The sequence below is a fragment of the Micromonospora solifontis genome, from assembly GCF_003725545.1.
GTDB classification, from domain to species: Bacteria; Actinomycetota; Actinomycetes; order Mycobacteriales; family Micromonosporaceae; genus Micromonospora; species Micromonospora solifontis.
In genome coordinates this window covers 1-44,962 of the sequence record NZ_RJLN01000043.1, presented here as the reverse complement: position 1 = coordinate 44,962, position 44,962 = coordinate 1, and the positions used below count along the sequence as shown (strand labels likewise).

The following is a 44,962-nucleotide window of genomic DNA, read 5'->3' as shown; positions in this document are numbered from 1 at the left end:
TTCCAGCATCACGGTGAGCGAGGGTTCCGGCCCCACCAACCCGACGACCTCGCCGCCGACCACCACCAGCCCGCCCCCGAACCAGGGCGGCGCCAAGCGAATCTACGGCGCCCAGTCCGGCAGGTGTATCGACGTGCCCAACTCGTCGCAGACCGACGGCACCCGGGTGCAGCTCTACGACTGCCACGGGCTGGCCAACCAGCAGTGGACGTACACGTCCAGCCGGCAGCTGACCGTCTACGGGAGCAAGTGCCTCGACGCCGCCGGCTCCGGCAACGGCTCGGCCGTGCAGATCTACAGCTGCAACGGGCAGGCCAACCAGCAGTGGAACGTAAACTCCAACGGCACCATCACGGGTGTCCAGTCCGGACGCTGCCTGGACGTCTGGGGCACCGGCAACGGTCAGCAGGTCCAGATTTACGACTGCAGCGGACAAGCCAACCAGAAGTTCACCCTCAACTAGTCCGCCCGTTCCTCGGGGGCGGCGGCGACTGCCGCCGCCCCTTTCCATGACGGTGGAGCGTAGGAAACCGTCGGTGGCAGGGCCAGGTGCGGTCCGGCGGCGGGCCGGGGCGGCGAGGTGCGCCCCGGCCCAACCGTTTTCGTTCCGGTGACCGGGTCAGCCCCAGTTCTGCGGGGCCGGCTGCCGGGTGGTGGCGTTGATCCGGTTGAAGAAGTTGGTGGTGGCGATCCAGAGCACCAGCGCCGCCAGTTCCTTCTCCCCGAAGTGCCGGGCCGCCTCGTTCCAGATCTCGTCCGGCACCGCGTCGGCGCGGTCGGCGAGCCGGGTGGCGGCCTCGGCCAGGGCGAGCGCGGCCCGCTCGGCCTCGGTGAAGTACGGCGTCTCCCGCCAGGCGGCCACCGCGAACAGCCGCTCCTCGGTCTCGCCGTTCTTGCGGGCGCTGCGCGCGCCGGAGTCGACGCAGGCGCTGCATCCGTTGATCTGGCTGGCCCGCAGGTGGACCAGCTCCAGCGTGCTGCCGGGCACGCCGGCCGAGTGGGCCGCCTTGTAGAGCAGGTTGATCCCCTTCGCCGCGTCGGGGAGCAGCGCGGCCGAGTTCCGGATACGGGGTTCGAGCGTCATTTTCATTCGTCCTGTCTTGGTAGGCTGGCCGGCGATCGTCACCGCCGCTGTGGACGTCCGTCACCGCGATGTCGAGGGCCGGACCCGCCGCGTGACAGATGTGACGGCGATCACGCGGGGGCGTGGAGGGTGGCGAGGCCGTGACCGACACCGACCTGCTGGTCGAGCGTTTCGAGGCGCAGCGGCCCCGGTTGCGCGCGGTCGCCCACCGGATGCTGGGGTCCGCGGCCGAGGCGGACGACGCGGTGCAGGACACCTGGTTGCGGCTCAGCCGCGCGGACGTCGACGGCATCGACAACCTGCCGGGCTGGCTGACCACCACCGTCGGCCGGGTCTGCCTGGACCGGCTGCGCTCCGGCGCCGCCCGGCACGAGGAGTCCACCGACACGGCCGGGGAGGAGCCCGCCGTCGAGCCGGCCGGCGGACGCGACCCGGAGCAGGAGGCGCTGCTCGCCGAGTCGGTCGGTCAGGCGCTCGAGGTCGTGCTGACCACCCTCGGCCCCACCGAGCGCCTGGTGTTCGTGCTGCATGACATGTTCGCCGTCTCCTTCGACGAGATCGCGCCGGTGGTCGATCGGAGCCCGCCGGCCGTACGGCAGATCGCCAGCCGGGCCCGGCGCCGGGTGCAGAGCCGCTCGGCCGACCCGGTGGTCGACCCGACCCGCCAGCGCCGGGTGGTCGAGGCGTTCCTCGCCGCTTCCCGTGAGGGACGGTTCGAGGACCTGGTCGGCCTGCTCGACCCGTACGTGGTGCTGCGCGGCGACGCCGCCGCGGTCCGGATGGGCGGGAGCGGCGAGGTGCGGGGCTCCTCCGCCGTGGCCGACTTCTTCAACGGCCGCGCCCAGGGCGCGGTGCCGGCGTACGTCGACGGTGCGGCGGGCGCCCTGGTCATCGTGGGCGGGACCACCCGCCTCGCGCTCAGCTTCGTCGTCACCGACCGGATCATCGGCATCGAGGTGGTGGCCGACCCCGAGCAGCTCCGTGGCCTGGCGGTGGTGGTCGACCGGTGAGCCGGGCGGTCGAGGAGTCCAACCGGGCGATGCTGCGCGCCCGGGACGCCATGGACCGGGCGTACGCCGAGCCGCTGGACATCCCGGCGCTGGCCCGGATCGCGCACGTCTCCGAGGCGCACTTCATCCGTACCTTCCGGGCCACCTTCGGCGAGACGCCGCACCGCTACCTGCAACGCCGTCGCATCGAGCGGGCCATGTCGATGCTCCTGGAGACCGGCCGGGACGTGACCGAGATCTGCTATGCGGTCGGGTTCGGCAGCCTCGGCACGTTCAGCCGGACGTTCCGGCAGATCGTCGGGGAGTCGCCCACCGACTTCCGCCGGCGTCGGGCGCTCGCCGCGAACGTGCCCAGCTGCTTCGCCAAGGCCTGGGCCAGACCCAGCAGTTTTGGATAAGCAGCAGGTCAGGCGGGGGTCGTAGCGTCTTCGACATGACGATGAACGCGATTTCCCGCTCCCAGATCTACGTGCTCGATCAGGACGAGGCGCTCGACTTCTACGTCGGCAAGCTCGGCCTGGCGGTCGGCAGCGACCAGGACCTCGGTTTCATGCGCTGGTTGACCGTGCACGTACCCGGCGACCGGGAGCACGAGATCCTGCTGGAGAAGCCCGGACCGCCGGCCCTCGACCCGGCCACCGCCGAGCAGGTGCGGGAGCTGCTGACCAAGGGGGCGATGGGTGGCTGGCTCTGCCTCACCACCGACGACGCCCGCAAGACGTACGAGGAGTTGGTGGCCAAGGGCGTGGACGTCACCGACGAGCCGACCGAGCGCCCGTACGGGATCGACTTCGGCATCCGCGACCCGTTCGGCAACCGGATCCGCATCGGCCAGATCTTCTGGCGGGGCTGAGGAGGCGGACCGGTGACCGACGTGATCAGGACCCGGCCGGTGGGCCGGGTGACGGCGGACGCCGCGCTGCTGGCCGGCGGTGTCCTCGCCGGACCGCTCTGGGTGGCGGTCGCGCTGGCGCAGGGGCTGACCCGGGCGGGTTTCGACTTCCGGCGGCACCCGGTGAGCGTGCTGAGCAACGGCGACCTGGGCTGGGTGCAGATCGCCAACTTCGTCCTCGCCGGGCTGCTCTGCCTGGGTGCCGCGGCGGCGCTGCGCCGGATCCCGCACCCCGGCCTCGGCCCGGTCAGCGGCCCCTGGCTGATCGGTCAGTACGGCCTCGGGCTGGTGCTGTCGGGGATCTTCGTGGCCGATCCGGTGGACGGCTTCCCCGCCGGCACGCCGGCTCCGGGCACCGTGAGCTGGCACGGCCTGGCGCACTTCGCCGCTGGCGCGGTGGCCTTCCCGGCCCTGATCGCGGCCTGCCTGGTCGCCGCGCGGCGATTCGCCGGGCGGGGCGAGCGCGGCTGGTCGGTCTTCAGCGCGGTCACCGGGCTCTTCTTCGCGGCGGCCTGGCTGGCACTGATCGGCAGCGGCGGGCGGCCGGTCGCGATGGTGCTCTTCGCCCTGGCGGTCGCGGCGGGCTGGGCCTGGGTCACGGTCACCCTGTGGCGCGCCCGGCGGGACGCGGCGGGCTGACGGGACAGCCGGGGGCGGGCGGCGCGGGCTAGGCTCGCGTCTCCCGATCATCGTGAGGTGACGAGTGGCGAGCCGACTGCTTTTCCTGGCCCGGCACGGCGAGCAGGACCGCGCGGACGAGGAGTCACCCGCGGTGGGCCTCTCCGAGCGGGGCCGGCGGCAGGCGACCCTGCTCGGCGAGCGGTTGCGCGACGCGCGGATCGACGCCGTGCACCACGGGCCGTTGCCCCGGGCCGCGGAGACCGCCGCGCTGGTCGCCGCCGCGCTGCCCGGCGTACCCGTGCACGTCTCGGACGACGTGGGGGACCACCTGCCGCACGACACGGACCCGGCCGGCCTGCCCCCGGCGTACGCAGACCTCCTGGCCGCCTACGACGCGGCCGAGCGGGCCGAAGGGCCGCGCCGGACGGCGGCGGCGGTGGACCGCTTCGCGACCGCCCCGGCCGACGGGGACGTCCGCGAGCTGGTGGTGACCCACAGCTTCCTGATCGCGTGGCTGGTCCGGCACGCGCTGGACGCCCCGGACCGGCGTTGGCTCGGCCTGAACCCGCACAACGCCGGCCTCACGGTGATCCGGTACAGCTCGGGCCGCCCGCCGAGCCTGATCGCCGTCAACGACGTGGCCCACCTGCCGCCCGAGTTGCGCGGCACCGGCCTGCCGGCGGACTACCGGTTCTGAGCCGTCCCGGGCCGGCCGCCGGCCGGCATCAGCCGGTTGCCCGGTTGAGAAGCTCGACCACCGCGCCGGTGGCCGCCGGCGCGGTGGCCTGCGACGGGCAGTCCACGTAGCCGGTCGTCGTGTCGCCCACGGTGAGCTGGTAGGTGAAGGCGTCCGCGCACATGGTGGCCGGGGTGGTGGCGGTGGCCTCGGCGGGCAGCCGCGGGTCGGTGGTGAGCTGGCGCAGCCGGTCGAGGTCGGTGGTGGTGAGCCGGCCGGCGTGCGAGGCGCCGGATCGGTCGACCTTCGTCCAGTGACCGTCGGTCTGCACGGTCACCGTGTCGGCCAGCCCAGCGATGCCGCCGGACTTGGTCAGCACCACCCGGGCCGGGAGGGTGGCCGGCGGTCCGTCGGCGGCCGGGGCGCCGGACTGCGCGCAGCCGGCGAGCGGGGTGAGAAGCGCGGCGAGGAGGCCCGCCGCGACGGGGGTCGTTCTCATGCCGATCGGACGCACGGGTGTGTCACTCGGTTCCGTGTCACCTGCACCACCTCATCCGAACGGCCAATGTCTGCGGCAGGAAAGCGCTCGCCCTCTTCCACCTTCTTCGATGTATCGCTATATCTACATCAGTGACTACCCCCGTCACAACTTTCTCGCTTCAGGAGGGCACGTGAAGAGATCCCTCGCCGCCGTCAGCGCAGCCTTGCTCACCAGCGGCGTGCTGACCTGCGTCACCACCACGGCGTACGCGGCAACCCCCAGCGCCGCCCCCGGCTCCGAATCCGCCGCCGCAGCTCGCGCGGACAGCCTGCTCCGGGCCAACCCGGGTGCCGTCCAAGGCGCCAGCGGAGAGGCGTACCAGGCCGTCCGCACGAAGGTGGACCCGTCCGGGGCCGCCCACACCCGGTACGCGCGGACCTACCACGGCCTGCGCGTCTACGGCGGTGACTTCGTCATCCACACCGCCCCGAACGGCGCCATGACCGGCGCCTCGTCCGGCCTGGCCGCCCCGCTCACCCTGAGCACCACCGCCAAGGTCGGCGCGGCCGCCGCCAAGGCCAGCGCGCGCAAGGCGTTCTCCGGCACGCTCACCTCGCTCGGCAGCCCGGAACTCTTCGTCGACGCCAGCTCCGGCAAGGGCCGCCTGGCCTGGGAGACCGTCGCCACCGGCTGGCGGGCGGACCAGCAGACCCCGTCGAAGCTGCACGTCATCACCGACGCCAGCACCGGCAAGGTGATCGGCTCGTACGACGAGATCGAGTCGGTGGTCGGCAGCGGCCAGGGCATCTACACCGGCACGGTCAGCATCGACACGACGCTCTCCGGCAGCACCTACTCGATGGTGGACCCGTCGCACGGCAACGGCCGTACCTGCGACATGAACAACACCACCAGCGGAACCTGTACCACCTTCACCGACGCCGACAACGCGTGGGGCAACGGCAGCAACTCCAACCGGCAGTCCGCCGCCGTCGACGCCCACTTCGGCGCGGCGAAGACCTTCGACTACTTCAAGAACGTGCACGGCCGCAACGGCATCTTCGGCAACGGCAACGGTGTGCCGAGCCGGGTGCACTACGGCAGCAACTACGTGAACGCCTTCTGGGACGGCTCCCAGATGACCTACGGCGACGGCTCCGGCAACTCCCGCCCGCTGGTCTCGCTCGACGTGGCCGGCCACGAGATGAGCCACGGCGTCACCGAGGCGCTCGCCGGGCTGAACTACTCCGGTGAGTCGGGCGGCCTCAACGAGGCCACCAGCGACATCTTCGGCAACATGGTGGAGTTCTACGCCAACGCGCCGGCCGACCCGGGTGACTACCAGGTCGGTGAGAAGATCAACATCAACGGCAACGGTACGCCGCTGCGCTACATGTACAACCCGTCGCTGGACGGCTCGTCCGACTCCTGCTGGAGCACCAGCACCAAGAACAAGGACGTGCACTACTCGTCCGGCGTGGCGAACCACTTCTTCTTCAACCTCGCCGAGGGCACCGGCGCCACCTCGTACGGCACCTCGCCGGTCTGCGGCTCGGCCCCGGCGGTGACCGGCATCGGCCGCACCAAGGCGGAGAACATCTGGTACCGGGCGCTCGACCTGTACTTCACCTCCAACACCTCGTACGTCAACACCAGCAACCCGGCCAACACCGCCCGGGCGTACACCCTCAAGGCGGCGACCGACCTGTACGGCAACTGCTCCACCGAGTACAAGACCGTCCAGGCGGCGTGGACCGCGGTGAACGTGGCGGGCTCCGACGCGCCCTGCGGTTCGACCGGTAACGACTTCTCCGTCTCGCTCTCGCCGACCTCCGGCTCGGTGACCGCGGGCGGCTCGGTCTCCACCACCGTCGCCACCGCCACCACCAGCGGGACCGCGCAGACCGTGACGTTCTCCGCGTCCGGCCTGCCGAGCGGCGCCACCGCGTCGTTCAGCCCGTCCTCGGTGACCTCGGGCGCCTCGTCCACCCTCACCATCAGCACCACGTCGGGCACCCCGGCCGGCACCTACTCGGTGACCGTCACCGGCACCGGCTCGGTGAGCCACTCGGCGACCTACAGCCTGACGGTGAACGGCACCGGCGGTGGCTGCACCGGGGCCGGGCAGAAGCTGGGCAACCCCGGCTTCGAGTCCGGCACCTCCCCGTGGACCGGGAACACCGGCACCATCGGGTCGTACTCCGGCCAGACCGCCCACTCGGGCACCCGGTTCTCGTGGCTGAACGGCTACGGCTACAGCAGCACCGAGTACATCGCCCAGTCCGTCGCCCTGCCGGCCGGCTGCACCTCGTACAACTTCAGCTTCTGGCTGCACATCGACAGCTCGGAGACCACCACCAGCGTCGCCTACGACAAGCTGTCGGTGCAGGTGCTCAACTCCTCCGGCAGCGTGCTGGCGACCCTGGCCACCTACTCCAACCTCAACAAGGCCAGCGGCTACACCCAGCGCAACTTCTCCCTGGCCGCCTACGCCGGCCAGACCGTCACGCTGAAGTTCCTCGGCACCGAGGACGTCTACCTGCAGACGTCCTTCGTCATCGACGACACCGCGGTCAACGTCTCCTGACGTAGCCGCCCGACCCCGGGGCCCGGCGGCCACCCCCTGCGGGTGGTCACCGGGCCCCGCCGTTATGGTCGGCCGGACCGGCGGCGCGAGGGGGAGAGATGTCGGACGCGGAGCTGACCGTCACGGTGACCGGCCCGGTGGCCACCGTGGTGATCCGGAACCCGGCCCGCCGCAACGCCATGGCCCCGGCCATGTGGCGGCAGTTGCCGGTGCTGCTCGACGGCCTCGAGGCCGACCCCGCCGTACGCGCCCTGGTGCTCACTGGCGCCGACGGCACGTTCTGCGCCGGCGCCGACCTCGGTGAGCTGGACGAGCTGCTGGCGGCCGGGGACGGGAGCATCGCGGTCGCCGCCGAGGAGCGGCTGGCCGCGTTCGGCAAGCCCACCGTCGCGGCGATCCGGGGCGCCTGCGTCGGCGGCGGATGCCAGCTCGCCGTCGCCTGCGACCTGCGGCTGGCCGCCGAGGACGCGCGGTTCGGCGTACCCCCGGCCAAGCTGGGGCTGGTCTACCCCGCGCCGACCACCCGCCGGCTGGCCCGGCTGGTCGGCCCGTCCGCCGCCAAACACCTCCTGTTCACCAGCGAGCTGGTCGACGCCGGGCGGGCGCTGCGGATCGGCCTGGTCGACGAGGTGCTCCCCGCCGACGCGTTGGCCGCCCGGGTGGAGGCCGTCACCGCCGCGATCGCCGAGCGCTCCCGGCTCACCGTCGCGGCGGCCAAGGAGATCATCGACGGCCGCGCCGACGACGACCGGGTCGCCTGGTGGCACGGGCAGGTCCGGGACAGCGGCGAGGCCCGGGAGGGAGTGGCGGCGGCCAACGAGCGCCGCCCGCCGCGCTTCACCTGGACCCCACCAACCGGCTGAGGGGAGAGGGGCCGGCGGGCGCCGCGCCGGAGGCGTACCCCCCGACGCGGCCCCCTGTGCCCGCCGGCCGTCCGTCACCGCCCGGCCATCGCGGCCCAGCTCGGCGTCACCGGCTCGCGCCGCAGCGGCATGCCCGCCTCGGCCGGCGTCCGGTCGCCCTTGCGCTGGTTGCAGTCGTAGCAGGCGGCGGTCGTGTTCTTCCAGGTGTTCCGGCCGCCCCGGGAGCGGGGCAGGATGTGGTCGACGGTGCTGGCCGGGCCGTCGCAGTACGCGCAGCGCCGGCCGTCGCGGCGCAGCACCCCGCACCGGGACCAGGCCGGCCCGGCGCTGAACCGCCAGCGGGTGACCACGTACCGGACGAGGCGGACCACGCGCGGCATCGGGAACACGCCGATGACCTGGTCCGGCTCGGCCTCGTGGATCTCGGCGACCCGCCGGCAGAGCATCCGGATCGCGTGCTGAACGGTGACCCGGTGCAGCGGGCCGAGGTCGGCGTTGATGACGAGGACGGCGTCCACCGGGCTCTCCCTTCACGATCGGTGGTGCGGCAACGAAAAACCGCCCGGTCACGGGACCGGGCGGCGGCGGGACGGACGCGGGTACGCGTCAGTCCGGCCACCCGGTGCGCGGACCTTCGGCTCGGCAACCATCGACGGGCAGCATCGACGACACGCACGTGACGTGCGACAACGACATGGCATGCTCCCGGCGGGCTGGTTGACCTTGCGCGGATCACGGTAGGGGCGGGGTCCGGTGACGGGCAACGCATTTCGATGCCCGACGCCGGGTCACCGCCCGGGGCGGCGGCCGGCCAGCAGGCCGCGCGGGCGTACCGAGCGGACCGGCTCGGCGGCCCCGCCCTCCGCCCGCAGGATGTGGTTGGCGGCCACGATCCCGGTCGCCGCCGACCGCTCCATCAGGGCGCTGGGGAAGTCGGTGCGGATCCCGTCCCCGGCCAGGTAGAGGCCGTCGGCGTCGGTGCGTACCCCGGGGCGGCCGGCGTGGCTGCCCGGGGTGAACGCGGGCGCCCGGGCCTCAACCCGGGCGCGCAGCTCGCGGACCCGCAGCCCGGCAGCCTCCGGCCAGAGCGCGGCCAGCTCGACCCGCATCCGTTCGGCCAGCTCCTCGGCCGGCACGCCCGGCTCGCACGCGTACGCGTGCAGCTCGACGACCGATCCGCCGGTCCGCGCGGCCCAGCGGCGCGGCTCGTCCTCCAGCCGGTGGTAGAGCGTCACCGAGTCCAGGGTGGCCTGCCGGGAGACCCCGCTGAACACCGCCCGGTCGGGGCGGACGTCGCCGTCCATCCAGTAGCGGGCAACCGCGTACGGCGGACCGGGGGCGCCGAACGCGGGCATCCGCGCCACCAGCCGGGGTGCCGCCGCGACCAGGCCGGGGGAGGCGGCGACCAGCGCGGCGAGCGCCGGCGGGTCGACGGCGAGCACCACGTGCGCGGCCTCGTGCGACCCGCGGTCGGCGGTGGTCACCCGCCAGCCGCCCGGCGTGCGGTCCAGCCGGGTGGCGGCCGTGCCGGTGCGGACCCGGCTCCCGTGCCGCTCCAGGTGCCGGGTCAGCGGCTCCCAGATCGCCGTCGCGTAGTCCCGGTCCGGGCAGTCGAACGCCAGCCCCTCCGGATTGCCGAGCAGGTAGAAGTGAAACTGGGCGATCATCTCGGCGGCCGACATCTCCGCCTCGTGGTTGAAGAACGAGTGGGAGAAGACCTCGAAGAGCATCGCCCGGGCCCGGTCCGGCAGCCGCAGCGAGGTGAGCAGCTCCTCGGCGGTCCGCTCGTCGAATTCGGCGTAGGTGCGGACCGGGTCGTAGGCGAGCAGCGGCAGCGCGGCGTCCCGGTCCATCGACCGCAGGTCGGCCAGGCGCACGCTGGGGCTGCGCAGCAGCAGCGCCAGCAGGTTCGCCGGCGGCGCCGGCGGCAGCCTGCCGAACTCCTCGGTCGGCCACCGGGCGGACAGCACCGGGTAGCCGGGGACCGGCGCGAGGAAGCCCAGGCCGGGACCCGCCCGGCGGAGGATCGACCGCCAGTTGTAGTACTGCCGGAAGAACGCGTGGAAGCCGTGCTCGTTGCGCTGCGGGCCGTCCGGCAGCTCCTCCGGCCAGGCGGCGAGCCGGCCGCCCAGCATGGGCGCCGCCTCCAGCACGGTCACGTCCACCCCGCGCTCGGCCAGCACCACCGCCGCCGACATGCCGGCGATGCCGCCGCCCACCACCACCGCCCGCACCGGGCGAGGCACCCGGGGGGCGCCACCGCCGCCCGGGTCCACCACGTGCTCGCGTACGCCGATGAGCCGACCGACCAGTTGCGACAGCGCCATGTGCACCTTCCCGGCAGACGGGCCTCCAGTCTGCCGGCTCATCCGTCCCGGGGCAGCAGGCAGCGCCGCTCACGATCCGAGGGTGGCCAGACGTACTCCAGGTCGGGCGGGACGTCGTCGAACCTTGGGCCGTAGTGCCCGGGGTCCTTGCGTAGCAGCGACGACCGGTGGCTGCGGTGCACGTCCTCCCGGCCCAGCCAGGGCGGCAGCTCGCCGGCCTCGGCCAGTTCGGCCTGGCTGCGGACGGTGTCGATGCCGCAGGCGGTGGCCAGGTCGACGGCCATCGTCGCCGCGCAGGTGTCCGCCCGGCCCGGCTCGCACCAGACCGCGCACATGTCCAGCCCGTACCGGGTCAGCGCCTCCTCGTACCCGGCCCACATCTTCACGGCCGGGTGGTTGCGCCAGCCGTAGTCGGGCCGGGTCAGGCCGCGCAGCACCTGGATGGTCTCCACCCGCTGCTTGCCCAGCCGCTTCGCGTCCAGCACCCGGGCGCTGGCCAGGAAGTCCGGATACGGGAGGAACGTCTGCATGGCGCTGCTCTACCCGTACTCGGGGACACCATGCGTCCATGATCCAGGGGGCTGCGCGGACGGCGATCGGCTGACTACCATCCGGGCATGGCCGAGCCCCTGCGTGACCGCGCGCGCCGGGCGACCGGGTGGCGGCTCCGGTCGAACGGGGACGCCCGACCGCACTACGTGGTCTGCGGCAACGACCCGCTCGCATACTGGGTGGTCCGCTCCCTGCTGGCGACCGAGCCGTCCGCCGGGCGGGTCCGGGTCACCCTGGTGGTGCCGGAGCGCCGCCGCTCCGACGGGCCGGACGGCCGGGACCTCGACGACATCCAGGTGATCTTCGCCGACCGGCTCGACGAGGCCACCTTCCGCCGGGCCGGGCTGGCCGGCGCGGCCGGGCTGGCCCTGCTGCACCAGGACGACGTGGGCAACATGCACGCGGCGCTCTGCGCCCAGGAGGTCGAGCCCCGGCTGCGACTGGTGGTACGCATGTTCAACACCAGACTCGCCAACGGCCTGCGCGAGTTCTTCCCCGACTCGGCGGTTCTCTCCGACGCGTCCATCGCCGCCCCGGCGTTCGTCGCCGCCGCGCTGGGCGAGCTGGCCCCCACCCACTTCCGGCACGCGGGGCGCACCCTCTACGCGGCCCGCCGCACCGACGTACGCCACCAGGACGTGCTCTGCGGCCTGGCCGTCACCACCGACCCGGAGCTGATCCGGGTGCTCCCCGCCGACGAGCCGTCGGCCGACGTGGTGCTGGCCGAGGCGACCGGCCAGCCGGCCGGCACCGAGCTGGCCGCCCGCCGCCTGGCCCGGGCCCGGCGCCGCCGGGAGCCCGTGGTGGTGCTGCTCCGCGCGCTGCGCAGCTTCGCCACCCGCAAGATCGGCGTCGCGGTGCTGGCCCTGCTGGCGGTGATCGCCGTCCTCGGCTGGCTGAACGCCCGCGCGGCCGGGGTCAACTGGTCGGACGCGCTCTACCTCACCCTGGTCACCACGTTGAGCGGGCAGGATCCCGACCTCAACAAGCCGGGCGCCGCGCAGGTCATGCAGGTGGTGCTCAACCTGGCCGGGCTGGCCCTGATCCCGCTGATCACCGCCGCCGTGGTCGACGGCATCGTCAACGCCCGGCTCGCCCTGCACACCGGCCGGATCCAGCCCGACCGCACCGGGCACGTGGTGGTGGTCGGGCTGGGCAACATCGGCACCCGGGTGATGGCCCAGCTCAACGACTTCGGGGTCGAGGTGGTCGCCATCGACCGGAACCCCGAGGCGCGGGGCGCTTCGCTGGCGCACCGGCTCGGCGTACCGCTGATCGTCGGGGACGCCGGGTTGGAGGAGACCCTGCGGGCCGCCTCGGTGGCCACCTGCCAGGCCCTGGTCGTGGTCTCCACCGACGACGGCACCAACCTGCGGGCCGCGCTGAACGCCCGCAGCCTCGACCCCGAACTGCGGGTGGTGCTGCGCCTCTTCGACGGCGACTTCGCCGAGCGGATCCAGCGGGCCTTCGGCATCGGCACCTCGCGCAGCGTGTCCTACCTGGCCGCGCCCGCGTTCGCGGCGGCGCTGCTGGACCGCGCGGTGATCGCCACCATCCCGGTCGGCCGGCACGCGCTGCTGGTCACCGAGGTGCCGGTGATGGCCGGCTCCCCGCTGGACGGCCGCCCGCTGGCCGCGGTGGCCCGTCCCGGCGAGGTACGCCTGCTCGCGTACACCCGGTCCGGCCAGAAGACCGACTGGTCGGCCGACCCGCGGATGGTGATCCAGGCGGGCGACCGGCTCACCGTGGTCGCCCGGCGGGCCGGGCTGAGCGCGCTGCTCCGGGAGACCACCCCGGCCCCGGCCGAGCCGGCGGGCACGCCGGGGCCCCGGCAGTCGGAGGAGTGAGCGTTGTCGCGGACTTCCACGGTAGTGTGGAGGTCGTGGGTGCGGTCTATGAAGAGCTTCCGTTCAGCGAGTTCCTCCACCGGCCGGCGGCTGCCGCCGACCGGCTCGACAAGGTGCGGGCGCTGCGCCTGCGCCGCCGGGACGCCGGTGACCTCGCGCTGACCCGCGCAGATCAGTTGGAGCGGGACGCCGTCGTCGTGGACTTCACCGCTCGGCTGCTCGCCGGTCTGGTACGCACCGAGCCCGGCGAGGTGGTTCGTCGCGTCCTGCGTGAGGCTCTGCCGTGGGTGGCGTTCCTGCCCGACGAGGATGTCGACCAGTTGCTGGCCGAGCTGACCACGGTCGCCCAGGGTGCCGCCTCGTTGGAGAACCTGTCACCGGTCGCGGTGCTGCTCACTCAGTGGCGGCACACCGCCGAGATCCACGCCGACCCGACGTTGCTGGAGATCGTTAGCCGGGAGCCCAGCGGGGACCTGGGTCCGGTGCCGGTGCCGGACGCGCAGCGGTGAGCCCGAAGCGCGGCGACCGGGCCGCCCCGCCCGCCGTCGGCACCGAGTACGAGCTGCGCTTCGCCGACTCGGCAGCCGCCGAGTGGTATTTGATCGATGACGACCGCCGCACGGTGTGGCTCGTGCACGCGGGCACCGGCCATCCACGCGAGACCGACTGACCGTGCCGTCATCGCTCGAGTAGTGGGCTCAGGCCGTCCTGACGGTGTGGCGGACGGCGTAGCCGAGGGCCCCGAGGGCGAGGACGCCGAAACCGGCGAGCACGCTGGCCACCGGCAGGCTCACCGCCAGCACCAGGCAGCCCACCAGCCCCAGCGCGGCGATGAGCTGCACCGGTACCTTCCGGGCCGGCTCCCGCCCCAGCCTGAGCGCGGAGGCGTTGGCGATCGCGTAGTAGACCAGCACGGTGCAGCTGGAGAAGCCGATCGCGCCGCGGACGTCGCCCAGCGCCACCACCACGATCACCACGGCGGCCACGGCCAGTTCGGCGCGGTGCGGCACCTTGTGGCGGGGATGCACGGCGGCCAGGACGCCCGGTAGGTCCCGGCGGCGGGCCATCGCCAGGATGGTCCGGCCGACCCCGGCGAGCAGGGAGAGCAGCACCCCGGTCACCGCGACGGTCGCGCCGGCGCGGACCAGCCAGACCAGGCCGGGCAGCCCGGCCACCCGGACCACCTCGGCCAGTGGCGCGGCCGCGGCGGCCAGCCGCTGCTCGCCCAGCACGCCGAGCGCGACCACCGCCAGCACCAGGTAGATCGCCAGCACCACGCCGAGGGCCAGCGGCACGGCGCGCGGGATGGTGCGCTCGGGTTCGCGTACCTCCTCGCCGAGGGTGGCGATCCGGGCGTACCCGGCGAAGGCGAAGAAGAGCAGGCCGGCGGCGGTCAGCACGCCCCGGATGCCGGTCTCCGCCACGCCGTCCAGCCGATCGAGGGAGACGTGCGGGGCGCCGGTCACCGCGACCACCGCCAGGATGGTGAGCACGATCCCGACCAGCACCCGGGTGGCGGTGGCGGTCTTGCCGACGCCACGCAGGTTCACCGCGGTCACCGCCACCACCGCGAGGACCGCGACCAGCCGCGCCCGCCCCGGCCAGAGGTAGGCCCCGATGGTCAGCGCCATCGCCGCGCAGCTCGCCGTCTTGCCGACCACGAACCCCCAGCCGGCCAGGAAACCGGCGAACGGGTGCAGGCGTTCCCGGCCGTACACGTAGGTGCCGCCGGACTCGGGGTAGCGGGCGGCGAGCCGGGCCGAGCTGGTCGCGTTGCAGTAGGCGATGAAGCCGGCCAGGGCCAGCGCGGCCAGCAACCCGGCGCCGCCGGCCGCCGCCGCGGCCGGGCCGAAGACCACGAAGACGCCCGCGCCGAGCATCGACCCCAGACCGATGACCACCGCATCGGGTACGCCCAGCCGCCGGCTCAGTTGATCCACAACCGCACCCTAGCTAGGGGTACGAGGTGAACGGCCGGTCCCAGTTCCGCAACCGTTCCGGCAAGGGCAGGCCGTCCCAGGGCACCCGGTGCAGCAGCCGGTCCAGCAGCAGCCCGAGCAGCAGCCCGGCGACCGAATCGGTCAGCCAGTGCCAGCCGAGGTAGCAGGTGGTGCAGAGGACCACCAGCGGCGGCACCACGCGGATCGCGGTGACCAGCGGGGGCGGGACGGTCCGGCCGAAGGTGCGCAGCAGGGGGGCCAGCAGCAGGGCGAGCAGGCCGTACCAGACGATCGCGTTGGCGACGTGGCCGGACGGGTAGGACTGGGCGAAGCGCACCGGCAGTTCGTGCTGGAACAGCGGCAGCGTCCGCTCGGGCGACAGGAACGGCTCCTTGGCGCTGGCGCTGGGCGCCGGCCGGGCCGTCCACACCTTGAGCGGTCCGATGGTCAGATAGGTGAGCACGAACGCGACAACCGGCGGCAGCACCGGACGGACCGAGTGCAGCCGAACCGCGAGCGACACGCCGAGCCCGGCCGCGAGCAGGGTCAGCGGGGTGCCCTGTCCGAGCAGGTTCAGGATCCGGGCGGCCCACTCGGCGACGGTCGGACGGTGTGTGTCGGACCAGTCGGCGACGGCCCGGTCGAGGCCGAAGAGGTGTCCGGTGGCGAGCGCCACGGTCAGCCCGACCAGGGCGGCCAGCAGCAGCCCGTCGAACCACCAGCCGGCCGGCCGGACGGGCCGGAGCCGCAGCTTGTCGCGTACCTCCGTGGTCTCCCGCACGCGACCACGCTACCGGCCGGCCGCGGTGCCGGACCGGTGCGGGCGGCGGCTGTGTGCCGGCCCACGAAGGGAAGCGCGGGGCCGGGGTGAGCGGTCACACTTGTGGCCGTGCGGATCACCTCGGCTCTCGTCGACCCGGCGCTGCTCGACCTCCCCTGGTCGACCCCGCTGGAGGAGTGGCCTGCCCAGCACCTGGTCGCGCTGCCGCAGGGCATCTCCCGGCACATCGTGCGCTTCGTCCGGCTCGGCGACTACGTGTACGCGGTGAAGGAGACCGGCGAGCGGGTCGCCGAGCGGGAGTACGACCTGCTCCGGGCCCTGGAGCGGATCGACTTCCCGTCGGTCGAGGCGGTCGCGATCGTGGCCGACCGGCAGACCGAGGACGGCGAGCCGCTGGACCCGGTGCTGATCACCCGGCACCTCCAGTTCTCCCTGCCCTACCGGGCGCTGTTCTCCAACACGCTGCGCCCGGAGACCATGAACCGGCTGCTGGACGCCCTGGCCGCGCTGATCGTGCGGATGCACCTCACCGGCTTCTTCTGGGGCGACTGCTCACTGTCCAACACGCTGTTCCGCCGCGACGCGGGCGCGTTCGCCGCGTACCTGGTGGACGCCGAGACCGGGGCGCTGCACCACTCGCTCTCCAACGGCCAGCGGGGCGAGGACCTGGAGATCGCCCGGGTCAACATCTTCGGCGAGGCGCTCGACCTCCAGGCGGCCGGGCTGCTGCACGAGTCGATCGACCCGGAGGTGGTCTGCGAGGAGGTCGTGACCCGGTACGAGCGGCTCTGGCACGAGATCACCTACGAGCAGCAGGTCGAGCGGGCGGCCCGGCACGACATCGAGGGCCGGATCCGTCGCCTCAACGAGCTGGGCTTCGATGTCGCCGAGGTGGCCATGTCGACGGCGGAGAACGGGCGGTACCTGGTCCGTCCGAAGGTGGTCGACGCCGGCTACCACACCCGCCGGCTGCTCCGGCTCACCGGCCTGGACGCCGAGGAGAACCAGGCCCGCAAGCTCCTCAACGACCTGGACGCGTACCGGGTGGAGAGCGACCTGACCGACGAGCAGCAGGCCGCGCACCGCTGGCTGACCGAGGTGTTCGAGCCGGTGGTCCGGGCGGTGCCGGCGCACCTGCGCCGGAAGCTGGAGCCGCAGGAGCTCTTCGCGCAGATCATCGAGCACAAGTGGCTGCTCTCCGAGCAGGCCGGCCGGGACGTCGGGATGCGGCACGCGGTGCACTCGTTCCTCGCCGACGTGCTGGTGCACCGCCCCGACGAGCAGGCCGTCCTCGGCGTCGAGGTCCCCACCGCCTGACGCCTCGCCGCGCTGCGGGGGCTGCGTCGCGCGGCCGCCGTCCGATGCCGGTCCCGGATGGATGCGGACTCGCTGCAAACTCCAGCGCACGCCCCACGCGGGTCACTCCAGCCAGGCGCCGGCCCGCATCACCCGGACCACGTTCAGGTCGTCGTCGAGCACGACCAGGTCGGCCCGGAGGCCGGTCTGGAGCGCCCCGAGCCGGTCGCCCAGGCCGATCGCCCGGGCCGGCGTGGTGGCGACCATCCGGGCGGCGTCGGGCAGGGCGATCCCGGCCGCGACGGCGTGCCGCAGGGCGGCGTCCATGGTCAGCGTGCTGCCGGCGATGGCGCCGTCCCGGCTGAGCCGGGCCACCCCGTCGACCACGGTGACGACCTGGCCGCCCAGCTCGTACTCGCCGTCGGGCATGCCGGCGGCGGCCATCGCGTCGGTGATCAGGGCGGCCCGCTCCGGGCCGGCCACCCAGGTGGCGAAGCCGAGCATCCCGTCGTGCAGGTGCACCCCGTCGGCGACCAGCTCGCACACCACGTTCGGGGAGTCCAGCAGGGCCGCCACCGGGCCGGGCTCCCGGTGGTGCACCGGGCGCATCCCGTTGAACAGGTGGGTGCCGACGCTCGCCCCGGCCGCCACCGCGGCCCGGGTCTGCTGCCAGGTGGCGTCCGTGTGCCCGACCGCCGCGACCACGCCCCGCGAGACGAGCAGCTCGATCGCCGCCAGCGCGCCGGCCCGCTCCGGGGCCAGGGTGACCATCCGGACCGCGCCGCCGCCCAGTTCGATGAGCTCGGCCAGTTCCTCGGTGGACGGGTCGCGGAGGAACTCCGGGTTCTGCGCGCCGCAGCGGTCCGCCGACAGGTACGGCCCCTCGAAGTGGATGCCGGCCAGCACCCCCGACTCCACCAGCGGCCGGAAGGCCGCCGTCGCGTCCCGCATCAGCTCGAACGGCGAGCTGACCAGGCTGGCCAGCAGGGTGGTGGTGCCGTGCCGCAGGTGGAACGCGGCCGCCTCGCGGGCCGAGTCGGCGTCCCCCGTGGTGAAGGTGTGGCCCCCGCCGCCGTGGGTGTGCATGTCCACGAAGCCCGGCACGATCCAGTGCCCGTCGCGCACCGACGGGTACTCGGCGACGGCCCGGATCCGGTCGCCGACGATCTCGACGCAGCCCTGCCGGATCACGCCGGTCGGCGTCACCACCTTGCCGGTCACGCGCAGGGTCATCGACTCTCCTTAATCGAGGGTGTCCAGGGCGAGCAGGGCGGCGCCGAGGCAACCGGCCTCGTCGCCGAGGGCCGCCGCGACCAGGCGCGGCTCCCGGTGGAAGGTCAGTCGTTCGCGGAGCGCCGCCCGCAGCGGGTCGAGCAGCGCGGGGCCGGCCTGGGCGAGGCCCCCGCCGATCACCATGGCCGCCACGTCGAAGAGCGCCTGTCCGGTGGCGAGGCCGTCGGCGAGCGCCTCGACCGCCTCGCGCCAGACCCGGGCGGCCAGCTCCTCGCCGGCCGCCGCCCGGGCGGCCACCTCGGCGGCGGTGGTCGCGGAACCGGCCAGCGCGGTGTAGCGGCGGCCGATGGCCGAGGCCGAGGAGACCGCTTCCAGGCAGCCGGGGCGGCCGCAGCCGCAGCGCGGGCCGTCGGGGCGTACCAGGATGTGGCCGATCTCGCCGGCGGCGCCGTGCGCGCCGACGGCGGCCGACCCGTCGACCACGTGGGCGGCGGCGATGCCGGTGCCGATCGCGACGAAGAGCACGTGGCGGGCGTCCCGGCCGGCGCCGAGCCGGGCCTCCGCCAGGCCGCCCACCCGCACGTCGTGGCCGAGCGCCGCCGGCAGGCCGAGCCGCGCCTGCGCCAGGTCCCGCAGCGGTACGTCCCGGAAGCCCACGTTCGCCGACCAGACCGCGACCCCGCGCGCCTCGTCGACCACCCCCGGTACGGCGATGCCGCAGGCCACCGGGGTCAGCCCGTCGGCGCGCGCCTTCCCGGCCAGGGCCTCGGCCACGTCGAGGATGGTCCCGACCACCGCCTCCGGTCCGCGGGCCGCCTCGGTGGCGTGCCGCTCCGCGTGCGCCACGGTGCCGTCCGGGCGGACCAGGGCGCACTTCATCCCGGTGCCGCCCACGTCCAGCGCGACGACGACCTCGCCGCCTGACGTCACGGTGTCTCCGTTGTTCGCGACTGCGGGGCTCGCAACCCCGGCTCACTCCTCGCGCTCACGCCAGCACCACGGAGCGGGTCAGGTGCCGGGGCGCCTCCGGGTCGAGACCGCGGCTGGTGGCCAGCGCGACGGCGAAGCGCTGGGCGAGGATCAGGTCGGCCATCGGATCGACCGGGGTGCGCCCGGCCGCCCAGCTGGTGAGCACGGTGTGGCAGCCGTGGGTGCGGCTGTGCACGAAGGCGGCGCCGGTGGCCGCGACGTCCTCGGGCAGCCCCTCCGGGATCTCGCCGAACGCCCAGACCAGGCGGCCCGGGGCGGCGACGGAGATCGGACCGTGCCGGTAGTCCATCGCCGGGTACGCCTCGGCCCAGAAGGTGGCCGCCTCCCGGCACTTCAGCGCGGCCTCCTGGGCCAGCCCGACCGTCCAGCCGCGGCCGAGGAAGGTGACCTGCTCGATCCGGGCCGGGTCGATCGGCAGCGGGGCCCGGACGGCGACCTCCGCGTCGGCGGCCAGCCGGCCCAGGTCCTCGCCGAGGTGGGCGCGGAGCAGGGCGAGGGCGGTGGTGGCGAAGCGGGTCTGCACGACCGAGCGTTCGTCGGCGAAGGGCATGGTCACGGCGGCGTCGGCCAGCTCGACCGCCGGGGAGGCGGGGTCGCCGACCAGGACCGTGCTCGGGATCCGGCCGCGCAGCGCGGCGAGCAGCTCCAGGACCTCGGTGGTGGTGCCGGAGCGGGTGATCGCGATGAGCCGGTCGTAGCGGCGGCCGGTGGGGAACTCGCTGGCCTGGAAGGCGTCGGTCTCGCCCTGCCCCGCGTGCTCGCGCAGGCCGGCGTACGCCGCCGCCATGAACCACGACGTGCCGCAACCCACGACGGCGACCCGCTCGCCGGGGCGCGGCAGCCGGTCGGCGAGGGTCGGGGCGAGCCGCGCCGCCTCCCGCCAGCAGTCGGGCTGGCTCGCGATCTCCGCGTGCACGTACGCCATGACAACTCCTCGCCCCGGGGGGAGACTCTGCGCAATACGGCGCGATATGGCCGTCTTTCGCGCGTCATTCTGCGCGAACCGGGGTGGCTGTGGCAACCGCCTCCCAGATCGCGCAGCTCAGGGTTTTGCGCCCGGGTAGTTTCGCGCACTACTGTGCACGCAATCAATCACCGTTCGTGCAGAGTCAGTGGAGGCCCCGCGTGGACCGCTACGCCCGATGGAACGCGCTGCTGGAGATGCTGACCGACAACGGACGGGTCAGCGTCGAGGAGGCGGCCGATCGCCTGGAGGTCTCCCAGGCGACCATCCGGCGTGACTTCGACCAGCTCGCCCAGCAGCAGATGATCACCCGTACCCGGGGTGGGGCGGTCGCCAACGGCGTCTCGTACGACCTGCCGCTGCGCTACAAGACCGCCAAGCACTCGGCCGAGAAGCAGCGGATCGGGACGGCCGCCGCGGCGCTGGTCTCCCCGGGCACCGTGGTCGGCCTCAACGGCGGCACCACCAGCACCGAGGTGGCCCGGGCCCTGGCCGTCCGGCCCGACCTGAACACCAGCGCCGAGGGCGCCCAGCTCACCGTGGTCACCAACGCCCTGAACATCGCCAACGAGCTGCTGGTGCGGTCGCGGATGAAGGTCGTGGTGGCCGGCGGCGTGGTCCGGCCCAAGTCGTTCGAGCTGGTCGGCCCGCTGGGCGGGGCGCTGCTGCGCGAGGTGACCCTGGACATCGCCCTGCTCGGCGTGGACGCGATCGACCCGCAGCTGGGCGCCGCCGCCCACCACGAGGGCGAGGCGGCGATGAACAGCCTGATGGTGGCCCGGGCGAAGCGGGTGGTGGTGATCGCCGACTCGTCCAAGCTGGGCGGGCACGCGTTCGCCCGGATCTGTCCGGTGGACCGGGTGGAGACGCTGGTGACCGACTCCGGCGCGTCCCCGACCGTGGTGCAGGCGTTCCGTGACGCCGGCGTGCACGTGATCTGCGCCTGACACGGGCGCGACATCTGCATACCGGGTATTGCGCCCGTCTGCATACCGCGTATGGTGTCCGCTGTCACCTACTTATCGGGGGAGGTCAGCTTGACGGCTGTCCTGGAGATCGAGGGTCTCCGCAAGACGTACCGGAGCCGGAAACGCGGGGTGCGCCACGCGCTCGACGGCTTCGACATGCGGGTCGAGGCCGGGCAGGTGCACGGCTTCCTCGGCCCGAACGGCTCCGGCAAGACCACCACGCTGCGCACCCTGCTCGGCCTGATCCGGCCGAACGGGGGCCGGATGGCCCTCCTCGGCCAGGAGCTGCCGCGGGCGCTGCCCGCCGTCGCCGGCCAGGTCGGCGCCATCGTGGAGAGTCCGCAGTTCTTCCCGCACTTCTCCGCCCGGGACACGCTCGGCCTGCTCGCGCAGGCCGGCGAGCTGCCCCGGCAGCGGGTCGACGAGGTGCTGGAGCTGGTCGGGCTCCGCGACCGGGCCGGGGAGCGGGTGAAGACCTACTCGCTGGGCATGAAGCAGCGGCTGGCGGTCGCCTCCGCGCTGCTCAAGAACCCCAAGCTGCTGATCCTGGACGAGCCGGCCAACGGCCTCGACCCGGGCGGCATCCGGGAGATGCGCAGCCTCATGCGCGACCTCGCCGCCGCCGGGATGACCGTGGTGCTCTCCAGCCACATCCTCGGCGAGATCCAGCTCATCTGCGACTCGGTCACCATCATCTCGCTGGGCCGGCGGGTCGCGTACGGGCCGGTCGACGAGGTGCTCGCCGCGCACTCCCAGGGCGCGGTGCGGGTACGCCTGGAGGCGGTCACCGACCTGCCGCAGGCCGCCGACACGCTCAGCCGGGCCGGCGTCCGGGTCACCACCGAGGCGGACCACCTGATGCTCGCCGGCGTCGACAAGCCGGCCACGGTCAGCCGCCTCCTCGCCGAGCGGGGCCTCTACGTCAGCGAGCTGACGCCCGTCGCGGTCGACCTGGAGAGCGTCTTCCTCGAACTGACCGCAACCGCGCCGGTCCCCGGCCAGCACCGGCAGGTCGACCAGTCCACGAAGGTCGAAGGGGGTTGGGGCGCATGAGCCTGTTCGTCACCGAGCTGCGCCGGCTGGCCAAGCGCCGGGTCACCCGGCTGCTGCTGGTCCTGCTGGTGCTCGGCCTGGCCGGCGTGGCCACCGCCTTCAGCTTCTCCAGCCACAAGCTCTCCAAGGAGGTGGTGGCCGCCGCCCAGGTGGAGGCCGACCACCAGTACCGCCAGGCGGTGAAGGACTGGGAGCGGACCGTCGCCGACTGCGACGCCGCCAAGGCGCGGGGGGAGGCGACCGAGGAACGCTTCGGGCCGAACTGCGGCCGGGACTGGCAGCCCCAGCCGGAGATGTTCGACCCGAAGTGGAACCTGCCCTACCAGTTCGACTTCCGGGCCGAGTTCCCCACGTTCATCGCGGTGTTCGCCGGGGCGGTGGCGCTCTTCGCGTTCATCGTCGGCGCCTCGTTCGTCGGGGCCGAATGGAGCACCGGCGGGATGATGAACCTGCTGCTCTGGCGGCCGAAACGGCTCGCCGTGCTGGGCACGAAGATGGCCGCGCTGCTCACCACCGTGCTCGGGGTGACCGTGGTGCTCGGCGCGTTCTGGACGCTGGCCTTCTGGCTGATCGGGCGGTACCGGGGGACCACCGTCAAGGTGACCGCCGGGGTCTGGCGCTCGATCGGGTTGGACGGCCTGCGGGCGGTCGGGATCGTCCTGGCGATCGGCGCGATCGCGTTCGCGCTCGCCTCGCTCGGCCGGCACACCGCGATGGCGCTCGGCGCGGCCGTGGCGGTCTTCGCGATCAGCGAGATCGGCATCCGGATCGCGGTCGGCGTGCTCTCCATCCCGTTCGGCGACCGGTACGTGCTGTCCACGTACGCCCAGGCCTGGTTCATGAAGCAGGTGAAGCTCTTCGACTACGACGCGTGCCAGTTCGCCAAGGGCCAGTGCGAGCCGGCCGAACTGCTGGTCACCTGGCAGGACTCGGCCCTGGTGTTCGGCCTCGGCGCCGCGGTGGTGCTGGTCGCCGCGTTCTGGGCGATGCGCAAGCGGGACATCGCCTGACCCGACGCGCGCCGACCCTCCGGACACCGCGTCCGCTGCGGCCGGGACGGGCCCTGGTTACGCTGGGGTCCCCCCGGCCGGTGGTCGCCGCGCCGGCCGCCCGCCCGCCCGAGGAGCGCCATGCCCGCCGACGCCGCCCCGGCCGCCACCGACCGGCCCGAGCCGTCCGGCCCGGCCGACGTCGCGCGCCGGGAAGCCGGCGTCACCGTCCCCCCACCCCGGTCCGCGCCCGCCGTCGAGGCCGATCCGGCACCGCCGACCGGAGAGCGGACCGCGCCGGCTGCCGAGCAGCCGACGGTCGTCGAGGACGACGAACCCGCCGGGGACGGCGCGAACGGCGCCGCCCCGGACGCCCGGCCGGGTGAGCTGACCGAGCGGGAGCGGCGGATCCTCGACTTCGAGCAGCGGTGGTGGAAGCACGCCGGGGCGAAGGAGCAGGCGATCCGGGACACCTTCGGGCTCTCCGCCACCCGCTACTACCAGTTGCTCAACACGTTGCTCGACCACCCGGCCGCGCTGGCGGCCGAGCCGGTGCTGATCGGCCGGCTGCGCCGCCTGCGCTCCTCCCGGGCGCGTAACCGGCGGCGCTGACCCGGCTCACTCCTCGTACGTGCGCAGCCCGTTGCCGATGGCGAAGAAGGTCGGCGCCCACTCGCCCACGAAGATGCCCCAGCGGTCCGCCCGGGCGACCCCGGCCCGCTCCAGGTGCTTGGAGAGGAACCAACTGGTGAAGGAGAGCCCGACGCTCACGAAACCAGCCAGGTAGGCGTGCTCCGACTTGAGTCCGGCCTCGTGCAACCGCTCCAACATGCGATCCCCCTGTCGCGTCCGTACCGGTCGCTGCTGACGCTACCGGCGCAGGTCGCGGCGTACCGGTCACTTGCCCGGACGCATCGCCGGAATGGCCGCCGCCGGTCGGGGTAGGCGGGGCGGCGACGGAGGGAGCGCACCGATGGGGGCACCAGATCGCCGGTACCCGACCGGGAGCCGGCCGGCGCGGCCGGTCGGGACGGCGCCGATGATGCGGGTACGCTCCGCCACCGATCCGGCCCCCGGCCGGCTGGAGAACGAGGACGCGGTGTTCCGCTTCGGCCCGCTGGTGGGGGTCCTCGACGGCGCGACCGTGCCGGAGGGCTTCGACACCGGCTGCGTGCACGGGCCCGCGTGGTACGTCCGGCACCTGGCCGCCCGGATCGGCCTGGCGGTCGCCGCCCGCCCGGCGGCGACGCTGATGAGCAGCCTGGCGGCGGCCATCCTGGCGGTCCGCGCCGATCACGGCGGCGCCTGCGACCTGGACCATCCGGGCACCCCGTCGTCCACCGTCTGCCTGCTCCGGGAGGGCGGCGACCAGGTGGACTACCTGGTGCTCTGCGACAGCCCGCTGGTGCTCGACAGTGGCGGCGAGGTCAGTGTGGTCTCCGACGATCGGCTGGCCGCCGCGATGGCGGACCTGCGCCGGACGGCTGACGCCCTGCCCGGCACCGACGTCGACCCGACGACCCGGTTCCGCCGGTCGGTGACCGTGCAACGGGCGCGGCTGAACCGGACCCACGGCTACTGGGCGGCCGCCTCCGACCCGGACGCCGCGTACCACGCGTTGACCGGGACGCTGCCGTTGCGTGGCCCGGGGGCGCTGCGGCGGGCGGCCCTGCTCAGCGACGGCGCCTCGTGCGCGGTGGACCAGTTCGGCCTGTTCGACTGGGCGGGGCTGCTGGCGGTGGCGGCCCAGGACGGGCCGGAGGGGCTGATCGGCCGGGTACGGGCCGCCGAGCGGGACCATCCGGAGCGACTGCGCCGGCACAAGCGGACCGACGACGCCTCGGTGGTCCTCTGCGAGTTCGACCCCGTCGAGTGAGCACCCTCACGCCGAAACGAACCGGTCGGCTGACAACGGAGCGTGAGGCGGAACACCCCGGGGGTACGACCGGGCGGTAGCCTCGGCCGGACCGGCAGAACGGGCCGAAAGCAGTGGACTGGGGCCGGTGGGAACGGCAGACTGCGGCTCGTGACGGGAGCGGTACGACTGGAGCCGGTCGACGAGGGGAACCTGGAGCCGTTGCTCTCCGTAGCGGCTGCCGAGGCGGAACCGGAGGACGTCATGCCTCCGGTGGAGGCCCCTGCCGGCTGGTCGCTGGCCCGTCGGGACGCGTTCCGGGACTTTTACCGGGCCAGCTTCGGTGGCCTGGAGGGCCCGACCCGCACCCGGATGTACGCGATCATCGCCGGCGGCGAGGTGGTCGGCATGGTGCGGATGACCCGCTGCGCGGAGCCGGGGACGGTGGAGACCGGGATGTGGCTCGGGCGCTCGGCGCGGGGCCAGGGGCTCGGCGCGGCCGCCCTGCGCGAGCTGTTGCACGCCGCCGCGGCGGCCGGCATGCACACCGTGGTGGCCGAGACGACGCCGGACAATCGCGGTGCGATCTCGGTTTTGGAAAAATGCGGCGCGGAATTGCGCGAGGATGGCGGAAAGCTGCGCGCGAAAATGTGTCTGGATTCCGCACTTCCGGCTCGCTGACAATTCTCGCTTGCCTTAAGGCAAGTATCTCCTTCTCCTGCTCGCTGCGGTGCCTCCGACCGTTTTGCGTGCTATCTACCTGGCCCTCCTCGGATCACCGATTCTGTTGTGACCAGCCGGTCAGGGCGATCCGGGAAATGTTTTGTGGATGGCGTGGCGGGTACTGCCGGCCGGGTCCGCTGATTCGGGACACCGGTTCGCAGGCCCATTTCCGCTGATCCCCGGCAGCAGTTTTCCGGGCCTGCTCCACGTGCAAGGTGTCCGCTTCCGCCGGGGAGCGAAGGAGAACAGATGAAGAGCGGAGCTCGGATCGCCCTGGCGGTCGGTTTCGGATACATCCTCGGCCGCCGCAGGAAGCTGCGTACCGCCCTCACCCTGGCCGCCGCGGTGGCCGCCGGCCGGGCCAGCCAGCAGCCCGGCGGACTGAAGAAGGTCGCCTCCGACCTGTTGAACGTGAGCCCCCAGCTGGGCAACCTCAGCAAGCTCGGCGCGCCGCTCGCCACGGCCGGCAAGGCCGCGGCGACCGCTGCCGCCGGCAGTGGGATCGACGCGCTCGGCGGCAAGCTGCGGGGCAGCGCCGACGCGCTGCGCCGCAAGTCCGGCGCGGGCCAGCCGGAGGAGGAGCCGGAGACCGAGGAGCGCTCGGCCCCGGACGAGGAACAGGAACTCGACGAGCAGCCCGAGGCGCTCGACGACGAGGACCGGGACGAGCAGCCGGTCCCGGCGCGCCGGCGGCGGGGGCGGTGACCATGGCCAGCAACAGTCTGACCGACAAGGCACGCGACCAGCTCGGCGCCGAGCTGCGCAACCTCGCCTCGGCCATCGGGGAACGCGCCGTACACGTGGTGACCGAGCGGATCACCGGGGCGACCGGCCGGCTCAGCGAGTACGCCAAGCAGGGCGGCGGTCCCGGTCTGATCGCCGCTGCCACCGGCGCCCAGAAGCTCGCCGAGGGCCACTCCCCGGTCAAGGCCATGTTCCATGCCGGCCTGGCCGGCGGTAAGGAGAAGTTGATGTCGGCGTTCGGCGGTGGCGGCAAGGGCGGCAAGGGCGGCGGCAAGAAGCTCAAGGTCACCAACATCGTCGAGACGATCGAGGTCGGCGTGCCCGTCCGGGTCGCCTACAACCAGTGGACGACCTTCGGCGACTTCCCGAGCTTCATGAAGAAGGTCGAGCTGGCCGAGAACGCCTCCGACGAGAAGATGAACTGGAAGGCGCAGGTCTTCTGGTCGCACCGCACCTGGGAGTCGACCATCATCCGGCAGATCCCCGACCGGTTGATCCACTGGCGGTCGAAGGGCGAGAAGGGCTCCGTCGACGGCACGGTCAGCTTCCACGAGGTCGGCCCGGAGCTGACGAAGATCCTGGTGGTGCTTGAGTACCACCCCAAGGGACTCTTCGAGCACACCGGCAATCTCTGGCGCGCCCAGGGCCGCCGGATGCGGCTGGAGCTGAAGCACTTCGTCCGGCACGTGATGACGCAGACCGTGCTCGACCCCGACTCCGTTGAGGGCTGGCGGGGCGAGATCGAGGACTCCCAGGTGGTCAAGGACCACGAGACCGCGCTCCGCGAGGAGCAGGAGGCCCGCGAGCAGCAGGAGCACGGCCGTGCCGAGGAGCCCGAGGAGGAGCCCGAGGCGCGCGAGGAGGAACCGGAGGAGGAGCGCCGGCCCGCCGAGCGCGGCCGCCGCCGGCCGCCGCAGCGCCGTCGCCCGCCCGAGGAGGAGTACGACGACTACGACGAGGGCGACGACTTCGACGACGAGGAGTACGCCGAGGAGCCGGAGGAAGAGGAGCAGCCGCCCCCGCGCCGCCGGCAGCCCGAGCGGGCCCGCCGCCCCCGCCCGGAGCGGGAGCCCCGCGCGGAGCGCGAACCGCGCGAGGAGCGGCCCCGCCCGGCCCGCCGTACCGCCGAGACCCCCCGTCGCCCGGTGGTCCGCCGCCGGCGAGAGGAGCGTGAGTGATGACCGTCGCCACCACATCCGGCCAGTCCGGTAGCGCGCTGGAACGCACCGGCGGCGGTGGGTCCGGGACCCTTGCCGACGTCGTCGAGACGGTGCTGGACAAGGGCGTGGTGATCGACGCGCAGGTGTCGGTCGCCGTGGTCGGCATCCAGCTCCTGGAGATCAACGCCCGGATCGTGATCGCCAGCGTCGAGACGTACCTGCGGTTCGCCGAGGCGGTCGACCGGCTGAGCATCGTGCCGAAGGACACGAAGACCCTGCCGGACATCGTGGGCGACACCGCCAAGGGGGCGGCCAAGGGCAAGGCGGTCTCCGGCCTCGGCAAGGCGGCCGAGGAGATCAGCGGCGCGGTGGCGGACTCGCTGCGGGACCGGGACTCCGACCGCCCCCGGCAGCGCCGCAGCCGGCAGGAGGAGCGCTAGAGATGGCTGAGGAGAACGGATTGTTCATCTACGGCATCGTGCCGGCGGACGTGGAGCCGACCCCCGACGCGGAGGGGGTCGGCAACCCGCCGGCCGAGGTCACCGCGATCCGGCACGGCGAGCTCGCCGCGCTGGTCAGCGAGGTCGGGCTGGAGGAGCCGATGGGCCGGCCGGCCGACCTCACCGCGTACGAGCGGCTGCTGGACGGCACGGCGGAGATCGCGCCGGTGCTGCCGGTCCGGTTCGGCACGGTGGTGACCGGCGCGGACGCGGTGGAGGACCTGCTGGCGGCGCACCAGGAACGGTTCGCCGCCGCGCTGGCGGAGCTGGAGGACCGGATCCAGTACACCGTGCACGGGCGCTTCGATGAGCAGGAGTTCATCAGCGGCTTCCTGGCCGACAACGACGCCGCCGCCGGGCTCGCCGAGCAGATCCGGGGCCGCTCCGAGGCGGCGAGCCGGGAGCAGCGGATCCGCCTCGGCGAGATGATCAGCCAGGCGGTCGAGCTGCGCCGGGAGGCGGAGAACCGGGCGCTGGTCGACGCGGTGGGCCGCTACGCGGTGGCCGACGCGGCGCGCCAGCCCAGCCACGAGCTGGACGCGGTGAACGTCGCCTTCCTGGTCGGCGTGGACGACGAGGAGAAGTTCATCGGGGCGGTGGAGGAGTTCGCCGAGCAGCGCCGGGAGCTGATCCGGACGCGCCTGATCGGCCCGCTCGCCCCGTACGACTTCATCAGCGCACACCAGCTGGTGGAGTGAGCCGTGGACATCCTCTGGGCGCTGCTGACCCTGCCGTACGCCCCGGTGCGGGGCCTCACCGCGATGGTGAAGATGGTCGCCCGGGAAGCGGAGTCGCGGCAGTACAACCCGGTCAACATCCGGCGGGAGCTGGAGGAGCTGGACCGGGCGGCGGCGGCCGGCGACATCACGCCGGAGGAGCGGGACCGGGGCCAGGAGCGGGTCCTGGACCGGCTCACCCCGCCGGCCGGCGACACCGGCCGTACCCCGTCCGCGGGTACGGCCGGCACCGGCCGGCGGCCGCCCGCCCGGCGGCGCGTCGACCGTCCGGGTGACCGGCACCGTGGGCGAGGGAGATGAGATGACAGCGGCACGGATCCGCAGCGACGGGAAGCGCGACCGGAACGACCATCCGGACGACGACTACGAGGAGATCGACGCGGCCGACGCGGCCCGCGAGGGGCTGCGGCAGGTGGTCGCGCTGACCGGCAAGGACCCGCTGGGGGTCACCTCGATCCAGCCCACCGACGACGGCTGGCGGATCGGGGTGGAGGTGGTCGAGGACCACCGGATCCCCGCCTCGACCGACCTGCTCGGCCTCTACGAGGTGGAGCTGGACATGACCGGCAGCCTGCTCGGTTACCGGCGCACGCGCCGCTACCAGCGGGGCAAGGGGGACTGAGATGACGGTGGGTCGGACGCCTTCGGTGGTCCAGAACTCCGGTCAGGTGCTGCCGGCCGGGCACGAGCCGGCGAACCTGGGCGACATCCTCGAACGGGTGCTCGACCGGGGCATCGTCATCGCCGGTGACATCCGGGTCAGCCTGCTCGACATCGAGCTGCTGACGTTGAAGCTGCGGCTGGTCATCGCCTCCGTGGACACCGCGCGGCAGATCGGCATCGACTGGTGGGAGCACGACCCGTGGCTCAGTTCCCGGGCCCGCCCGCCGGTCGAGCCGGGGCCGCGCGACCCCGAGGAGGTCGAGGCGTCCCGGCGGCCCCGGGTGGCCGCCCGCGCCGCGCGAGAGGAGTGGGATGAGTACGACGGCTGAGCCGGCCCGGGCGGTGCCGGGCACCGGAAGCGCCGTGTGGCTGCACGGGGTGGTCGCCGCGGTCACGGCCACGCCGGCCGGGACCACCGGCATCGCGGGCACGCCGGTCCGGTCGGTGGCCGGCGCCGGCCTGGTCGCCGTGGTCAGCGACGTCCCGCTGGCCGAGTACGGCGAGGAGGCGCTGCGTCGGAACCTGGAGGACCTGGCCTGGCTGGAGCGGGCCGCCCGGGCGCACCACGCCGTGGTGGCCGCGCTGTGCGGGGCCGGCCCGGTGGTGCCGGCCCGGCTCGCCACCGTGCACCGGGACGACGACCGGGTGGCCCGGGTGCTGGCCGAGCGGCACGACGAGCTGGCCGGCACGCTGGCCCGGCTCACCGGCCGCGAGGAGTGGGGGGTCAAGGGGTACGTGGTCCCCGGCGCCACCCCCCGGACGGAGGAGCCCGCCGCCGGCGGTGGCGCCGGCGCGGCGTACCTGCGGCGGCGTAAGGCCCAGCTGACCGCCCGGGAGGAGGGGCAGCGGATCGCCGCCGACGCGGCGGCCGCCGTGCACGCGGCCCTCGCCGGGTACGCGGTCACCGCTCGCCGGCACGCCCCGCAGGACCGCCGGCTCTCCGGGGCGCCCACCGCGATGGTGCTCAATGGCGCGTACCTGATCGACCGGGAGCGGCTGGACGGCTTCGCCGCGCTGGTCCGCGAGCTGGCCGACCGGCATCCGGAGATCCGGCTGGAGGCGACCGGCCCGTGGCCGCCGTACTCGTTTGTCGCGGAACCCTCGGCGGAGCCGGCATGGGCGTGACGTCGCTGGCGCCGAGCAGCGCCGACGACCCGCTGACCTACCGGCCGGTGGCCCTGGTCGACCTGCTCGACCGGGTGCTCGCCACCGGCGTGGTGATCACCGGGGACATCACCCTGGCCATCGCCGACGTCGACCTGGTCCGGATCTCGTTGCGGGCCCTGATCGCGTCGGTCGGCGCGCTCGCTCCGCCGTCGGAGGTGGCGCCGCTCGCCCCGCCGTCGGAGGTGGCGCCGTGACCGGCCGGGACGAGGCGGCCGAGTTGGCCGCGGCGCTGGGGGAGTCGCAGTGGCAGGCGCCCCGGGTCCGGCCGCTGGACCGCCGGCTCGCCGTGGACCAGGACTCCGTCGAGCGGGGCCTGGCCAGCCTGGTGCTCACCGTCATCGAGCTGTTGCGGCAGCTGATGGAACGGCAGGCGCTGCGCCGGGTCGACCTCGGCGACCTCAGCGATGAGCAGGTCGAACGGATCGGCAGCACGCTGATGGCGCTGGAGGAGCAGATGACCCAGCTCCGCGACTACTTCGGCCTCTCCCCCGAGGACCTCAACCTCGACCTCGGCCCCCTGGGCCCCCTCCTCCCCACCGACTAACCCGCCCCTGGAGCTGTCGATCATGAAGTTGGCGGCGATGTGGATCTCCGTTACTGCCGCTAACTTCATGATCAACCGGATGGGGGCGGTGAGGGCGGTGAGGGGGGACGGGGGTGGGTGGGGGTTAGGGAGGGGCGGACGCGGGTGCGGGCCGTTGCGACGTGGGCGGCGGTGACGGTGGTGGCGGTGAGGGACTCGCGCATGGCGGCGAGCGCCGCCTCGCGGATCAGGGCCGCGCAGTCCGCCGCCGAGAAACCCGCCAGATCCTCGCCCAGCGCGGGCAGGTCCACGTCGGCGGCGAGCGGGACGTCGCGGGCCGCGGCCCGCAGGATCTCGCCGCGGGCCGGGCCGTCCGGCGGCGGCACGTACACCAGCCGCTCCAGCCGCCCGGGGCGGAGCAGCGCCGGGTCGACCAGTTCGGGCCGGTTCGTCGCGCCGACCACCACCACGTTGCGCAGCGCCTCCACCCCGTCCAGCTCGGTCAGCAGCGCGGCGACCACCCGGTCGGCCGTACCCCCGTCGGTGGCCTGGCCCCGGACCGGGGCGAGCGCGTCCACCTCGTCCAGGAAGACCAGCGTGGGCGCGGCCTCGCGGGCCCGGCGGAACAGCTCGCGCACCGCCCGCTCGCTCTCCCCGACCCACTTGGAGAGCAGCTCCGCGCCCTTCACCGACAGCACGTTCGCCCGGCCCGCGCCGGCCAGCGCGGTGACCAGGTAGGTCTTGCCGCAGCCGGGCGGCCCGTAGAGCAGCACCCCGCGCGGCGGGGTCACCCCCAGCCGGGCGAACGTGTCCGGGTAGGTCAGCGGCCAGAGCACCGACTCGGTCAGCGTCTCCTTGACCTCGTGCAGCCCGCCCACGTCCGCCAGGGTGACCGAGGTCAGCTCCAGGGTGGACGCCGCCATCGAGGTCGGCCGCACCACCTCCAGCGCGGCGCTGAAGTCGGCCATCGCCACCGTCGGCGTCTCCGCCGACTTCTGCCGCAGCGCCGCCCGCACCCCGGCCTCGCGGACCAGCGCGGCCAGGTCGGCGGCGACGAACCCCGGGGTACGCCCGGCCACCTCGTCCAACCGGACGTCCGGCGCGAGCGGCACCTGCCGGGTGAGCACGGTCAGCTGCTCCCGACGGAGCGCGTGATCGGGCAGCGGGACGCTGATCCGGAGCGACAGCAGATCCGGAGCGCGCAGCGCGGGGTCCACCGCCTCCGGCCGGCCGGTGGTGCAGACCACCGCCGCCCCGGCCCGGACCGTCTCGGCGACGACCTGCCGGAACACCGTGGCCAGCGGGCCGGGCTCGTCGGCCGGGGCCAGCGCCTCCACGTCGGACACCAGCAGCACGGCGGGCCCGTCGGCGCGTACCGCCTCGGCGGCCGCGCGCAGCCGGCGGGCCGCCGCGTCGTTGCTCAGCGCGGCCAGTTCGGGGGCCCAGACCGGGCACACCCGGGCGCGTACCCGGGCGGCGACCGCCCGGACCAGCGCCGACTTGCCGGAGCCGGCCGGACCGCTGAGCAGCACCCCCAGCGCGACGGTGGTGCCGAGCCGGCTCAGCACCTCGCGGTGGTGGAAGCCGAGGTCGAGCAGCTCGGTCAGCTCCTCGGCCTGGGCCCGCAGCCCGGGCAGCTCGTCCACGTCCGGCGCGTCCTCGGGACCGACCAGGCCACCGGCCGCGGACTCCGCCCCGTCCTGCCCCGCGCGGGAGCCGGCCGCTGCGCCGGCCGAGAGCGGGTCGCCGGCCAGGGTCGGGCCGGCGGATCCGGCGGGAGCCGGCCACCCGGCCGGCGACGGCGTTCCCGGCCCGGCGGCCGGACGGTCGATCAGCCGGCCGGAGGCGTCCTGCCTGACCGGGCCCGAGCCGCGGGTGGCCGCGCCGTGCTCCCAGCCGACCACGGTGTCCATGGTGACCAGCGCACCCGTCTCCGGCTCGGCCCCGACCACGGTGAGCAGGGTGCTGGTCCAGGCGTACCCGACGGAGGTGGCCAGGCTGCGCCGAGCGGCCTCGACCAGGCCGCGGACCGCGGCGTCGGGAAGCACGTCCTGGGGCAGCAGCGAGACGTCGTCCCCGGCGGTGACCACCTTGCCGAGCAGGGCGAGGCGGAGCATCTCCGGGGAGACCGCGGCGACCACCGCGACCGGGCCGGTCAGGGTCACCCGGCGGGCCGGGACGACGGGCAGCGGGCTCACCGTCACCTGCCCGCCGTCCCGGACGCCGAGGTTGCCCAGGAGCAGGTCGTCGGCGTACAGCAGGGCGGTGCTCGCGGACGGCTCGGCCGGGGCGACCACGCCGGCGGTCACCCGGCGGCCGGCCAGCCGCACCGGGTCGCCGGGGCGCAGCGCCAGCGCGGTCAGCACCTCCGGGTGCAGGCGGACGACGCCGCGCCGGGCGTCCAGCGCCGCCGGCCGCAGGCTCGCGGTGAGGGTCAGATCGGGTGCCGCCACCCGCCCGACAGTAGCCGCCGGCGCCACCCCGTGCCCCGCGGTGCCGCCCGCCGGCTCACCGCGGGCCGGTGTCCTCCAGCAGCGACGGGTCGCGCCGGATCAGCTCGGCCAGCCGGGCCGCCGGATCTCCGGCCATCCCGTCCTGGCCGGGGGCGGGCACGGTCTTCACCGACATCGGCCAGGCCGGCGGCGGCGCCGGCGCGGGCGCCGGACCGACCGTCACGGCTGGGCCCGACCAGGAGACCCGCAGCGGGTACGTGTGCCCGCCGTGCTCCACCCGCAGGGTCACCGCCAGCCCGGGGTGCTCGGCGACCACCCGGCGGACCGCCTCGGCGATCTCCTCGACCGGGTCCCGCAGCTCCGGCCGGGTCCCCCCGCGCAGCCGGTACGCCCCGTGCCCGTCCCGCCCCACCGACGTCGCCGGCTCAGCGTCGTCCTCGTGCTCCGGCTCCTCCCCGGGCACCGTCGCCCGGCGGCGTAACGCCTCGTCGCGGCGCGCCAGCCGGGCCAGCGTCTCGTCCAGATCCCCTCTCATCACGTGCACCCCTTCCGTGAAACGGATCCCGCCGACGGCCGGTTCAGGCGCCCCGGTCCCGGGTCGCCCGGTCCAGCGCCCGATCCAGGACGACCAGCAGCGCGTCCCGTACGGAGAGCCGGTCCCGGGCGTCGAACTGCACCAGCGGCACGTGCTCGCCGATCGCCAACGCCCAGCGGATCGACGGCAGGTCGAGCGCCAACCGGCCGTCGAAGGCGTTCACCCCGACCGCGAACGGCAGCCCGGCCCGCTCGAAGAAGTCGACCGCCGGATAGCAGTCGTCGAGCCGCGCGCTGTCCACCACGACCAGCGCGCCGAGCGCGCCGCGCGCCAGGTCGTCCCACATGAAGCCGAAGCGGGCCTGGCCGGGGGTGCCGAAGAGGTAGAGCTTGAGGCTGCGATCGATGGTCACGCAGCCGAAGTCCATGGCGACGGTGGTGGTGGTCTTCGCCGAGTCGGCGCCCGGGTCGTCCACGCCGATGCCGGCGCTGGTCATCTCCGCCTCGGTGGTGAGCGGGGCGATCTCCGAGATCGAGCCCACCGTGGTGGTCTTGCCCACGCCGAAGCCGCCGGCGATGAGGATCTTCACCGGGACCGGCGCCCGGGTGGCCGACCGCCGGGTGACGGCCGGCGCGCCGACCCCCGGGGGCCGGTACGGCGGCGGCGGCGGTACGGCCGGGCCGGTGGCCGGCGGCGGGGCGGCCGACGCGCCGTACCGGGCGGCGGCGCTGTTCGCGCCCGGCCCGCCCACGGCGGCGGCCGGCCAGTCAGGAGATCGCACGGAGTCCATCAATCACTCGCAGGATGATGTCGGGATCGAGGGCGTCGTCGACGTCCCCCACGTGCACGTTCAGGTGACCGGCGGCGCGCAGGTCGCCGACCAGCACCCGGGTCACGCCGAAGTGCAGCCGGGTCCGGGCGGACAGCTCCGCGACCGAGATCGGCTCGGCGCAGAGCGCGACGATCGCCGCCAGTTCCGGGTCGAGCCGGGTGAGGACCGCCCACGCGCCGCTCTCCGGTCGGGCGGTCACCTGCGTCTCCAGGCCGATCGCCGGGTCGCCGGCCACCCGGCCGGCGGTCAGCACGAACGGTCGCGGGGCGGGCGGTTCCGCGCCGGCCTCGTCCGACTCCCGCCCGGGCGGGGACGAGCGCAGGTACGGGCGGATCCGGGCCCCGGGTTCCGGGTCCGGATCCCCGCCGGCCAGCTCCGGGATCATTGCTGGACGGCGTTCTTCAGCTCGGCGATCAGCGTGGGGGTGAGCGCCCCGCCGGCCCGGCCCGCGAAGAGCGTCATCTCGTACGCCACGGTGCCGAGGTTCGCCGAGCGGTCGGCGACCACCCCGAGCACCGAGCCGCTGCTGATCGCGCTGATCAGCAGGTAGCCGTCGGCCATGTCCACGATCACCCGGTTGAGGCCGCCCAGCGCGTACCAGCTGGCGGCGCCGCCGGCGAGGCTGGTCATGCCGGAGACCACCGCGGCGAGCCGTTCCGCGTTGGACCGGTCCTTGATGGCGGACATGGCCATCAGCAGCCCGTCGGAGGAGACCGCGATCGCCTCCATGACGCCGGCCGTGCTGGAGGTGAACGAGTCGAGCAGCCAGTTGAAGGTGCGCGCCTCCGGGCTGAGCTCCCCGGCGGTGCTCTGGTCGACGTTGTCGTGCAGGAAGGGGCTGGTCACCGTGATGGGTCCTCTTCGTAGCGGCGGTCTGGACTGACTTCGCGCAGAGCGCGGGCGACGCCCGCCTCGAACTCGGTGATGAGGTTGCGGACCTCGGCCGGGTCTCCGGGGTGCGGGCTGGCCGGGGGTGCGGCCATCTGGGACGTTGCGACGGCCAGGTTCGCCCCCGGCACCCGCCGGCAGAGTTGGGGCCGGCCGGGGGTGGGCGCGGCCGTCGGGGCGTCGCCCTCGGCCCGGCGTACGCCGTCCTGGAACGCCTCGACCAGCGCCCGGACGGTGGCCGGGTCGGCGGCCGTGACGTCCACCGGCCCGACGGCCGGACCGCTCGGGGGCAGGTTCGCCCCGGGCACCCGCTGCCGGATGAGCGGCCGTTCCCGGGCCGGCTCGGTCGTGGCGCGGGCGGCGGCCGGCTCCGCCGCGCCCGGCGGCGGCATGACCGGCGGCGGGGTGACCGGCGGCGGCGTGGCCGGCTCGGCGGCGGCGCCGAAGGCGTTCCAGGGCCGCCCGGCCTCGATGCTGCGGGTGGCCCGGTGCAGCGGCACCGGATCGAACGGCGGCTGCTCCTCGTCGGCGCGGCCGCCCGCGGCGATCGGGCCGCCCGCGGCGATCGGGGTGGCCGGACCGGCCGGAGCGGCCGGGGCGATCGCGGTGGGTGCCAGCCCGGGGAAGGCGCGCCGGTCCCGGGACGGCACCGCGGCCCGCGCGACGGTGGCGCCGGCCCGGTCGGGCCGGCGGATCACCAGCAGCGCGGCGGGGATCTCCAGGCGGGCGGTCACCCCGCCGCCGGCGGTCGGCGCGAGGTCGACGGTCCAGCCGTGCCGGCGGGCCAGCCGGCCCACCACGAAGAGCCCGAGCACCTCGGTCGGGGCCAGGTCGAGCCGTTCCCGGCGGGTGAGCCGGGCGTTCTCCTCGGCGAGGCGGTCACCGGTCATCCCGATGCCCCGGTCCACCACGCGCAGCCGCGCGCCGCCGTCGGTCAGCTCGCCGGCCACCACCACCCGGGTGTGCGGCGGGGAGAACGCGGTGGCGTTCTCCATCAGCTCGGCCAGCGCCAGCACCAGGTCGCCCGCGATGGCGGGGGCGGCCGACACGCCCGGCGGGACCCGCACGTCGACCCGGGTGTAGTCCTCGATCTCGCCGAGCGCGAGGCGGACCGCGTCGGCGAGCGGCACCGGCGCGACGTGCCCGTCGGTGCCGGCGGCGCCGGAGAGCACGACCAGGCTGCCGGCGTTGCGGCGCAGCCGGCTGGAGATGTGGTCCAGCCGGTACAGGTGCTCCAACCGGCCCGGATCGGTCTCCTGCCGTTCCAGCCGGTCGATCAGGGCGATCTGCCGGCCGACCAGGTTCTGCGTACGGCGGCCGACGTGGCCGAACATCTGCGCCACGTTGCGCCGGCCGGCCACCTGCCGCTCGACCAGCCGGGCGGCGGTGCGCTGCACCCGCTCGAAGGCGCGGGCCAGGTCGCCGATCTCGTCCCGGGCCCGGACGTCCACCGGATCGAGGCGGACCGGCTGCGCCGATTCGGCCTCGTCGTCGACGACCCGGGTCAGCTCGGCCTCGGCGACCCGGGCCACCCGGTCGGCGGAGCGGGTGAGCCGGCTCAGCGGCCGGGCCACCGTCCGCGCCACGGCCATGCTGAGCAGCACCACGACGAGCAGGATCACCGTGCCCGCCGCGCCGACGAGCCAGGCGGCGGTGAGCGCCTCCCGCTGGTCGGTGCCGGTCTCGGCGATCACGTCCGCGACGATCTTCTTCTCCACGAACTGGCCGAGCGTGATCATCGAGCGGACCGAGGGGAAGAGCGCGTCCAACGGCACGGCCGCGATCGCCGCGACCGGGTCCCGCACGCTGTCGGTGAGGAAGGTTGGGCTGGTCCGGGCCGCCACCGCCGCGTCGTCCAGCATGGCCAGCTGGTACTGCTCCGGCGTGATCAGCTGCCGGAACCGCCGGTTGTCGACCTGCAGAGCGGCCATGCAGGCGATGTACGCGGCCGACACCTTGGCGTCGCCGGTGGCCTTCACCAGCACGATGAGGGTGGCGCAGGCGCCCAGCCCCTCGTCGGCACGGAGCAGCGCGTCCAGCGCCAGCACCTGCCGCCCGGCGGAGGTGGTCGTGTCCACCGCGAACGGCAGGCGGAGCGCCTCGATCAACGCCATGTCGACCGCGCCGAACGCCTCGAGGATCCTGGTCGGGGTGGTTCCGCCGGCCAGCACGGCGGTCCGCAGGTCGGCCAGCTCGCGTACCCGGTCGAGGGCGGCGACGACCGCACCGGGCAGCGACTCGGCCCGGAGGTCGGCGACCCGGTCGTCCACGGTGGCCGACTTCCGGATCAGCTCGGTCCGGGTCACCCGGCCGAGCAGCAGTCCTACCGAGAGCAGCCGCTCCTGCTGTAGGTCCTGCACCAGGCTGCCGATCCGGCTGGCCGTCCGGACGGTGTCCGCGGTGTCCGCCGCCCGCTGGGCGGCCGCGACCCGGTCCAGCACCACCGGCACGGCCAGCCCGACCATGCTGAGCAGCGGGATGATGACCAGCAGGGCGAGCTTGCCCCGGATCCGGAGCCTACCGAGCAGCATCGAAGGGCCTCCACCGGTCGGGCTCGCCGCCCCGGCCGGTCCCGACCGGCTCGAGCTGCCCGTTTCGCGGCGCCGGGGCCTGGCCCGGCGGGGCGGGCTCCGGCAGGGTCGGCGGCTCCTCCGCGGCGGCCTCGCGGCCCGCCCGGCGCAGCGCGGCGAGCTGCGTCCCGGCCAGTACGACGAGCAGCAGGGCAGCCGCCCCGACCGCGCCCACGGCCAGCCGGCGGTCCCGGTCGAGGCGGTCGAGCCGCGCCCTCAGCAGCGCGTCGAGCTGGTCGAGGATGACGGTGCGGAGCTGTTTGGCGGCGGCCTGGGCGGTGCTGCCGGCGGCGGTGAGGCGGGCCGGGTCGGGTGCCGGGGTACCCGCGTCCGGCGCGCTGTACGCGCCGAACGCCTCGACCGAGCGCTGGTAGGTGTCCAGTGGCGTGAGCACGTTGGCACCCAGGTCGGTGCTCTCCGAGTTGTCCACCGCGGACCGCAGGTCGGCGACCAGGTCGGTGGCCGGGCCCAGCGCGGCCACCCGGAGTTCGGCCAGCTCGGCACCGGTCTTCGCCCGCTCGGCGGCCGGCTGCCCAGGGGCCAGCCGGGACAGGTCCGCGAGCCGGCCGGCGATCACCATGGCGGTGGGGAGGTCCCCGCCGATGGCGTCCTGGAGGAAGAACGAGTCCGCCTGCGGGTCGCGGATCAGCCCGGAACTCTCCCGCACCTTCCGGTACAGGGCCAGCAGCAGGTCGGTGACCTCCCCGTACGCCTGGTAGGCCGCCCCCGGGTCGGTGAGGCCGCGGTCCGGCAGCGCCTCCAGCTTGGCCCGCAGTCCGGCCCAGCGTTCGTGGCTGCGCAGCTCGTCGCCGTCGGCGCTGTCCAGCCGCGCCACCTCCTCGACCGCGGCGCTGAGCGCCACCCGGGAGACCGGCCGCCCGGCGACCGCGGTGGACTGGGCCTCCACCAGCGCGTCGGTCAGCGGGCCGAGGGCGCGCAGGTAGCGCACGCCGAGCCGTTCCCGGGCCGCCAGGTCACGGTCGTCGCCGGTGTGCCGGTCGGTCTGCGTGAAGAGCAGCCCGAGCGGTGCCAGCAGGGCCAGCACCAGCAGCAGGGGCAGGGCACGGCCCGCCACGGAGGGCCGCCGACGGACCCGCGGCGCGAGGACGGTCATGGTCTGTCTCCTCCGGCGACGGCGGGTGACGCTCCGGTGGCCGGGAGTCGCCGTGAGCGGTCCCGTTCACCGGACCGGAAAGTAGTCGACCCGTGGGCGGGTGTGACGGTGGTCGTCGAGTCGGCTTCACGTCACTTCGGGCCGCGTCACGTCTCGTTGATCATTCCGACACGCAGCGTTCCGGGCGGTCGCCAGGTTGCCCGGATCGGCGGCGATTCGCGAGCGTAGATGTGAATTCGCGGGATTCGAATTCCTCGCGCTGAGACGCCTCTGGACCTTCGGCGGTCGACGGATCGCGGGCACCGAACGGTGCAACCGGACGGACGTACGGCGGATCTCAGGCGACGCTCAGCTTCCGCGCCGTACCGTGTGCCGCATGAGATCACCGCTGGACGCTGCCCGGATCCGGCGGGCCCTGGCCACCCGCCGGCGCCGGGTGGTCGCCGCGACCGTGGCGGTGGTCCTGGTGGCCGCCGCCGTGGCCTGGGCGGCCCGGCCGGGGCGACCCGGCTTCCGGACCGAGTCGGCCCTGGTGACCGTCCGCTCCGGACCGGACGGGAATGAGCCGGTCGACCTGGACACCACGCTCTACCTGCCGCGGGACGCCTCGTCCCGGCACCGGGTGCCGGCCGTGCTGCTGGCGCACGGCTTCGGCGGCACCAAGGAGTCGGTCCGGGGTGACGCCGAGGACCTGGTCGCCCGGGGGTACGCGGTGCTCACCTGGACCGCCCGCGGGTTCGGCCGCAGCGGCGGCGAGATCCACCTGGACAGCCCGGACCACGAGGTGCGGGACGCCTCCCGCCTGCTCGACCGGCTCGCCGCCCGCCCGGACATCCGCCTCGACGCCGCCGGCGACCCGCGGGTCGGCGTGGTCGGCGGCTCGTACGGCGGCGGCCTGGCGCTGCTACTGGCCGCGCAGGACCGCCGGGTCGACGCGATCGTCCCGATGATCACCTGGAACGACCTGTCCCGGGCGTTCCTGCCGGAGAGCACCGGCAAGGCGCCGACGGAGGGCGTGTTCAAGAAGGGCTGGGCCGGCATCTTCTTCGGCGGCGGCGGGAGCGCCGGCTCCGGCCCGTCCGGCAGCTCCGGCAGCACCGCCGGCCAGCCCGAGGGCGCTCCCGCCTCGGCCGGCGCGCCGAGCCCGCAGCCCGGGGCGGGACCGGGCAGTGGCCCCGGCCGGGCTCCCGGCGCCGCCGCCGACCCGGCCTGCGGCCGGTTCGCCGCCGACGTCTGCGCCGCGTACCTGCGGATCGCCACCACGGGCCGGGCCGACCAGGCGGCGGTGGACCTGCTCCGGCGCTCCTCCCCGGCCGGGGTGCTGGACCGGATCAAGGCGCCCACCCTGCTGGTGCAGGGGGAGGCGGACACCCTCTTCCCGCTCACCGAGGCGGACGCCAACGCGCGCGGCATCGCCGCCGCCGGCACCCCCGTCCGGGTGGCCTGGTTCACCGGCGGCCACGACGGCGGCGAGGGGCCCACGTCCGACTCGGACCGGGTGAAGTTCCTGACCGCGCAGTGGCTCGACCACTACGTCAAGGGCGAGGGCGCGTCGCCCGGCCAGGGCTTCACCTTCTCCCGGATCGCCGGCTTCGACGCGCTCGACCGCGGCCTGGTGGCCACCGGCTACCGGATCACCGACTACCCGGGGGTGGCCGGGCAGGCCCGCCGGGACGTCGCGCTGGCCGGGCCGCCCCGGACGATCGCCAACCCGCCCAACGGGAACCCGGCGGCGATCTCCGCGGTGCCGTTCGCCGGGGCGCTCGGCTCCCTGGTCAACGGGGTGGCCGGCGACATCCCCGGGCAGCACGCCCGGTTCGAGTCCGCCCCGCTGGCCGAGGCGGTCGACGTGGTCGGCGCGCCGACCGTGCGGATCCGGGCGGCCTCGCCAACCGGCGAGGCGGTGCTGTTCGTCAAGCTCTACGACGTCGACCCGAAGGGCGCGGCCACCCTCCCCGACGGCCTGGTCGCCCCGGTCCGGCTGACCGGCCTGCCGCGCACCGTCGACGCCGCCCAGCCGGTCACGGTCACCCTGCCGGCGATCGTCCGGCGGGTCGAGGCCGGGCACCGGCTGCGGGTCGTGGTCGCCACCTCCGACCAGGCGTACGCGACGCCGGCCGAGCCGGCCGTCTACCAGGTGGCCCTGGGCGACGGGCCGCTGACGGTGCCCACCGTCGACGCCCAGCCGATTCCGACCTCGGCCGCGATCTGGCGCTGGGTGCTGGTCGGCCTGCTCGCCGCCATCGCGGTCGGGCTCGTGCTGGTCGTCCTGGTGGTCCGCCGCCGGCACCGCCGCCAGGACAGCTCCGTGCACCCGGAGTACGCGGACGTCCCGCTCGCCGTCCGCCAGCTGCGCAAGGAGTACGCGGACGGCTTCGTCGCCGTCTCCAACGTGGATTTCGAGGTGCACCCCGGCCAGGTGGTCGGGCTGCTCGGCCCGAACGGCGCCGGCAAGACCACCACCCTGCGGGTGCTGATGGGGCTGACCCAGCCCACCGCCGGCGAGATCTACGTGTTCGGGCACCGGCTGGTGCCCGGCTCGCCGGTGCTCTCCCGGATCGGCGCGCTGGTGGAGGGGCCCGGCTTCCTGCCGCACCTGTCCGGCCTGGACAACCTGAAGGCGTACTGGCGGGCGACCGGGCGGCCGTGGGCGGACGCGCACTTCGACGAGGCGCTGGAGATCGCCGGGCTGGGCTCGTCGGTGCATCGGCGGACGAAGAACTACAGCCACGGCATGCGGCAGCGGCTGGCCATCGCGCAGGCCATGCTGGGCCTGCCGCAGCTGCTGGTGCTGGACGAGCCGACGGACGGGCTGGACCCGCCGCAGATCGCCGAGATGCGCCGGGTGCTCCAGCGGTACGCCACCGACGGCCGGGCGGTGCTGGTCTCCAGCCACCTGCTGGCCGAGGTGGAGCAGACCTGCACCCACGCGGTGGTGGTGAACAAGGGCCGGATCGTCGCCTCGGGTCCGGTCGAGGAGATCGTCGGCGAGTCGCCGAGCGTGTTGTTCGAGGTGAGCGACCCGGACGCGGCCCGGACCGTGCTGGACCGGCTGGGTGGCGTACGGGTGCTGCCCGACGGTGACGGCGGCCTGGTGGTGGACACGAACGGCACGGCCCGCAGCGACGTGGTGGCCGAGCTGGTCCGGGCCGGGATCGGGGTGGACCGGGTGGTGCCCCGGCGCCGCCTGGAGGACGCGTTCCTCGCCCTGGTCGGCGAGAACTCTCGGGGAAGCGGGGACCGGTGATGGGGATATCGACCTCGACGGGCACGGCGGACCGGGCGGGCGCGGCGGCGGGCTACCGGCCGTCGACGACGCTGCCCTTCCTGGCGGAGTTCCGCCGGCAGGCGTCCCGCCGGCGTACCCAGCTCACGTTGGGCTTCATGGTGCTGCTGCCGCTGATCATCCTGGTCGCCTTCGAGTTCAACTCCGGCGACGCGGACCGGCGCCGGAACAACGAGTTCGGCAGCCTGGTGGACCTGGCCACCGGGGGCGGGTTGAACTTCACCCTCTTCTCGCTCTTCGTCTCCTCGTCGTTCCTGCTGGTCGTGGTGGTGGCGCTGTTCTGCGGGGACACGGTGGCCAGCGAGGCGAGCTGGGGCAGCCTGCGCTACCTGCTGGCGATCCCGGTGCCCCGGGCCCGGCTGCTGGCGGTGAAGCTGCTGGTGGCGCTCGCCTACTCGGCGCTGGCCCTGCTGCTGCTCTTCGGCACCGCGCTGCTCGCCGGCACCCTCCGGTACGGCTGGTCGCCGCTGCGCAGCCAGGTCGCCGCCGAGCTGGCCCCGGGCGAGGGGCTGGTCCGGCTGTTCGCGGTGCTCGGCTACCTGGCGGTCGTCCTGCTGGTGGTCGCCGGCCTGGCGTTCCTGCTCTCGGTGACCACCGACGCCGCGCTCGGCGCAGTCGGCGGGGCGGTGCTGCTCTGGATCCTCTCCAGCATCCTGGACCAGATCACCGCGCTGGGCGGGCTCCGCGCGCTGCTGCCCACCCACTACAGCAGCGCCTGGCTGGGCCTGCTCTCCACCCCGGCGCAGACCGACGACGTGGTACGCGGCGCCGTCTCGGCGGTCGTCTACGCCACCCTGTTCTGGAGCCTGGCCTTCTGGCGTTTCACTCGCAAGGACGTCACCAGCTGATCCGTCGCTCCGGATTTGGGAGCGTTCCCAGAGTCCGGACCAGTAACTACCCAGATCTTCCCACAAGCAAGGATTCAATTAAGCTCAATCTATTCAGGCTCCATTCTGGGGTTCATTCATTCACCATCATCGATGGAGGTCACGATGAACCCCGTACGGCTGCACAACCCCGTCCTGTCCCTGTTCCGCATGGTCATGGGGTTGCTCTTCCTCTGTCACGGCCTCGCGTCGGTCTTCGGTGTCCTGGGCGGCAACCGGGGTAGCGGGCACGCGATCCCGGCCGGCGAGTGGCCAGGCTGGTGGGCCGCGTTGATCCAGGTGGTCTGTGGCGCGCTGGTGCTCGTCGGGCTGCTGACCCGGCCCGCCGCGCTCCTCGCCTCCGGCTCCATGGCGTACGCCTACTTCACCGTGCACCAGCCGCACGGGCTGCTGCCGATCCGCAACGGCGGCGAGCTGGCGGCCCTCTTCTGCTGGTCGTTCCTGCTCATCGCCGTGTTCGGCCCGGGCGCCTGGGCCCTCGACGCGCTCCTGTCCCGCACCCGGGCCGCCGCCGATGTTCCGGCGGTCGACCGCTCCTCGGTCCCGGTCTGACGCTCGCGCCGAGGGCCGGCGACGGCGCGGTCCTTGATCGACTCGGGCCGCCGCAACCGTGCCTTGATCGACTCGGGCTGCCGCAACCGGTGGTCTCCCGCTTCCGGGAGGCCCCGCGCTGCGGCAGCCCGGGTCGATCAGCCGGTGTACGGCGCGTCGGTGTGCTTGACCTCGGTGACCGTGATGCCGGAGAGCTGGTAGACGGTGGTGCGCCTGAGGTCCAGCTCGGCCATGCTCTTGCCGTCCGAGCGGGTCAGCCAGACCACGGTGGCCCGCTGGCCGGAGACGCTGATCGAGGTGACCGGGTTCCGGTCGCCCAGGTCGACCAGGCTGCGGTAGGCCGGCTTGCCGGCCGAGTTGTGCCAGAAGACGACGCTCCAGAACTGCCCGATCCCGCCCGTACGCAGCAGCACCGTGCCGACGGCGTCGGCCGCGCCGTCGCCGTCCAGGTCGCCGATCCCGCACGGCTTCTGCAGCTCGACGGTCGCACCGTCCTCCCCGCTCCAGACGCCGTCGAGCAGGGGGATGTAGTCCGGGTAGCCGTTGAACGGCACCTTGGCGCTGCCCAGCTGGGCGCCGCCGAGTTGCTTGCAGGTGAGCGCCGGCGCCTTGGGCGGGG

The 44,962-nt window shown here is 74.3% G+C and carries 50 protein-coding genes; 31 read left to right on the top strand and 19 right to left on the bottom strand.

Features of this window, described 5'->3' with window-relative positions; all coding sequences use genetic code 11:
* On the top strand, positions 1-463 hold a 463-nt coding region (locus tag EFE23_RS16460), incomplete at its 5' end, for an RICIN domain-containing protein (protein ID WP_148058460.1).
* A 156-nt stretch (positions 464-619) separates the two neighbouring features.
* Here the strand turns inward: EFE23_RS16460 and EFE23_RS16455 are convergent.
* A complete protein-coding gene (locus EFE23_RS16455; protein WP_123241809.1) occupies positions 620-1,084 on the bottom strand; it encodes a carboxymuconolactone decarboxylase family protein in 465 nt (154 codons plus the stop codon).
* A 140-nt stretch (positions 1,085-1,224) separates the two neighbouring features.
* Between EFE23_RS16455 and EFE23_RS16450 the strand changes: the two genes are divergently transcribed.
* The 5 genes from EFE23_RS16450 (at position 1,225) to EFE23_RS16430 (ending at position 4,304) form a co-directional block, all read left to right on the top strand.
* Positions 1,225-2,094 (top strand): sigma-70 family RNA polymerase sigma factor, encoded by an 870-nt coding sequence (locus tag EFE23_RS16450; protein WP_123241817.1) that lies wholly within the window; start codon positions 1,225-1,227, stop codon positions 2,092-2,094.
* On the top strand, positions 2,091-2,492 hold the full coding sequence (locus EFE23_RS16445; protein WP_123241808.1) for a helix-turn-helix domain-containing protein: 402 nt from the start codon (positions 2,091-2,093) through the stop codon (positions 2,490-2,492). The genes EFE23_RS16450 and EFE23_RS16445 overlap by 4 nt, the downstream gene beginning before the upstream one ends.
* A 35-nt stretch (positions 2,493-2,527) precedes the next feature.
* Positions 2,528-2,947, top strand: coding sequence for a VOC family protein (locus EFE23_RS16440; RefSeq protein WP_123241807.1), 420 nt, complete (start codon positions 2,528-2,530; stop codon positions 2,945-2,947).
* Between the two features lie 12 nt (positions 2,948-2,959).
* Entirely contained in the window at positions 2,960-3,625 is a 666-nt protein-coding gene (locus EFE23_RS16435) for a DUF998 domain-containing protein (RefSeq protein ID WP_233601017.1), read from the top strand.
* A gap of 64 nt (positions 3,626-3,689) precedes the next feature.
* Positions 3,690-4,304: a histidine phosphatase family protein gene (locus EFE23_RS16430; RefSeq protein ID WP_123241806.1), complete on the top strand. Its 615-nt coding sequence runs from the start codon at positions 3,690-3,692 to the stop codon at positions 4,302-4,304.
* 28 nt (positions 4,305-4,332) lie between these two features.
* Here EFE23_RS16430 and EFE23_RS16425 read toward each other — a convergent pair whose 3' ends face one another.
* Positions 4,333-4,782: a protealysin inhibitor emfourin gene (locus EFE23_RS16425; RefSeq protein ID WP_148058459.1), complete on the bottom strand. Its 450-nt coding sequence runs from the start codon at positions 4,780-4,782 to the stop codon at positions 4,333-4,335.
* Positions 4,783-4,954: 172 nt separating this feature from the next.
* Between EFE23_RS16425 and EFE23_RS16420 the strand changes: the two genes are divergently transcribed.
* Positions 4,955-7,351: a M4 family metallopeptidase gene (locus EFE23_RS16420; protein WP_123241804.1), complete on the top strand. Its 2,397-nt coding sequence runs from the start codon at positions 4,955-4,957 to the stop codon at positions 7,349-7,351.
* A 98-nt stretch (positions 7,352-7,449) separates the two neighbouring features.
* The gene (locus EFE23_RS16415) at positions 7,450-8,214 is read left to right on the top strand and encodes an enoyl-CoA hydratase/isomerase family protein (protein WP_123241803.1); all 765 of its coding nucleotides are present in this window, start codon (positions 7,450-7,452) and stop codon (positions 8,212-8,214) included.
* 74 nt (positions 8,215-8,288) lie between these two features.
* Here EFE23_RS16415 and EFE23_RS16410 read toward each other — a convergent pair whose 3' ends face one another.
* The 3 genes from EFE23_RS16410 to EFE23_RS16400 all read right to left on the bottom strand — a co-directional run bounded on the left by EFE23_RS16410 (position 8,289) and on the right by EFE23_RS16400 (position 11,071).
* Positions 8,289-8,732, bottom strand: coding sequence for an HNH endonuclease (locus EFE23_RS16410; RefSeq protein WP_123241802.1), 444 nt, complete (start codon positions 8,730-8,732; stop codon positions 8,289-8,291).
* A gap of 270 nt (positions 8,733-9,002) precedes the next feature.
* Entirely contained in the window at positions 9,003-10,541 is a 1,539-nt protein-coding gene (locus EFE23_RS16405) for an FAD-dependent oxidoreductase (protein ID WP_123241801.1), read from the bottom strand.
* A 38-nt stretch (positions 10,542-10,579) separates the two neighbouring features.
* Positions 10,580-11,071 carry an MSMEG_6728 family protein gene (locus EFE23_RS16400; RefSeq protein ID WP_123241800.1) on the bottom strand — a complete coding sequence of 164 codons (492 nt, stop codon included), beginning with the start codon at positions 11,069-11,071 and terminating at the stop codon, positions 10,580-10,582.
* A gap of 87 nt (positions 11,072-11,158) precedes the next feature.
* Between EFE23_RS16400 and EFE23_RS16395 the strand changes: the two genes are divergently transcribed.
* Genes EFE23_RS16395 through EFE23_RS28540 form a run of 3 tightly spaced genes read left to right on the top strand, consistent with a single transcriptional unit; the run spans position 11,159 to position 13,610 of the window.
* Positions 11,159-12,940, top strand: coding sequence for a potassium channel family protein (locus EFE23_RS16395; RefSeq protein ID WP_123241799.1), 1,782 nt, complete (start codon positions 11,159-11,161; stop codon positions 12,938-12,940).
* Between the two features lie 35 nt (positions 12,941-12,975).
* Complete coding sequence (locus tag EFE23_RS16390) at positions 12,976-13,449, top strand: hypothetical protein (RefSeq protein ID WP_123241815.1); 474 nt, start codon at positions 12,976-12,978, stop codon at positions 13,447-13,449.
* Positions 13,446-13,610 carry a hypothetical protein gene (locus tag EFE23_RS28540; RefSeq protein ID WP_199737103.1) on the top strand — a complete coding sequence of 55 codons (165 nt, stop codon included), beginning with the start codon at positions 13,446-13,448 and terminating at the stop codon, positions 13,608-13,610. Before EFE23_RS16390 ends, EFE23_RS28540 begins: the two co-directional genes overlap by 4 nt.
* Before the next feature lie 28 nt (positions 13,611-13,638).
* On the opposite strand, the gene EFE23_RS16385 is transcribed toward EFE23_RS28540, so the two are convergent.
* Positions 13,639-14,880: an APC family permease gene (locus tag EFE23_RS16385; protein ID WP_123241798.1), complete on the bottom strand. Its 1,242-nt coding sequence runs from the start codon at positions 14,878-14,880 to the stop codon at positions 13,639-13,641.
* A 13-nt stretch (positions 14,881-14,893) separates the two neighbouring features.
* The gene (locus EFE23_RS16380) at positions 14,894-15,631 is read right to left on the bottom strand and encodes a phosphatase PAP2 family protein (RefSeq protein ID WP_199737105.1); all 738 of its coding nucleotides are present in this window, start codon (positions 15,629-15,631) and stop codon (positions 14,894-14,896) included.
* Between the two features lie 138 nt (positions 15,632-15,769).
* Between EFE23_RS16380 and EFE23_RS16375 the strand changes: the two genes are divergently transcribed.
* Positions 15,770-16,978 carry a DUF4032 domain-containing protein gene (locus tag EFE23_RS16375; RefSeq protein ID WP_123241814.1) on the top strand — a complete coding sequence of 403 codons (1,209 nt, stop codon included), beginning with the start codon at positions 15,770-15,772 and terminating at the stop codon, positions 16,976-16,978.
* 102 nt (positions 16,979-17,080) lie between these two features.
* Here the strand turns inward: EFE23_RS16375 and nagA are convergent, their stop codons facing one another.
* Genes nagA through EFE23_RS16360 form a run of 3 tightly spaced genes read right to left on the bottom strand, consistent with a single transcriptional unit; the run spans position 17,081 to position 20,105 of the window.
* Positions 17,081-18,190, bottom strand: coding sequence for an N-acetylglucosamine-6-phosphate deacetylase (gene nagA / locus EFE23_RS16370; RefSeq protein WP_123241796.1), 1,110 nt, complete (start codon positions 18,188-18,190; stop codon positions 17,081-17,083).
* A 9-nt stretch (positions 18,191-18,199) separates the two neighbouring features.
* Entirely contained in the window at positions 18,200-19,120 is a 921-nt protein-coding gene (locus tag EFE23_RS16365; protein ID WP_123241795.1) for an ROK family protein, read from the bottom strand.
* Positions 19,121-19,175: 55 nt separating this feature from the next.
* Positions 19,176-20,105 (bottom strand): SIS domain-containing protein, encoded by a 930-nt coding sequence (locus tag EFE23_RS16360; protein WP_123241794.1) that lies wholly within the window; start codon positions 20,103-20,105, stop codon positions 19,176-19,178.
* Positions 20,106-20,305: 200 nt separating this feature from the next.
* On the opposite strand from EFE23_RS16360, the gene EFE23_RS16355 reads away from it, so the two are divergent.
* The 4 genes from EFE23_RS16355 (at position 20,306) to EFE23_RS16340 (ending at position 23,766) form a co-directional block, all read left to right on the top strand.
* Positions 20,306-21,091, top strand: a complete 786-nt coding sequence (locus EFE23_RS16355; RefSeq protein WP_123241793.1) for a DeoR/GlpR family DNA-binding transcription regulator — start codon at positions 20,306-20,308, stop codon at positions 21,089-21,091.
* Positions 21,092-21,241: 150 nt separating this feature from the next.
* Complete coding sequence (locus EFE23_RS16350; protein ID WP_305034558.1) at positions 21,242-22,165, top strand: ATP-binding cassette domain-containing protein; 924 nt, start codon at positions 21,242-21,244, stop codon at positions 22,163-22,165.
* Entirely contained in the window at positions 22,162-23,175 is a 1,014-nt protein-coding gene (locus EFE23_RS16345) for an ABC transporter permease subunit (RefSeq protein WP_123241791.1), read from the top strand. Before EFE23_RS16350 ends, EFE23_RS16345 begins: the two co-directional genes overlap by 4 nt.
* Before the next feature lie 120 nt (positions 23,176-23,295).
* On the top strand, positions 23,296-23,766 hold the full coding sequence (locus EFE23_RS16340) for a DUF3263 domain-containing protein (protein ID WP_123241790.1): 471 nt from the start codon (positions 23,296-23,298) through the stop codon (positions 23,764-23,766).
* Between the two features lie 6 nt (positions 23,767-23,772).
* On the opposite strand, the gene EFE23_RS16335 is transcribed toward EFE23_RS16340, so the two are convergent.
* Positions 23,773-23,985: a hypothetical protein gene (locus tag EFE23_RS16335; RefSeq protein WP_123241789.1), complete on the bottom strand. Its 213-nt coding sequence runs from the start codon at positions 23,983-23,985 to the stop codon at positions 23,773-23,775.
* Positions 23,986-24,127: 142 nt separating this feature from the next.
* Here EFE23_RS16335 and EFE23_RS16330 point away from each other — a divergent pair, with 142 nt between their 5' ends.
* The 12 genes from EFE23_RS16330 (at position 24,128) to EFE23_RS16275 (ending at position 31,247) form a co-directional block, all read left to right on the top strand.
* Positions 24,128-25,030: a hypothetical protein gene (locus EFE23_RS16330; RefSeq protein WP_123241788.1), complete on the top strand. Its 903-nt coding sequence runs from the start codon at positions 24,128-24,130 to the stop codon at positions 25,028-25,030.
* 150 nt (positions 25,031-25,180) lie between these two features.
* Complete coding sequence (locus tag EFE23_RS16325; protein WP_123241787.1) at positions 25,181-25,690, top strand: GNAT family N-acetyltransferase; 510 nt, start codon at positions 25,181-25,183, stop codon at positions 25,688-25,690.
* Positions 25,691-25,981: 291 nt separating this feature from the next.
* A complete protein-coding gene (locus tag EFE23_RS16320) occupies positions 25,982-26,437 on the top strand; it encodes a hypothetical protein (protein ID WP_123241786.1) in 456 nt (151 codons plus the stop codon).
* Positions 26,438-26,439: 2 nt separating this feature from the next.
* Positions 26,440-27,654, top strand: a complete 1,215-nt coding sequence (locus tag EFE23_RS16315) for an SRPBCC family protein (RefSeq protein ID WP_123241813.1) — start codon at positions 26,440-26,442, stop codon at positions 27,652-27,654.
* A complete protein-coding gene (gene gvpJ / locus EFE23_RS29775) occupies positions 27,654-28,076 on the top strand; it encodes a gas vesicle protein GvpJ (RefSeq protein WP_123241785.1) in 423 nt (140 codons plus the stop codon). The genes EFE23_RS16315 and gvpJ overlap by 1 nt, the downstream gene beginning before the upstream one ends.
* 2 nt (positions 28,077-28,078) lie before the next feature.
* On the top strand, positions 28,079-28,834 hold the full coding sequence (locus EFE23_RS16305) for a GvpL/GvpF family gas vesicle protein (protein WP_123241784.1): 756 nt from the start codon (positions 28,079-28,081) through the stop codon (positions 28,832-28,834).
* Between the two features lie 3 nt (positions 28,835-28,837).
* Complete coding sequence (locus EFE23_RS16300) at positions 28,838-29,173, top strand: gas vesicle protein GvpG (protein WP_123241783.1); 336 nt, start codon at positions 28,838-28,840, stop codon at positions 29,171-29,173.
* A gap of 1 nt (position 29,174) precedes the next feature.
* Entirely contained in the window at positions 29,175-29,495 is a 321-nt protein-coding gene (locus EFE23_RS16295; RefSeq protein WP_123241782.1) for a gas vesicle protein GvpO, read from the top strand.
* A 1-nt stretch (position 29,496) separates the two neighbouring features.
* Entirely contained in the window at positions 29,497-29,865 is a 369-nt protein-coding gene (locus tag EFE23_RS16290; RefSeq protein ID WP_123241781.1) for a gas vesicle protein, read from the top strand.
* Positions 29,849-30,661 (top strand): GvpL/GvpF family gas vesicle protein, encoded by an 813-nt coding sequence (locus EFE23_RS16285; RefSeq protein ID WP_123241780.1) that lies wholly within the window; start codon positions 29,849-29,851, stop codon positions 30,659-30,661. Before EFE23_RS16290 ends, EFE23_RS16285 begins: the two co-directional genes overlap by 17 nt.
* Entirely contained in the window at positions 30,652-30,897 is a 246-nt protein-coding gene (locus EFE23_RS16280) for a gas vesicle protein (RefSeq protein ID WP_123241779.1), read from the top strand. Before EFE23_RS16285 ends, EFE23_RS16280 begins: the two co-directional genes overlap by 10 nt.
* On the top strand, positions 30,894-31,247 hold the full coding sequence (locus EFE23_RS16275; protein ID WP_233601016.1) for a gas vesicle protein K: 354 nt from the start codon (positions 30,894-30,896) through the stop codon (positions 31,245-31,247). Before EFE23_RS16280 ends, EFE23_RS16275 begins: the two co-directional genes overlap by 4 nt.
* 71 nt (positions 31,248-31,318) lie before the next feature.
* Here the strand turns inward: EFE23_RS16275 and EFE23_RS16270 are convergent, their stop codons facing one another.
* From EFE23_RS16270 to EFE23_RS16240, 7 genes are read right to left on the bottom strand one after another with little or no spacing between them, the layout of a single operon-like run.
* Complete coding sequence (locus tag EFE23_RS16270; RefSeq protein ID WP_123241778.1) at positions 31,319-33,679, bottom strand: AAA family ATPase; 2,361 nt, start codon at positions 33,677-33,679, stop codon at positions 31,319-31,321.
* A gap of 55 nt (positions 33,680-33,734) precedes the next feature.
* Positions 33,735-34,214, bottom strand: a complete 480-nt coding sequence (locus EFE23_RS16265) for a hypothetical protein (RefSeq protein ID WP_123241811.1) — start codon at positions 34,212-34,214, stop codon at positions 33,735-33,737.
* A 43-nt stretch (positions 34,215-34,257) separates the two neighbouring features.
* Complete coding sequence (locus tag EFE23_RS16260) at positions 34,258-35,004, bottom strand: GTP-binding protein (protein WP_123241777.1); 747 nt, start codon at positions 35,002-35,004, stop codon at positions 34,258-34,260.
* Entirely contained in the window at positions 34,982-35,431 is a 450-nt protein-coding gene (locus EFE23_RS16255) for a DUF742 domain-containing protein (RefSeq protein ID WP_123241776.1), read from the bottom strand. The genes EFE23_RS16260 and EFE23_RS16255 overlap by 23 nt, the downstream gene beginning before the upstream one ends.
* Positions 35,428-35,892, bottom strand: coding sequence for a roadblock/LC7 domain-containing protein (locus tag EFE23_RS16250; RefSeq protein ID WP_123241775.1), 465 nt, complete (start codon positions 35,890-35,892; stop codon positions 35,428-35,430). The genes EFE23_RS16255 and EFE23_RS16250 overlap by 4 nt, the downstream gene beginning before the upstream one ends.
* A complete protein-coding gene (locus EFE23_RS16245) occupies positions 35,889-38,465 on the bottom strand; it encodes a sensor histidine kinase (RefSeq protein WP_123241774.1) in 2,577 nt (858 codons plus the stop codon). The genes EFE23_RS16250 and EFE23_RS16245 overlap by 4 nt, the downstream gene beginning before the upstream one ends.
* A complete protein-coding gene (locus EFE23_RS16240; protein ID WP_123241773.1) occupies positions 38,452-39,618 on the bottom strand; it encodes a hypothetical protein in 1,167 nt (388 codons plus the stop codon). The genes EFE23_RS16245 and EFE23_RS16240 overlap by 14 nt, the downstream gene beginning before the upstream one ends.
* Positions 39,619-39,994: 376 nt before the next feature.
* Between EFE23_RS16240 and EFE23_RS16235 the strand changes: the two genes are divergently transcribed.
* The 3 genes from EFE23_RS16235 to EFE23_RS16225 all read left to right on the top strand — a co-directional run bounded on the left by EFE23_RS16235 (position 39,995) and on the right by EFE23_RS16225 (position 44,343).
* Positions 39,995-42,865, top strand: a complete 2,871-nt coding sequence (locus EFE23_RS16235) for an alpha/beta fold hydrolase (protein ID WP_123241772.1) — start codon at positions 39,995-39,997, stop codon at positions 42,863-42,865.
* Entirely contained in the window at positions 42,865-43,752 is an 888-nt protein-coding gene (locus EFE23_RS16230; protein ID WP_123241771.1) for an ABC transporter permease, read from the top strand. The genes EFE23_RS16235 and EFE23_RS16230 overlap by 1 nt, the downstream gene beginning before the upstream one ends.
* Positions 43,753-43,896: 144 nt before the next feature.
* Positions 43,897-44,343 carry a DoxX family protein gene (locus EFE23_RS16225; protein ID WP_123241810.1) on the top strand — a complete coding sequence of 149 codons (447 nt, stop codon included), beginning with the start codon at positions 43,897-43,899 and terminating at the stop codon, positions 44,341-44,343.
* Positions 44,344-44,480: 137 nt separating this feature from the next.
* Here EFE23_RS16225 and EFE23_RS28195 read toward each other — a convergent pair.
* Positions 44,481-44,962 (bottom strand): hypothetical protein (locus EFE23_RS28195; protein ID WP_199737102.1); only part of this gene is annotated, 482 nt, incomplete at its 5' end.

Coding starts and splice junctions, on each gene's coding strand:
- EFE23_RS16415 (WP_123241803.1), top strand. CDS start 7,450: ATGTCGGACGCGGAGCTGACCGTCACGGTGACCGGCCCGGTGGCCACC.
- EFE23_RS16280 (WP_123241779.1), top strand. CDS start 30,652: ATGGGCGTGACGTCGCTGGCGCCGAGCAGCGCCGACGACCCGCTGACC.
- EFE23_RS16400 (WP_123241800.1), bottom strand. CDS start 11,071: ATGCAGACGTTCCTCCCGTATCCGGACTTCCTGGCCAGCGCCCGGGTG.
- EFE23_RS16235 (WP_123241772.1), top strand. CDS start 39,995: ATGAGATCACCGCTGGACGCTGCCCGGATCCGGCGGGCCCTGGCCACC.
- EFE23_RS16295 (WP_123241782.1), top strand. CDS start 29,175: ATGACAGCGGCACGGATCCGCAGCGACGGGAAGCGCGACCGGAACGAC.
- EFE23_RS16335 (WP_123241789.1), bottom strand. CDS start 23,985: ATGTTGGAGCGGTTGCACGAGGCCGGACTCAAGTCGGAGCACGCCTAC.
- EFE23_RS16330 (WP_123241788.1), top strand. CDS start 24,128: ATGGGGGCACCAGATCGCCGGTACCCGACCGGGAGCCGGCCGGCGCGG.
- EFE23_RS16455 (WP_123241809.1), bottom strand. CDS start 1,084: ATGACGCTCGAACCCCGTATCCGGAACTCGGCCGCGCTGCTCCCCGAC.
- EFE23_RS16285 (WP_123241780.1), top strand. CDS start 29,849: ATGAGTACGACGGCTGAGCCGGCCCGGGCGGTGCCGGGCACCGGAAGC.
- nagA (WP_123241796.1), bottom strand. CDS start 18,190: ATGACCCTGCGCGTGACCGGCAAGGTGGTGACGCCGACCGGCGTGATC.
- EFE23_RS16405 (WP_123241801.1), bottom strand. CDS start 10,541: ATGGCGCTGTCGCAACTGGTCGGTCGGCTCATCGGCGTACGCGAGCAC.
- EFE23_RS16245 (WP_123241774.1), bottom strand. CDS start 38,465: ATGCTGCTCGGTAGGCTCCGGATCCGGGGCAAGCTCGCCCTGCTGGTC.
- EFE23_RS16360 (WP_123241794.1), bottom strand. CDS start 20,105: ATGGCGTACGTGCACGCGGAGATCGCGAGCCAGCCCGACTGCTGGCGG.
- EFE23_RS16225 (WP_123241810.1), top strand. CDS start 43,897: ATGAACCCCGTACGGCTGCACAACCCCGTCCTGTCCCTGTTCCGCATG.
- EFE23_RS16255 (WP_123241776.1), bottom strand. CDS start 35,431: ATGATCCCGGAGCTGGCCGGCGGGGATCCGGACCCGGAACCCGGGGCC.
- EFE23_RS16265 (WP_123241811.1), bottom strand. CDS start 34,214: ATGAGAGGGGATCTGGACGAGACGCTGGCCCGGCTGGCGCGCCGCGAC.
- EFE23_RS16315 (WP_123241813.1), top strand. CDS start 26,440: ATGGCCAGCAACAGTCTGACCGACAAGGCACGCGACCAGCTCGGCGCC.
- EFE23_RS16260 (WP_123241777.1), bottom strand. CDS start 35,004: ATGGACTCCGTGCGATCTCCTGACTGGCCGGCCGCCGCCGTGGGCGGG.
- EFE23_RS16425 (WP_148058459.1), bottom strand. CDS start 4,782: ATGAGAACGACCCCCGTCGCGGCGGGCCTCCTCGCCGCGCTTCTCACC.
- EFE23_RS16340 (WP_123241790.1), top strand. CDS start 23,296: ATGCCCGCCGACGCCGCCCCGGCCGCCACCGACCGGCCCGAGCCGTCC.
- EFE23_RS16440 (WP_123241807.1), top strand. CDS start 2,528: ATGACGATGAACGCGATTTCCCGCTCCCAGATCTACGTGCTCGATCAG.
- EFE23_RS16290 (WP_123241781.1), top strand. CDS start 29,497: ATGACGGTGGGTCGGACGCCTTCGGTGGTCCAGAACTCCGGTCAGGTG.
- EFE23_RS16240 (WP_123241773.1), bottom strand. CDS start 39,618: ATGACCGTCCTCGCGCCGCGGGTCCGTCGGCGGCCCTCCGTGGCGGGC.
- gvpJ (WP_123241785.1), top strand. CDS start 27,654: ATGACCGTCGCCACCACATCCGGCCAGTCCGGTAGCGCGCTGGAACGC.
- EFE23_RS16345 (WP_123241791.1), top strand. CDS start 22,162: ATGAGCCTGTTCGTCACCGAGCTGCGCCGGCTGGCCAAGCGCCGGGTC.
- EFE23_RS16230 (WP_123241771.1), top strand. CDS start 42,865: ATGGGGATATCGACCTCGACGGGCACGGCGGACCGGGCGGGCGCGGCG.
- EFE23_RS16320 (WP_123241786.1), top strand. CDS start 25,982: ATGAAGAGCGGAGCTCGGATCGCCCTGGCGGTCGGTTTCGGATACATC.
- EFE23_RS16305 (WP_123241784.1), top strand. CDS start 28,079: ATGGCTGAGGAGAACGGATTGTTCATCTACGGCATCGTGCCGGCGGAC.
- EFE23_RS16395 (WP_123241799.1), top strand. CDS start 11,159: ATGGCCGAGCCCCTGCGTGACCGCGCGCGCCGGGCGACCGGGTGGCGG.